The 57671-nt window shown below is 46.9% G+C and carries 52 protein-coding genes and 5 pseudogenes (2 of these 57 running past the window's edge); 9 read left to right on the top strand and 48 right to left on the bottom strand.

Features of this window, described 5'->3' with window-relative positions; translation table 11 throughout:
* The 3 genes and pseudogenes from tatC to L6I86_RS18390 form a co-directional block, all read right to left on the bottom strand.
* On the bottom strand, positions 1-276 hold the beginning of the coding sequence (tatC, locus tag L6I86_RS18400) for a twin-arginine translocase subunit TatC (RefSeq protein WP_236289416.1). 474 nt of this gene lie to the left of the window's left edge; 276 of the gene's 750 nt are visible here — the first part of the coding sequence; the start codon lies at positions 274-276; its stop codon lies beyond the left edge, outside the window.
* Positions 277-373: 97 nt separating this feature from the next.
* Positions 374-607, bottom strand: coding sequence for a twin-arginine translocase TatA/TatE family subunit (gene tatA / locus L6I86_RS18395; protein ID WP_171632389.1), 234 nt, complete (start codon positions 605-607; stop codon positions 374-376).
* 250 nt (positions 608-857) lie between these two features.
* Positions 858-1280 (bottom strand): annotated as a pseudogene (locus L6I86_RS18390) (GDSL-type esterase/lipase family protein); the annotation flags it as partial.
* Positions 1281-1324: 44 nt separating this feature from the next.
* On the opposite strand from L6I86_RS18390, the gene L6I86_RS18385 reads away from it, so the two are divergent.
* The gene (locus L6I86_RS18385; RefSeq protein WP_420851906.1) at positions 1325-2047 is read left to right on the top strand and encodes an IS6 family transposase; all 723 of its coding nucleotides are present in this window, start codon (positions 1325-1327) and stop codon (positions 2045-2047) included.
* Between the two features lie 86 nt (positions 2048-2133).
* Here the strand turns inward: L6I86_RS18385 and L6I86_RS18380 are convergent, their stop codons facing one another.
* The 8 genes and pseudogenes from L6I86_RS18380 to L6I86_RS18350 all read right to left on the bottom strand — a co-directional run bounded on the left by L6I86_RS18380 (position 2134) and on the right by L6I86_RS18350 (position 7416).
* Positions 2134-2328 carry a hypothetical protein gene (locus L6I86_RS18380; protein WP_236289396.1) on the bottom strand — a complete coding sequence of 65 codons (195 nt, stop codon included), beginning with the start codon at positions 2326-2328 and terminating at the stop codon, positions 2134-2136.
* Between the two features lie 66 nt (positions 2329-2394).
* Complete coding sequence (locus L6I86_RS18375) at positions 2395-3507, bottom strand: SGNH/GDSL hydrolase family protein (RefSeq protein ID WP_236289394.1); 1113 nt, start codon at positions 3505-3507, stop codon at positions 2395-2397.
* A gap of 140 nt (positions 3508-3647) precedes the next feature.
* A pseudogene (locus tag L6I86_RS35810) lies at positions 3648-3747 on the bottom strand (SMP-30/gluconolactonase/LRE family protein); the annotation flags it as partial.
* A gap of 115 nt (positions 3748-3862) precedes the next feature.
* Entirely contained in the window at positions 3863-4768 is a 906-nt protein-coding gene (locus L6I86_RS18370; protein ID WP_236289392.1) for a fumarylacetoacetate hydrolase family protein, read from the bottom strand.
* A 22-nt stretch (positions 4769-4790) separates the two neighbouring features.
* Positions 4791-6083, bottom strand: coding sequence for a Gfo/Idh/MocA family protein (locus tag L6I86_RS18365; RefSeq protein ID WP_063795679.1), 1293 nt, complete (start codon positions 6081-6083; stop codon positions 4791-4793).
* A gap of 134 nt (positions 6084-6217) precedes the next feature.
* Positions 6218-6424 carry a hypothetical protein gene (locus L6I86_RS18360; RefSeq protein WP_157257029.1) on the bottom strand — a complete coding sequence of 69 codons (207 nt, stop codon included), beginning with the start codon at positions 6422-6424 and terminating at the stop codon, positions 6218-6220.
* Positions 6425-6440: 16 nt separating this feature from the next.
* Complete coding sequence (locus L6I86_RS18355; RefSeq protein ID WP_236289390.1) at positions 6441-6941, bottom strand: alpha/beta hydrolase; 501 nt, start codon at positions 6939-6941, stop codon at positions 6441-6443.
* A 90-nt stretch (positions 6942-7031) separates the two neighbouring features.
* Positions 7032-7416, bottom strand: a pseudogene (locus L6I86_RS18350) (NAD(P)-dependent oxidoreductase).
* A gap of 169 nt (positions 7417-7585) precedes the next feature.
* Between L6I86_RS18350 and L6I86_RS18345 the strand changes: the two are divergent.
* Positions 7586-8098: a hypothetical protein gene (locus tag L6I86_RS18345; protein WP_236289388.1), complete on the top strand. Its 513-nt coding sequence runs from the start codon at positions 7586-7588 to the stop codon at positions 8096-8098.
* Positions 8099-8446: 348 nt separating this feature from the next.
* Here the strand turns inward: L6I86_RS18345 and L6I86_RS18340 are convergent, their stop codons facing one another.
* The 8 genes from L6I86_RS18340 to L6I86_RS18305 all read right to left on the bottom strand — a co-directional run bounded on the left by L6I86_RS18340 (position 8447) and on the right by L6I86_RS18305 (position 24107).
* Positions 8447-10498: a hypothetical protein gene (locus L6I86_RS18340; protein WP_236289386.1), complete on the bottom strand. Its 2052-nt coding sequence runs from the start codon at positions 10496-10498 to the stop codon at positions 8447-8449.
* 106 nt (positions 10499-10604) lie between these two features.
* The gene (locus L6I86_RS18335) at positions 10605-14984 is read right to left on the bottom strand and encodes a DUF4838 domain-containing protein (RefSeq protein ID WP_236289384.1); all 4380 of its coding nucleotides are present in this window, start codon (positions 14982-14984) and stop codon (positions 10605-10607) included.
* 33 nt (positions 14985-15017) lie between these two features.
* A complete protein-coding gene (locus tag L6I86_RS18330) occupies positions 15018-18575 on the bottom strand; it encodes a DUF4838 domain-containing protein (protein WP_236289382.1) in 3558 nt (1185 codons plus the stop codon).
* Positions 18535-18744, bottom strand: a complete 210-nt coding sequence (locus L6I86_RS18325; protein WP_236289380.1) for a hypothetical protein — start codon at positions 18742-18744, stop codon at positions 18535-18537. The genes L6I86_RS18330 and L6I86_RS18325 overlap by 41 nt, the downstream gene beginning before the upstream one ends.
* A 102-nt stretch (positions 18745-18846) precedes the next feature.
* Entirely contained in the window at positions 18847-20397 is a 1551-nt protein-coding gene (locus L6I86_RS18320; RefSeq protein WP_236289377.1) for an extracellular solute-binding protein, read from the bottom strand.
* Between the two features lie 50 nt (positions 20398-20447).
* Positions 20448-21323 (bottom strand): carbohydrate ABC transporter permease, encoded by an 876-nt coding sequence (locus L6I86_RS18315; protein ID WP_056620572.1) that lies wholly within the window; start codon positions 21321-21323, stop codon positions 20448-20450.
* A 15-nt stretch (positions 21324-21338) separates the two neighbouring features.
* Positions 21339-22256, bottom strand: a complete 918-nt coding sequence (locus L6I86_RS18310) for an ABC transporter permease (RefSeq protein ID WP_236289375.1) — start codon at positions 22254-22256, stop codon at positions 21339-21341.
* Positions 22257-22292: 36 nt separating this feature from the next.
* Positions 22293-24107: an FAD-dependent oxidoreductase gene (locus L6I86_RS18305; RefSeq protein ID WP_236289373.1), complete on the bottom strand. Its 1815-nt coding sequence runs from the start codon at positions 24105-24107 to the stop codon at positions 22293-22295.
* A 127-nt stretch (positions 24108-24234) separates the two neighbouring features.
* Here L6I86_RS18305 and L6I86_RS18300 point away from each other — a divergent pair, with 127 nt between their 5' ends.
* Positions 24235-25029, top strand: coding sequence for a helix-turn-helix domain-containing protein (locus tag L6I86_RS18300; RefSeq protein WP_236289371.1), 795 nt, complete (start codon positions 24235-24237; stop codon positions 25027-25029).
* A gap of 703 nt (positions 25030-25732) precedes the next feature.
* Here L6I86_RS18300 and L6I86_RS18295 read toward each other — a convergent pair.
* The 12 genes and pseudogenes from L6I86_RS18295 to L6I86_RS18245 form a co-directional block, all read right to left on the bottom strand.
* On the bottom strand, positions 25733-26881 hold the full coding sequence (locus tag L6I86_RS18295; RefSeq protein ID WP_236289369.1) for a trans-sulfuration enzyme family protein: 1149 nt from the start codon (positions 26879-26881) through the stop codon (positions 25733-25735).
* A 228-nt stretch (positions 26882-27109) separates the two neighbouring features.
* Positions 27110-27439: an ABC transporter permease family protein gene (locus L6I86_RS18290; RefSeq protein ID WP_236289367.1), complete on the bottom strand. Its 330-nt coding sequence runs from the start codon at positions 27437-27439 to the stop codon at positions 27110-27112.
* Between the two features lie 34 nt (positions 27440-27473).
* Positions 27474-27836 (bottom strand): annotated as a pseudogene (locus tag L6I86_RS35930) (DUF1835 domain-containing protein); the annotation flags it as partial.
* A gap of 432 nt (positions 27837-28268) precedes the next feature.
* A pseudogene (locus L6I86_RS18285) lies at positions 28269-29180 on the bottom strand (fumarylacetoacetate hydrolase family protein).
* A 26-nt stretch (positions 29181-29206) separates the two neighbouring features.
* Complete coding sequence (locus L6I86_RS18280) at positions 29207-30073, bottom strand: SMP-30/gluconolactonase/LRE family protein (RefSeq protein ID WP_236289365.1); 867 nt, start codon at positions 30071-30073, stop codon at positions 29207-29209.
* Positions 30074-30088: 15 nt separating this feature from the next.
* Positions 30089-30892, bottom strand: a complete 804-nt coding sequence (locus L6I86_RS18275) for an IclR family transcriptional regulator (protein WP_236289363.1) — start codon at positions 30890-30892, stop codon at positions 30089-30091.
* Between the two features lie 37 nt (positions 30893-30929).
* Positions 30930-31688: an SDR family NAD(P)-dependent oxidoreductase gene (locus L6I86_RS18270; protein ID WP_236289361.1), complete on the bottom strand. Its 759-nt coding sequence runs from the start codon at positions 31686-31688 to the stop codon at positions 30930-30932.
* A 13-nt stretch (positions 31689-31701) separates the two neighbouring features.
* Complete coding sequence (locus L6I86_RS18265) at positions 31702-33015, bottom strand: aspartate aminotransferase family protein (protein ID WP_236289360.1); 1314 nt, start codon at positions 33013-33015, stop codon at positions 31702-31704.
* A gap of 15 nt (positions 33016-33030) precedes the next feature.
* On the bottom strand, positions 33031-34500 hold the full coding sequence (locus L6I86_RS18260) for a M81 family metallopeptidase (protein ID WP_236289358.1): 1470 nt from the start codon (positions 34498-34500) through the stop codon (positions 33031-33033).
* Positions 34497-35810, bottom strand: coding sequence for a M20 family metallopeptidase (locus L6I86_RS18255; protein ID WP_236289356.1), 1314 nt, complete (start codon positions 35808-35810; stop codon positions 34497-34499). Before L6I86_RS18255 ends, L6I86_RS18260 begins: the two co-directional genes overlap by 4 nt.
* A 43-nt stretch (positions 35811-35853) precedes the next feature.
* Positions 35854-36240, bottom strand: coding sequence for a RidA family protein (locus L6I86_RS18250; RefSeq protein WP_056620552.1), 387 nt, complete (start codon positions 36238-36240; stop codon positions 35854-35856).
* A gap of 25 nt (positions 36241-36265) precedes the next feature.
* On the bottom strand, positions 36266-37360 hold the full coding sequence (locus L6I86_RS18245) for an alanine racemase (RefSeq protein ID WP_236289355.1): 1095 nt from the start codon (positions 37358-37360) through the stop codon (positions 36266-36268).
* A gap of 312 nt (positions 37361-37672) precedes the next feature.
* On the opposite strand from L6I86_RS18245, the gene L6I86_RS35925 reads away from it, so the two are divergent.
* The 4 genes from L6I86_RS35925 (at position 37673) to clpP (ending at position 40211) form a co-directional block, all read left to right on the top strand.
* Positions 37673-37921, top strand: a complete 249-nt coding sequence (locus tag L6I86_RS35925) for a DDE-type integrase/transposase/recombinase (RefSeq protein WP_420851907.1) — start codon at positions 37673-37675, stop codon at positions 37919-37921.
* Positions 37922-38618: 697 nt separating this feature from the next.
* Complete coding sequence (locus L6I86_RS18240) at positions 38619-39212, top strand: ArsR/SmtB family transcription factor (RefSeq protein WP_236289353.1); 594 nt, start codon at positions 38619-38621, stop codon at positions 39210-39212.
* Between the two features lie 13 nt (positions 39213-39225).
* Positions 39226-39549 carry a hypothetical protein gene (locus L6I86_RS18235; protein ID WP_236289351.1) on the top strand — a complete coding sequence of 108 codons (324 nt, stop codon included), beginning with the start codon at positions 39226-39228 and terminating at the stop codon, positions 39547-39549.
* Positions 39550-39629: 80 nt separating this feature from the next.
* On the top strand, positions 39630-40211 hold the full coding sequence (gene clpP / locus L6I86_RS18230) for an ATP-dependent Clp endopeptidase proteolytic subunit ClpP (protein ID WP_056613869.1): 582 nt from the start codon (positions 39630-39632) through the stop codon (positions 40209-40211).
* Between the two features lie 274 nt (positions 40212-40485).
* On the opposite strand, the gene L6I86_RS18225 is transcribed toward clpP, so the two are convergent.
* From L6I86_RS18225 to L6I86_RS18165, 14 genes are all read right to left on the bottom strand, one after another.
* The gene (locus L6I86_RS18225) at positions 40486-41673 is read right to left on the bottom strand and encodes a M24 family metallopeptidase (protein WP_236289347.1); all 1188 of its coding nucleotides are present in this window, start codon (positions 41671-41673) and stop codon (positions 40486-40488) included.
* A gap of 70 nt (positions 41674-41743) precedes the next feature.
* The gene (locus L6I86_RS35690; RefSeq protein WP_276574876.1) at positions 41744-41878 is read right to left on the bottom strand and encodes a hypothetical protein; all 135 of its coding nucleotides are present in this window, start codon (positions 41876-41878) and stop codon (positions 41744-41746) included.
* Between the two features lie 287 nt (positions 41879-42165).
* Positions 42166-42648 (bottom strand): hypothetical protein, encoded by a 483-nt coding sequence (locus tag L6I86_RS18220; protein ID WP_236289345.1) that lies wholly within the window; start codon positions 42646-42648, stop codon positions 42166-42168.
* 16 nt (positions 42649-42664) lie between these two features.
* Positions 42665-43090 (bottom strand): hypothetical protein, encoded by a 426-nt coding sequence (locus L6I86_RS18215; protein WP_236289343.1) that lies wholly within the window; start codon positions 43088-43090, stop codon positions 42665-42667.
* Positions 43087-43233 (bottom strand): hypothetical protein, encoded by a 147-nt coding sequence (locus L6I86_RS18210; protein ID WP_236289341.1) that lies wholly within the window; start codon positions 43231-43233, stop codon positions 43087-43089. Before L6I86_RS18210 ends, L6I86_RS18215 begins: the two co-directional genes overlap by 4 nt.
* Positions 43234-43249: 16 nt before the next feature.
* Positions 43250-43399, bottom strand: coding sequence for a hypothetical protein (locus L6I86_RS18205; RefSeq protein WP_236289339.1), 150 nt, complete (start codon positions 43397-43399; stop codon positions 43250-43252).
* 22 nt (positions 43400-43421) lie between these two features.
* On the bottom strand, positions 43422-44321 hold the full coding sequence (locus L6I86_RS18200; RefSeq protein WP_236289337.1) for a hypothetical protein: 900 nt from the start codon (positions 44319-44321) through the stop codon (positions 43422-43424).
* 13 nt (positions 44322-44334) lie between these two features.
* On the bottom strand, positions 44335-45267 hold the full coding sequence (locus L6I86_RS18195; protein WP_236289335.1) for a hypothetical protein: 933 nt from the start codon (positions 45265-45267) through the stop codon (positions 44335-44337).
* The gene (locus L6I86_RS18190; RefSeq protein WP_236289333.1) at positions 45264-46775 is read right to left on the bottom strand and encodes an ATPase, T2SS/T4P/T4SS family; all 1512 of its coding nucleotides are present in this window, start codon (positions 46773-46775) and stop codon (positions 45264-45266) included. The genes L6I86_RS18195 and L6I86_RS18190 overlap by 4 nt, the downstream gene beginning before the upstream one ends.
* Before the next feature lie 23 nt (positions 46776-46798).
* Positions 46799-48034, bottom strand: coding sequence for a CpaE/TadZ family protein (locus tag L6I86_RS18185; RefSeq protein WP_236289332.1), 1236 nt, complete (start codon positions 48032-48034; stop codon positions 46799-46801).
* 33 nt (positions 48035-48067) lie between these two features.
* The gene (locus L6I86_RS18180) at positions 48068-48775 is read right to left on the bottom strand and encodes a CpaB family protein (protein WP_236289330.1); all 708 of its coding nucleotides are present in this window, start codon (positions 48773-48775) and stop codon (positions 48068-48070) included.
* 199 nt (positions 48776-48974) lie between these two features.
* Entirely contained in the window at positions 48975-49562 is a 588-nt protein-coding gene (locus L6I86_RS18175; protein WP_056613845.1) for a TetR family transcriptional regulator, read from the bottom strand.
* A gap of 24 nt (positions 49563-49586) precedes the next feature.
* Positions 49587-50750, bottom strand: a complete 1164-nt coding sequence (locus L6I86_RS18170) for a YhgE/Pip domain-containing protein (protein WP_236289329.1) — start codon at positions 50748-50750, stop codon at positions 49587-49589.
* A gap of 214 nt (positions 50751-50964) precedes the next feature.
* Positions 50965-51240, bottom strand: a complete 276-nt coding sequence (locus L6I86_RS18165; protein ID WP_236289327.1) for a chorismate mutase — start codon at positions 51238-51240, stop codon at positions 50965-50967.
* 180 nt (positions 51241-51420) lie between these two features.
* On the opposite strand from L6I86_RS18165, the gene L6I86_RS18160 reads away from it, so the two are divergent.
* Positions 51421-51873, top strand: coding sequence for a MarR family winged helix-turn-helix transcriptional regulator (locus tag L6I86_RS18160; RefSeq protein ID WP_236289325.1), 453 nt, complete (start codon positions 51421-51423; stop codon positions 51871-51873).
* 21 nt (positions 51874-51894) lie between these two features.
* Positions 51895-52413 carry a spermidine/spermine N(1)-acetyltransferase gene (gene paiA / locus L6I86_RS18155; RefSeq protein WP_236289323.1) on the top strand — a complete coding sequence of 173 codons (519 nt, stop codon included), beginning with the start codon at positions 51895-51897 and terminating at the stop codon, positions 52411-52413.
* A 109-nt stretch (positions 52414-52522) separates the two neighbouring features.
* On the opposite strand, the gene L6I86_RS18150 is transcribed toward paiA, so the two are convergent.
* From L6I86_RS18150 to L6I86_RS18140, 3 genes are all read right to left on the bottom strand, one after another.
* Positions 52523-55171, bottom strand: a complete 2649-nt coding sequence (locus tag L6I86_RS18150; RefSeq protein WP_236289321.1) for a glycosylhydrolase-like jelly roll fold domain-containing protein — start codon at positions 55169-55171, stop codon at positions 52523-52525.
* A 106-nt stretch (positions 55172-55277) separates the two neighbouring features.
* Positions 55278-56870, bottom strand: coding sequence for a type 2 periplasmic-binding domain-containing protein (locus L6I86_RS18145; RefSeq protein WP_236289319.1), 1593 nt, complete (start codon positions 56868-56870; stop codon positions 55278-55280).
* 69 nt (positions 56871-56939) lie between these two features.
* Positions 56940-57671, bottom strand: partial view of a carbohydrate ABC transporter permease gene (locus L6I86_RS18140; protein ID WP_236289317.1) — the 3' portion only. 6 nt of this gene lie beyond the right edge of the window; only the last 732 of its 738 coding nucleotides appear in the window; the start codon falls outside the window, past its right edge; it ends in the stop codon at positions 56940-56942.

The following is a 57671-nucleotide window of genomic DNA, read 5'->3' as shown; positions in this document are numbered from 1 at the left end:
TTTCTTCAGAGCGGGCTTTACGAACGCCCATAGCTGATACACGGCGAATGGAATAGCTGGTATCAAAGCGATAGCCACGGCAAACTTCATATAAATGCCGATTCCATCCCATAGAGAAAAGGCGTGCAAGGCTATTCCGTTTGCCGGCTCAAGACTCATCAAGTAATTGTAAGACGGTTGTACGGCAATTAGTCCGAGTATCAATCCAGCCACAAGTACGATCAATATGTAGATAAATCGTTTACGAAGCTCACCGATATGCTCGAAGAGCGACATATCCACGTCTTCTCGAATCTGCTTCTCATTCGACTGTTTCCCTTGAGCAGTGCTATTACCGGCTACCACTTCAGTTCCTCCTTCCAGTATGGTTTCATTAACTAGGAAGTTTCTTATTATCCACTACCTCAACGCCTTCCTTCACTTCAATCCGCTTCGAATCCTTATCCCAGTTGTCACTATCACCGAGCATGTCCTTTGCTCCCGCTTTGAACTCTTTCAGCGTGCGACCGACTGCACGGCCAAGTTCCGGCAGTTTGTTTGGTCCGAATAACAGCAATGCAACAAGGACAAGTAAAATAATTCCTGTAGCTCCAATTCCCGAAAACATATTTTTTTCCTCCTTATGATTAGGACTTCCACTATCAATGAGCAGTTACGCAGACAAATGTGACCGTCCATCTCGCGTCATAGTCTGGACCGAAGCTGAGGAAATAGTTACTGAACCTTCTCGTGTTGTCGATAAAAAAATCCCCGACCCCGCACAGCGTAATCCCACAAAATAAACCGTGCCTCCGTGACCATTGTACCCGGATATATCATTGCTTGGCTCCAAGCCGTCTTCCCTTAACCCTTAATCCTTAATCCTTACTCCACTCGAAATCAATTTTATTCAAAAAAGCACGAGCAAGCACCATATGACCTGCCTGTGTAGGGTGGACCCGATCCAAGGCTAGCGATGCGGAGTAAAGTTCCTTCAATACGCTGTCGAACGCTGCTTGCGTATCAATGAACAAAGCATCAATTTCTTCGGCGATCCGTTTCACGACTATTCCATATTGATCCATCTTTGTTCGCATGTCATCTTGGCGATTGGCTTCGATGAAGAACGGTGTCATGAGCACGAGTTGCTTCGTAACTGGCAGCGCATCCTTCACCAATTCACGAAGTGTGCTTTCGTACTCTTCGATATACACATGAGATGTATGAATGAATGGCGAGTGGAATTGGCGCCATACATCGTTAATACCAATCATGATGATCAGCCAATCTGGTTGTGGTGCAAAGCTCTAATTCATGATAACGTAATTGATAATGAAGTCATGGGATGGAGCAACTTATTTTGGAAACGAAAATGGATTTATTTAAATGGAAGCAATATGAATCGACGATCATTTTACTAACCGTGAGGTGGTATCTAAAATATAGTTTAAGCTATCGAGATATAGTCGAAATGATGGGCGAGCGAGGATTAAAGATTTCCCATACAACGATCATGAGATGGGTCCATGAATTTGGACCCGAAATCGACAAACGAATCCGCAGCTATTTGAATCCCTCAAACGATTCGTGGCGCACGGACGAAACCTACATCAAAGTCAAAGGTCAATGGAAGTATTTATATCGGGCAGTTGATTCTAATGGAAATACGATTGATTTCATGTTATCTGAAAACCGTGATATGCCGGCAGCTAAGCGTTTCTTTACAAAGGCTTTATCCTCCCCACATAATCAAATCCCACGTGTAATCACCTTGGATAAAAACCCGGCATATCCACCAGCCATACAAGAATTAATAAATGAAAAAGCCTTACCAAAAGAAACCTTGATTAGACAGACAAAGTATCTAAACAACATTGTGGAGCAAGATCATCGATTCATAAAGAAAATCACAAAACCGATGCTTGGTTTCAAATCATTTCTGACTGCAGAACAGACGTTAAAAGGAATCGAGGCCATGCATATGATTAGAAAAGGGCAGGCCGAAAATAATTCGTCTGTCCTCTCTACTGTTGAATGGCTCAATAAGATATTTGGTATAGTGGCATAGACAAAGTATAGTGTGTCGTGTAACTGTGAAATTTTTTAAATCCTTGCACCAGAACCCTTATTGTCTACTTAGGGCTAATACCATGCTTATTCCAAATTCCAGCCGGCAATTACTCTTTTGGCGTCACTATTCGCTTTGGTTGTAGCCAAGTTTTCGGTGGTAATTTTAGCGTCTATTCTCTTCCCCTCACTCTTCAAGCCATTATCCGCTGTAATTCGTATCGGCTCCCCTGTTCGGTAATGAAGCGCTGATATTTCAAGTGTATCTGATTGGACCGTCATAGTCCTTCACCCGCCAATTTCTCGGCACTGGTACTAACGATTATATCCTGTTGTTCTTGTCATCTACTATTTAAGAATCGATTGCAATACAGGGGTTAAGCCATTGGCCATGCGGAAGAAGCCCAGATCGGTCGGGTGTACGCCGTCTACGGTACATTCATGATAATCCGCATCTCCTAACAAATGTTCTCCGTCCAAGAAATGAAGATTGCAATCACCATTCTCTGTCAACGCCCGAACCGTTTGAATAGCAATTTGATTCATTCGTAGCCTTCGTTCCAACAGCTCGGAATTACAGATTTCCGCTGCATACTGTATTTGGGATACAACTAAGATAGGCACAATAGGGTGTGCCTCGCGGAAAATTCGAATAAACTTCGGCAATGTTTCAGAATACTGATCGCAGGATTGCACATTTGCTTCGTAATCGAGCACAAGCAATGCAGGAGAGGCAATTCCGCTTATGATTCGAGCAACTTCTGGTTCACCTTTGCCATTTCCTGAGAATCCCAAATTGATACATTCAAGCGGTATCCGCCTGCTCAGAATGTTGGTATAAGCCATCCCCGGCCGACTTGCGCAGCCGCCCTGAGTAATTGAGGTTCCATAGAAAAGAATCTTCTCGCCGCTTGCATAAGGGATTGGAGCTAATAGAGAAGCACCCTCATCTATACCAACGGAGACTTTCCCCACCCCTTGGTATAACGGAAAGTTTAATGTCACATGACGAGTTTCTCCTTTCGGCAATTGAAAGAGAATGACTTCATAGCCCTGATGATGATGATCGAATCGCGCTGTCGAAAGAAATTGTTGATGTCCAGGCTCTCCAACATACACATCAAATCCGCATTGCCCAGTAGCTGGCATATGATACATATTCGCAGGCGCAGTCAATTCAACAGATATCGCAAGGCGAGCCGAATCCGTTCGAAAGCTAATTTGGCCGCCTGCCGTACAATTGGCAAGCTGATGCACCGCATCAGGCATATTTACACTGGGATCTATAGGCATTCTCCGATACATATGGTCCTGCTGGTACCATGCAAACCCAGAAATTCGTATGGGACTTTCATCCGGCGAGTGCCACACGAATCCACGCAATACGTTGTCCTCCAGCCTCATATTGGGATCCAGCTTTTCAGGATTTACTTCGCCAGCTGCGGTTGTTTGATCTGACACAGGGTTTGGACCTCCTTATTGATTTCGAATGAAATCTCACTATAATTCTATTGAAACAGGCTATAAGAGGTTGTTCAAAAAGTCCACTATTGATCATGAAGTATACCAAGAAACTTATTCGACATCGAATCGTGCATTCAGTCTTTGGTGCCTGCCCAAAAACCGCCCCTGCGGATCACATTTTCCATCGTTAAAACGATTGTTAGACAAATGTTCCTCAGGATCATAGATGGGCGTCAGACTCCATCAAATAAGTTATGTAGGAACATCTTTGTCATTAGTGATCATATTCCGGATTATGCCCAAGACCATACTGGGACAAGCGATTGCCTATAATTCAAAAGGGGGTTTCCCTTTATGTCTGACTTTTCATTGAAACAAAGCTATTGTCCTTAATAAAACTGTTGGTTATCGCACCGAGATTCTCAATCTCCACTGTAACACTGTCCCCCTCTTTGAGGTAGATCTGCCGCTCAGGCGGAAACCCCAGTACAACACCCTCAGGTGTTCCTGTCAAAATAACATCCCCAGGCTCCAAGGTCATATGGTGAGAAATGTAGCTAATAATCTCATTACAATGAAAAATCATATCGGACGTATGCGAATTTTGACGCACCTCGCCATTCACAATTGAAGTGATCGCCAATTGGTTCGGATCGCCAACTTCATCCGCCGTAGTCACATAAGGACCTAGCGGGCAAAATCCATCGCAAGACTTGCCTAATAACCATTGTGAAGTTTTAAGCTGCAAATCCCGCGCTGACAGGTCATTGGCGGGACAATAACCAAACACATATCCAAGCGCCTCTTCCTTGGATACGTCCTTGGCCCGCTTGCCGATAACTATGGCCAATTCTGCTTCGTAATCGAGCTTTTCCGTCTCTAACGGGATTATGATTCGCTCACCGTGCCCCGACAATGTATTGCTGAATTTGCTGAACAAGATCGGACTCGTCGGAATTGCGGCATTCGTTTCCTCGGCGTGCTTACGATAATTCAGACCTACACCTATTATCTTACCCGGCTCGGTAACGCAAGGACCATATTCGAGCGCGCTCTCGTCTAGCCATCTCGCGTTATCCAAGCTCTCGACCCACTGCCGCAAACGGATCACGGCCTCTTCTCCCTCTTTAATAATCGCCATGATATCCGTAGAATCAAATCCATGACTTTCCCCGGTACTGTCGACGTGCAGGGAGCCTTGCTTCGTTTTGACTCCTAATGCATATTTGTCCCCATCCCAAAAAGTAAATAATCTCATCTCCGTCATCCCCTAGCTTTATTCAATTTGGTTGATCACCCGATAAAGGAATACGATTCGGCTCCGCAAAGTATCCAATTTCACGCTCTTCATGAACCGCATCTAATGAATAGTAGCTTACAGGACCTGCTTCACGGCTGATCCATTTGCCTTTGGTGAAGTCGGGGATAGCGACCGGCGCACTGCCTAGTGCAACAGATTCCTCCGACAATACTGTTATCGCCATCCATACCGCCGTATCGTACACATCAATCGGCGTCTGAGTCTGGTTCATGACGCTCTCTGCAAATGCGCGGAGTACCAAGTAATCCATCCCGCCATGTCCGCCGCGTACACCTTCATCCAGGTACTGTTTCCAGATTGGGTGCTCATATTGCTCACGGTATTCATCGAATGACTCCCACTGATGCTCTGGACTTCTGCCCTCGATATGAATCGAGTTGTTATCCTCCATCCATATGCCCTTGGTCCCTTGCACTCTCCCCGCTCTCGAATATGGACGCGGGAGGGTCGTATCGTGAATAATATGAATCGTTTCGCCGCCGGCGCATTTGATCATCGTTGTCACGATATCGCCTTGGGCGAAGTTGATCTTGGCGAGCGGATCGGTCTCTCCGAACTTCTCAGTCGCCAAGTGCTGGATTCCGCGAGCTTTGGATGACATGGACGTTAAGGTCAACAATCGGTTGCCTCTGTTAATATCTAATACCTTGGAGATTGGACCGAGTCCATGGATCGGATACAACTCACCGTTACGGTTCAAATAATTGTGGTAGCGGTTATGTTTTCTCTGCTCACCCAACGCTACTTCATCGCGCAGATCATGCTCATACCCGCATTGACAATGAATCAATTCGCCCAGTAGTCCTTGCTTCACCATGTTCAGCACGGCAAGCTCTTCACGGCCATAGCAGCAATTCTCGAGAAGCATGCAAGGCATACCTGTCTGCTCCGAGGTTCTGACCAGCTCCCAGCACTCTTCCAAGGATGCTGCTCCTCCCACTTCGATACCGGCATACTTGCCTGCCTTCATTGCCGCAATGGCAATCTCTGCATGAGTCACCCATGTGGTAGCGATAATAACGCCTTGAAGATCCTCACGAGCGAGCAGCTTCTTGTAGTCCGAATAACCGTCTGCTAGAGTTCGTCCTGATTTCTGTACGATTTCAAGTCCGAGCTCAAGCCTTTCCTCGTATTGATCGCATATTGCCGTAATCTCCACATCTTCCATCCCAAGCAAACATTCAAGCAGACCTCTACCGCGTCCACCCAATCCGATGACGCCTAATTTGGCTACAGCATTCGTTTTCCCCATCGCTCTCTATCTCCCTTGGCCGCAAATATTGAAATCAAGCACTTCTGATGTTGTTACAAATCACACACAATCAATCAAATACAAATCATACGATCAATCAATGCTCAAAAACAAACAAAATTTCGACTTTAAGGTCACAAACGTTCTACCATATTAGAGCAGACATAACTGTTAATCACGGTATGTTTCTCGTCAATCTGCGCTTCGTTGAAGTGCAAGGGAACATCGCAGAATGTCATGTGGTCCGCTCTTTTTATGCTTACAATCTGCCGCTTCCGTCCTGACACACGCTTCAATTGCTCAACCCCTGCAAGGAAGTGTTCAAGGATAGCAGGTGACATTACCCCTTCAAGCTGTTCAAAGGTTGTCTTTTCCTGACGCACAACGAGGAAAGGTGTCTGCAGCGCACCCTCTTCCTCCAAACACATTAGATTTTACTCTAGTCTCCTTCAGTCCGTACCAGCCTTCGAAATCCGTGCTTTCCAAGCTGCCCACTTGCTCCGATTGCTTGACAGCGATCCCGTCAGGAAACACAGTAATGATAGATTCATAGGTTGACCCCACCGCAACCACAACAAAGCCGCTCTCTACTAAGGGTTGAATGTTGTAGAAGTACATGTCCTTCACAACACCGAATGCAGGAGAGTACAGGATAACCGGTCTGGCGCTCCCGTTATAAGGCTCCTCATTCCGGAGTATACGTGTGTCAAGCTGCTTCAAATGCTGTGGATCCACACCCATGTCACTAAGCATAGTCAGCACAGTCTTTTCAGCAGGAGCAAACACGTCCAAATATTTCTTCGTCCCCCATTGCCTGAAACATTGTTGATGGGATATTACACGCTCACTGCAATGCATCGATTCACATTCCGCGAATAGGGATCTGGCCTGCTCTCATCTTCAAACATGCGGACTGCTTGTCCAATTGCATAGTTGTTCAACCTCGTTTCAATATTGCTTTTCCAGATTCACAAGGTTCCTCGAAGGTGTTCTTCCTTGAACGTAATCCTGCAAATTACGAAACACAATCTCCATCGCCCGCTCATGATAATGTACCGTTGCACCGGAATTATGCGGGGTCATGATGACATTGTCCATCTGCCACAAAGGACTATCTTCCTCCAATGGCTCTTTTTCGAACACATCAAGTCCTGCACCGGCAATTCCTTTTAATCGCTTCTATCAGTGCACTCGTATCCGTCGTGCCGCCTCTTCCGATATTGATATAATAGGCCGATGCTTTCATGGCCTGAAATTGTTCGGCTCCCATCAGATGTTGCGTATCTTTGCTCATAGGCAGCGTGTTGATTACATAATCACTTTGAGCAAGCATTTCGTGCAAGCCCTGACGATCGTACATTTGATCTTCAAGTCGTGGGCGACGTGGACAAGAAGATCTATGATATCTTTAATTTCATATTAAACGTTTTCATATTGTACTGTGAATTCATAGAATTTCATTTTCATATCCAAAATTACAATTTGTAAATGAGGGCTTGAACGTGTCAGAATGGATGCCGGAAATGGTAACCCACGCCTATTGGGGAAAGAAGGGCAAGTTTTTGTATGATACAGATACTTATTTGACATGGGTGCTCTTTGCCGTTGAGGACGGTCGATTCGAGTATCAGATCGGGAATGAGTATGGCGAAGCCGTATTCGGGGATATCGTCGTATGTCCCCCTTACGTAGCATTTTATCGCAACACATTGTCCCCCATAAGCTTTCACGCAATAACGTTTACATTCACTAATGACAAGAATCAGTCCCTGTCTAACCTATTGCCCGAGCACAAAATTACAGTACAGCAAACTAAACGCTTATCCGAAAACTATCATCATTTAAGGGTTGCCGATCAAGTGATGCACTATAATTTGAATAATCAGCGATTGAAGCAGCATTACTTTCTGGATTTGTGGCTTATGATCATTCAACAAAACATGCAGCATCTTGAAATGAACCCACTTCCATCCTGCGGAAAACGCTTACACTCAAACGCAAGGACACGCACCTGATCATGATCATGTACATCGACACGATCGTATCCGATAAAATCGTATTTCGGCGGCAGCGCGATTTCATGACGGTCGAATCCTCCTTCCTTTTGTGAATTCTTAGCCACTCGGAGTACATGGTGATAAGGGGCCATCCGAAAACGAAAAGCCCGTCATGGTATGAATTTACCTTGATGGGCTTTCCTATTTGGGTTTAATCACTGGCCAAAGGCAGATTAGTTGCCGCTTCAAAAATACTTGGATAAAAAAGGGACCTTCCCTGAGCGCTATTTCCGCCATACCTAGACCTGTCATCGCCGGATGACGGGTCTGCGAAGCTGGACAGGGTTTGTTGAGTTTAATCTGAATTTATGACATCAATCCTGCATTTCTTAGTTTTAACAGAAGAGCATTGAAGTCATCTTTTAATGTTGCAATGTCTCCTGCCGTACTGTCGTTTTGTGCGGCGGCTTTTTGCGACAGCAGACTAACCATAATATTTTTCGCCGCGATTTCCCAATAACACAAAAACACTGCCGGCCCGCCGAAACCGCTGAATGATGCGCTGGATGTCCCATTTACTTTCCAGCCGGAAGGCGGGTTAAACGTAAACGCCCCGCTCGGCGCGCCATTCGTGCCGGTTCCAATGAAACCGATCATGGCATCGTCAACACCCTTGTATTTATTTGCCGTTTCTGCATTAAGCAAGTTGATCGTCCACGAATTTTTTTTGTATAACCTGGGTACGACACCTGTTGGCGAAATCGATATAGAGGCACCTACCAAATCCTGGTTTCTGCTTTTCCCCTTATAGTACGCGCCATCCAGCATATTATCGAGAGAATTCGGCATGTAAAAGCGCTTCCAACCGATCGTATCCGCAAACGCGCCATAATCGCCGGTTCGATTGTTTGGTGCTATTCGCTCGCAATTGATGAACGGCTCCCCGTTCAACGAACCGTACCGGTTCAAAATCTGGCACGAACCCGACCCTATAAATAAGATGTTTCGATAAACCGCTTCTGTGTAAAATCCGATGTAGGCGCTCGTTTGCGGGGACACGGATGAGCCCGAATACCCGACAACAGAACCGATGCCGCAAAATTGCGTCGTGATGGAAGTCACATTTACCCCGTATAAAGCGGCATCAAGCACACCCATACCGCATCGAATCGCGTCAATCAAACCGACTTTCGTCGGTCCGGCATTTGGTCCCACACTGAACAAAGCGCCGCCGAAAATAAATTTAATGGCTCCGCTTGTCGGTTCTGCGGTTTCAATCCACGGGAATAACGCGACCGTTTTGTTTGTAAAATCAGTTGCTTCTACTTTGTAGGTGATCCCATTAATAACAGCAAAAACAGGATTTGTTATGAGGTTACTATCATACGGAAGCCCGGAAACCGTAATGGTTGTTCGTTGGTTGGCCGTTCCGGACGTACCGGTATGAACAGGATTGGAGTACGTATAGGACGTATTGTTATTCGACCACGGCGCGATTTGACTGCAACCGCAATCCCTCGCCAAAATACTGTCAATCTCGGCGCAAGTGTTGTTGTGATAGGCGGGCGATTGAACCGGAATGCCGATTAAGCCGTTTTCATCCATGACAATACCGAAGTACTTCATTAGACTTGTTTTTATTTTCGGCAGCTTTGAACTTTGCACCCCGTTCAGTACAACGCCATACTCAACCGTCATGGCGCTAAACGTACCAATCGTGCCCGTCCCGACAACTTCAATCGCTCCCGAACTGACAACCTTTGAACCTCGCAAAGCGAGCATGTAACGCATAGCATTCAAGGCTTTTAATTTAAGATCCCAATGAATAGACGCTTGTCCGGTACAGTCAAAATCCAGCGGTCTGCTAATCGTAAAGTTGCCGACAACTCTTATTTGCGTCTTGCCATTATCCGTCTTCACAAAATCTGCAAAGCGGTCAAGCGCATCGCTTGCATTCGTGTTATCTACCGCTCCCGCGTGATATGGCGTAATGACTTCATCCTCCGCTCGCACCCATCTTCCTGTAGAGATACCGGGTGGCGAAAAAACGGTAACGCCATTGTCTGTCGCAGTGCTTGCCGCGTTCCACGCAAACATACCGCCGCCTACATGATTTCCAGCGGAATAAGACTTTACATAGACACAAGCGCATTCCTCCGGATTCACGATCGATAACATGTCCGCAATGCTTTCCAAGCATGCCGGTTCCCATACCGGCTCCCCATAAACCGCTCCTGTAACCGATGCGTGGGAAGCAGCTTTTCCCAAAGCGGCAGGCCCCGAAAACGCAATAGCGGCACCCGCTATGCCTAAGGAGGCGAGCAGCTTCCGGCGCGTCATCTTGCCGTTCGTTTCCGTTGCATCTTCAGAAGAGTGTTCTTGCACGTTCGCATTGTCTGGTATCCGATTATCCGACATGTCGAAGCCTCCCTAAAAATCCCATGATTTTTGGCCAACCGAAATCGATTAAAGCAACAGGGCAATAGTCACATGCTCACACTTGCCCCGTTGTACCTGCTTATTATTATTTAGTCATGATGTTGTAGAGTATCTGCACAAATTGCGCTCTGCTTGCCGAATCCTCCGGTAGAATGTTGCCATCGGTCCCGGCGATAATTCCGGCTTTCACAAACAGTTCAATTGCATGATTTGCATAATCGGCAACCTTCCCTGCATCCTGGAATTCTTCCAGGTTTTTGACGTTGCCTGCTGCCGGCAATTCATTTATGTTCTTAAGCGTATTGTATACCAATACGAACAATTCCTGCCGGGTCACCTGTCTGTCGGGGTCGAATTTGTTGCCGCCCACGCCGCTGGTGATTCCCACTTTCTTTGCCTCCGCAAGGTATCTGGTGTAGTAGGTGTTCCCTGCGTCGCTGAAATTGTTTTCGATGTTTTCGTTCGGACTGATGCCAAAGGCTCTCATAATCATGACCAGGGCTTGTGCTCTGGTTACACTGTCAGTCGAGCCGAAGTTTCCATTGCCCACTCCTGTGGTCATTCCTCTTGCTGCCGCAAAGGTTACTGCATCATAGTACCATACACCCTCTGCCACATCCGCAAAGTCAGCCTTGTTATATGCGACTGCAAACTTCGAGGCCTCTTCTACCTTGAAAGTCAGTGTTCCTGTTGCCGGGTCATATATGCAATTGGTCACTATTTCAAGTTTCCCTGCCGCATTAATGGTATAGGCGACAATTGCATTTGGATTTTCGCCTGCCTTAAGTACATAAGGAATGGTTACTTCCGCTTTACCGCCAAAATGTACGATCTCCTTTTCCCTGCCGGTAACATCAAAGCTCATAAACGGTCTGTCTCCGACCTTATTCCGGATTTCAGCCGTCAACTCTGATGTTTCAACCTTCGTGGCAGTCATCGTAATGGTTCCCGCCGACTGCTTTAAAATGCCCTCCGCAGTCTTTTTATCAAAGGTCATGGTTCCGAACGGTGTAGAAATGACCAAGGAATCCGCATTGCTATCTACGAATGTTTTCAAAGCTGCAACTGTCAGGCTGACACCTGCGGTCGTGGCATCAGTGCCCGCATTCACTTCGATTTTAATCGTTGTTTCTATCCCTGTACCCTGCTTAGCCGCCTCAGCCGCAGCCTTTGCGATTGCATCCTCCAACTGTTTCTCAGATATTGGTGCTACAGCCTTTCCGGTTGTATCCGTCGCGGGCTTTGCGAGTATCGTCGTTGTTACCTGCCCATCCTCAACCTTCGTTTCAGGCACCGTTGTCGGTGTCGGTGTCGGTTCCGGATTTGGCGTCTCCTTCACTGTCCACCTTGCATACAGTGTTATATCACTAGTCACTACATCTGTCGTAAAATTCCATGCTGTTTCTAACACTTCATCCTTGTACCATCCGGCAAAAGTATATCCTTCTCTGGTAGGCAGCGTCGGTGCTGTGATTGCACTGCCGCTTGTGACGTCGGTAATCGCTGATACCCCATTGCCCCCATTACTGTTGAAGGTAACTGTGTAGGTCTTGTCAACCGGTATCTCAGTTCCTTCCTCAACTACTTCCACTGTAAAGGTGGCTTGTTTGCCGCCATCCGTGGTTGTAACGATGATTATAGCCGTTCCTGTTGTGTTTTCGCTTGCGGTTACAAGACCTTCGGTACTGACTGTTGCAATATTTTCATCGCTTGATGACCATGTTACAGATTTATTTGAAGCATTTTCCGGTAACACTGTTGCTATCAGCTTTACAGTTTCCCCCTGTTTAAGTGTGGCATTTTCCTTATTAAGGGTTACCGATTCAACCGATCCATCCTGCGATACCATTTTTATAGTCACTACTTCCTTAATCCCGGATATATTTCCGGCAGCATCGATGGCCTTTACCCTATACCTGCGTTCCATACCGGGTTCCAGTCCGGTGTGAATATATGTTGTTGAATTCGTTCTGACCGTTCCGTTAATCCCTCCTATTGATGCAGGGTTCAACACTTCCAAAACATATCCGGCAACACCTGCGTCATCAGTGGCCGGTGACCAGCTTACACGCACTTCACTCCCGGAAATTTGCTCGGCTTTCAAATTCGCTGGAGCTGTCGGCGGTGTAACATCCAATTCCGCATTGAGCTGCCAAAGCATGGCAGGCCCCGTTATCCCCCCGGTACCAAGCTCATCCAGACTGTCATTCCCCACATCAACAACAATCAAATTCGGTTCGCCAAATTTAATGGCCGGCTTAGCGTCAAACTCCCACGGTTTCATCATCGCATTGCCCTTGCCGTTCGCTGACAAATTCAGCTCTATCCCATTCATCCAGACCCGGGCTGTCTCATCAAGACTGCTGAACCAAAGCCGAATCGGTTTTCCTGTATTGAACTCCGGATTAACATCAACCGTTGTTCTGTACCAGGCATGTCCTTTGTAATACCCAATCCCCTGATCCGACCAAGACTCCGAATAGGTTTTCAGTTTCATCCAGGATTCCGTTCCCAAGCCGGGTTTCCAGAGCCCCAATTTATCCCCGGAGCCATTTGGAAACAGCATAACATTCCATTCGTCCGGCAACTCGGCAACCATTCGGTTTCCATTACTGAGCCGTTGACTTCCCTGATTTGTGATTTTATCAAAAAACCAATCTGTATAATTATAGGAAGCAAGGGTGTTGAGCGCGACAGGAGAGTGCGTAACAGCCTCTTCTCTTATTTTAGAAATTTGATCAAATGTTTGTTTTGCCTCAACAAACTTAAAGCTGTTAATCAGCTCCTTCATTTGAAGGAAGTTGTCGCCAAAGCGAAAAGCAACACGCACCATATTGACCCGGCTGGCATATACGGAGTCCGATGCCCCTTGCGCCGCATCCTCCGCTTCCGTTAGCGACTGCTCCATCGCCTGCATGACAGTGCCCGTCAAAATATGTTGAAAATCATTGATGCTTCCCGCATAATAATCTGCTTGGGCAAAAGCATTTTCCAAAATGTCGAAATGCCTTTTCATCGGCTCTGCGGCAGGTCCATAAAACGTTGTAAAGTAGTCCTCCAGCAAAGCGTCCACATCCAGATCGGGGTTCCACATCATCTTGGCTGCCAAGTAGAGCGCAGGTCCATGATACGCCCACGCCGGCAGCGCCTCACCGCGTATGCCGATAATACCCTGGTCTTTGAAATACTTGTATTCTGTTCCTATTCTTTCTGTCAGTGAAAAAGGCAGCCCCGGATCGGCAAGGTTATAAAGATAATCATAGATCATGACGTTAGGGCTTACCCTTTTCCAGCCGTCAATTATGTCTTTGATGTGCTGCCTCTCCCACGAAAGCGGATTTTCAATGCTTTTCATCCTATCCGTTCTGATGGAAGCGATGATCGGGATGATCCTCGGGTCCGGCATATGCTTTACCGGCGGATAATAATACTCGTCATAAGCGAAGAAAGAAATTTTTACATCATGATATCCGGCAGCATCAAGCTTTTCCAAAACAAGATTATAAAATTTCACATAACGATCCGTTAACGATAATGTTCCTCCATGTATGGCACCCTTAACATTCCCGTCCCACTCCGGGTTAGGCTGGAGTACCAACACAGGTCCGTCATTGGGTCCCATTCTCAAATATTCAAGCTTGGGGTCTGCATTCAATCGTCTGATTGCCTCTGCCACAACAAGGTTCAGCACCTCCGGCTTGGTCACATCGTATTGTCCGGTCGGATTTCCTTTGGCATCGGGCAGAAATAAATCAGGGCGTTCTTTATTCGTAGGTGATGTAATGAGTAATCCATGATTTCCCAAAGTTTTCTGATTCAGACGCACATGTTCGACCCAGGGCGCACCTTCTGTCAGATTGACACCCACCGGCAAACCGGCGCCCACGACATATGGCGCAACAGCTTGCAAAAAGCGAAAATCAAACCCCGGGTGCTGGATGGTATCCTGATAATCGACCGCAATTGTACGCATCGACGGAACTACGGTTCCGATCTCACCGGGCATGAACCACCGCACACCCATTTGCTCGAGGAGCTCGTAAGCGGCATACAGGCTTCCTTTGTCGTTGTCATCCAATCCTGCCAATTGAATGACTCCCTCCTCAACATACAGCCGGAATGCATCGGTTTCATTTCCCTTGTCACGGATTGCGGCCTTAGCTGCATCAAGGTCTGGAGCGGCGCTTCCGATATAGATCTTTGTTCCCTCCACCTCGGCCGCGTCCTCAGCAACAGGCAATTCCACTTCGGATATTTGCCGAATATAGTCTTTGAGTTCCTGCATCGCCTTCTTTTCATATTCGGTTGCTCTTTGCGGCAAGATGATCGTGGACCGGGATTCTCCGTTCTCGACCAATACGAGCTTAGGACCCGTCTCAGGGCCATTGGCAGCCAAAGCCTGGGGCAACGAAGAAAACAACAACGCAATGATTAATCCCCAGCAAAGAAAAAGCTTTCTTATCAAAACACTCAACTCCTTTTGTCAATCATTTAGGGGTCATTTGGGCTGCATGATGATCTCCACTATGTCACTGTAGCTTACATTTGGGAACGCCGTACTGTAGTTATCGATTGCCCTTACCCTGTACCTTAGCGTCTTCCCGTCAACTGTCAGTCCGGTGTGGGTAAACTCCGTTTGTAACGCTCTCATTAATTCTTTGTTAACTCCTCCCGGAGGGTCCGGATTCAGCAATTCCAAAACATATTCCTTCATTCCGTAGATAGATTCGGATGCAGTCCAGCTTATTTTCACCTCGGTGCCGGAGATTTGCTCAACGGCCAGCGCAGGTTTTGTAGGCGGGACTTTTAGGGTAATGAAAGCACTCGCAGCAGATTGGCCCCCGGCATTATCTACGGCCAGCACCCTTATCTTGCGTACGATGCCAATTTTAAAATAATCGGTGAAGGTATAGTCATTTGTTGTTGCTTCTACCGTCAAAAGTCGTCCTGCACCGCCGTCTACATCCCATACCTCCAACATGTATTTAGCAATTCCTACATCAGATGTCGACGGATTCCAGCTTATTTTCATCGCACCGTTAGCGGCCGGCTCCGATTTCAAACCCGTTGGGGCTGCGGGCGGGGCGGCAGGCGTTACATTTTCCGACATGGTCACCTGCACTACAGCGCTATAGTCAGCAGACATATTTCCGGCCGTATCGATTGCCTTCACCCTGAACCTGCGTATCATACCGGGTTGCAGTCCGCTGAGGGTATATGCATTCGTTGACGTTTTGATCGTTTCAAGCACTCCCCCCGGAGGATTCTGGTTCAGCACTTCCAGGCTATACCCGGCAATTTGGAAATCTGCATAAACGGTAGCTGGATTCCAGCTTATATATACCTTGTCGGCGGAGATTTGCTTCACCTTCAAACCCGTCACCGTTGAGGGCGGATTCATCGTTACGCGTGCATAAGCACTATAGTTAACCGATTTATTTCCGCCGGTATCGATTGCCCTTACCCTGTACCTGCGTTCCATGCCGGGTTTCATTCCGGTGTCGATATATTCATTTGTTGTCGTTATGACCGATCCAAGTACGCCCCCTACGCTCTCCCGGTTCAGCATTTCCAACTGATATCCTGTAACTCCCATATTATCTGCGGGTATATCCCAGGTTACTTTCACGGTGTCGGTGCCGGGGATGTGCGCGGCTTTCAAGTTCTTCACATCTCCAGGCGGGAGATAATCCAGTTCCGTATTGACCTGCCAGAGTATTGCAGGACCCATGATCCCCCCGGTACCCAGTTCATCTATGTCTTCATTACGCACATCAACAACAATCAAATTTGGCTCGCCAAATGTAACCGCCGGCGTAGCATCAAATTCCCAAGGTTTTGTCAAACCCGTCCCCTTCTGCACCAATGCCAGCTCTTTGCCATTCATCCAGACCCTCGCTGTCTCATCGATACTGCTGAACCAAAGCCGAATCGGTTTTCCGGTGTCAAATTCCTGAGCGACATCTACCGTTGTCCGGTACCAGGCATGTCCCTTATAATAACGAAGCCCTTGATCGGACCAGGTCTCGGAATAGGTTTTCAGCTTCCTCCAGGATTCCGTCCCCAAGCCGGGTTTCCAAAGCCCCAGGTCAGCCCCGGACGCATTGGGGAACAGCTTGACATTCCATTCATCCGGCAGTTCAGCAACCAATCGGTTTCCATTGCTGGTCCGTTGTTTTCCGCCATTTACCATTCTGTCAAAAAACCACTCTACATAGGTATAAGCTTTATAGCTGCTTAAAATGGCAGGGGAGTGAAGAGCAGCCTGTTCCCTAAAGTCATAAACGTTATCGAGCTTTTCCTTTGCCTCATCAAAATGAAAACGGTTGAATTGCTCGATCATGTCAAGGAAATTATCACTGAACCCATAAGCGATGCTGACCATATCAATCCGTTTGGCATATACCGAATCCGATACCACCCTCGCCTTTGCTTCCCCAAGTGTTCTTGCCATCTCTTGCATGACTTCATCGGTCAAAATGTGTGGAAAATCATAAATGTTTCCGGCAGAATAATCCGCTTGTGCAAAAGCATTTTCCAAGATGTCGAAATGCTCCTCCATCGGCGCTGCCGCAGGCCCATAAAACTTTGTAAAGTAGTCCTCCCGCAAAGCTTCCACATCCAGATCGGGGTTCCACATCATCTTGGCTGCCAGATAAAGTCCCAGGCCGCCATACCCCCACTCTGGCGTAGTCTCAGCGCGTATCCCTACAACACCATGATCTTTGAAATACTTGTACTCTGTGCCTACTCGTTCTGCCAGCGAAACAGGCAAGCCCGGATCGGCAGGGTTATAAAGATAGTCATAAATCATCACCGTGGGACTTATTTTATTCCAGCCGTCAATCACTTCTTTAAGATAGTTACGCTCCCAGGCAAGCGGATTTCCGATGCTATGTATCCGATCCAGGGTGAGGGAAGCAATCATCGGTACAATTCGTTGATTTGGCGTCCACCGTACCGGCGGATTATAGTAAGTGTTGTAAGCGTAGAAAACAATTTTCACATCTTGATAGCCTTCTTTTCCAAGCTCCTCCAAAACAAGATTAAAAAATTTGATATAGCGATCCGTCGTTGATAATGCTCCTGTTAATACATCCCGATCATCCCCATCCCATTCGGGGTCAGGCTTGAGTACCAACACATGTCCATCGCTTGGTCCCATACTCAAATATTCAAGGTCGGGATTTTTCCGCAATTTGGCAAGCGACTCTGCTACAACAAGCTCCAGCACCTCCGGTTTCGTCACGTCGAGGTGTATCGACGGTGTTCCGTCGGCGTTAGGCAAATACAGATCCGCGCGCGTTGATCGCGAAGGAGAGGTACTCAACAATTCATGCGCACCTACTGTCTTTTGATTCAGGCGCACATGCTCGACCCACGGTGCAGCCTCATCCAGATTGACCCCCATCGGCATACCGGTAGCCCATAAGTATGGCGTGGCCGCTTGGAAAAAACGGAAAGAAAGACCCGGGTGCTGGATGGTGTCCTGATAACTGACCTCAATGGTTTCCAGATCCGGAACGACCGTTCCGATCTCGCCGGGCATGAACCATCGTACGCCAATTTGCTCGAGGAGCTCGTAAACGGCATAAAGACTTCCTTTGTCGCTATCCTCCAATCCCACCAGTTGGATTGCCTCCTGGGTTACATGCAGCCGGAAGGAGTCGGGTTCATCTCCCGTGGCCCGGATTGCCTCCTTATCGGGGCTTGGGGCGGCACTTCCAATATAGATCTTGGTTCCGGCCACGCCGGCCGGATTGTTGGCAACAGGCAACTCCGCTTCGGATATTTGTTTTACGTAGTTTTTGAGTTCCTGTGCCGCCTTCTGTTCCGGTTCGGTTGCATTTGATAAAAGAATAATGGTTGACTTCGCGATTCCGTTCTCGACCAAGACGAGTTTCGAATACGTAGCATTCAGCACGGTTTGCAAAGCTTCCTTCGAATACGTAGCATTCTGCACGGTTTGCAAAGTTTCCGTGCCGGTCCCCTCGGGCAAACCGGTTGAGTCATTTTCAGCCAAAACCGAGGGAACGAAAGAAAACAACAGCGCCATGATCATTCCCCAGCAAAGAAAACGCTTTATTTTCAAGGTAATCGACTCCTTTTCCTAATGATTCGAGGTTCTTCGCATCGATGACCGGAGGAGGATGGGTATCCATCAACCAGAATATGTAAGCGATTACATCGGTAATCGACAGCTGCTGAATATCGTTTTTGGGCATGTTTTTGAAGCCTCCCGGAATGAACATCCGAGAGGCTCGAGCCTGATGGCCAGGATTTTTATTGTTTCACCCCAAATATGGAGTGTGAACAATCTTTCCGTATTACTTCTTGCTTTCCATTTGACCGATATAATCGTTCATTTCCTTCAGATACGTTTTGCCGAACCTCGTATTCCAGTCCTGCAGCACCTTCTTGTACTCGGACGGATCTGCATCGCCGATAATGATTTTCGTCGTAACCTCGCTGAACTTTTTGTTGAAATCCAGGTAAGGCGGCGTCTTCGCGATCGGCGGCGTGAAATCGCGGTCCTTGGACATCACGATTCTTTTTACGGCCTTCTCGATATTCGGCACGATCTTCTTCTTCAGTTCCTCCGACATAGCCGGGTTAATGAAGAACATGTAATCGTTGGCGCGGCGGACCATATTTTTGCGGACGAATGTTTCCAGCGCCGGCTCCACATAAGTGCGCTTGTTGTTTTCCACCTTGAAATCATGTCCTTCAACGCCCGTGTAGATGGTATCCCAGCCTTTATCAGAAAGCATGTAGTCGAATACGTCGACAACTCTTTGCGGATCCTTCGCATTGCGCGTTACCGCCCAGAAGCCCCACAACCCCGTTCCCTGCCCCAGTCCCTTCATCTCGCCTTGCTCGTTCTTAACGAATACATAGGCAAGATCGAAATTCGGATTGATCTTTTTACCGTCATTCAGGAATGTTTCGTAATGACCTGCAAACCCGTCGATTGCACCCGTTTTGCCGCTTTTAAACCGTTCCAGCGTTTTAGCGCCGTCGATCGAAGGCGAATCCGGATCGATCGACCCTTCTTTGAACAGCTTGGCTGTTAACGCCAAAGCCTTCGTATATTGATCGGAGTTCACATCATATTGAGGATTCATGTATTTGTACTCTCCACCGCCGGACTCTTGCCAGCCGTAAAGACCAAGCTCGTTCTGGAAAATCGGCTTGAGCGATTTATCGGCGCCTGCGGCCGTCCCAAAGCCGTACGTATCGTGCTTACCATTGCCGTCCGGGTCTTCCTTCGAAAATTTGCGCATGATCTCCATCATTTGATCCAGCGTAATTTCGTTATTATCCGGGAGCTTGATATTCAATTTATCGAGCCAGTCTTTTCGGAGCCAGTACCCGTCGGAGCGGATAACGGTCGTCCGCGGAATGCCGTAAATTTTGCCGTCATTGTTTACCCGCAAGGCGTCCCAGGATATGTCGTATGAATATTTTTTAACGTTGTCGGCTTTCTTCAGATATTCATCGATCGGGAGGATAACGCCGTCCTTAACCGCTTTCAAGAACGCGGCATCGCTGGTACTCGGAAACCAGACGACGTCGGCAAAATCGCCCGTTGTCAGCGATAATTGAAGCCGCTCATTGTAGCCGGTCGACGGCGGGATGTCGAATTTGATCTCCGTATTCGTCGCCTTCTCGATGGATTGAAAAAGCAGCTTGTCCGTTTCCGACAGGTTGGATGATGCAAAATTGCCCATAATCTTCATACTTAATTTGGCTTTGGCGGTTTCCGCCGCCGACGGCTTCGGATCGCCGGTTTCCGCCGGCTTGTCTTTGGTTCCACATGCGGTAACTCCGGCGAGCAGCACCGCAGCAACTACCCCCACCAATACTTTCTTAATCATCTTGTTTCAGCCTCCCTTTGAATGTTTATCTATGACAAGGGCCATTTGGATCAACCTTTTACGGACCCCAGCATAATTCCTTTGACGAAAAACCGTTGCAGAAACGGGTATACCGACAAAATCGGAAGCATGACGATCATGATCGTCGCGTATTTCAGCTTCTCCGGCATGACGTTCATATTGCCGATCTCGGCGCTGTTGCCTCCCGCAGAAATTTGCATCATTTGGGCGCCTACTATGACCTCCCGCAAAAACAGCATCAACGGCCAGTTTTCCACGCTTCGGATGTAGATGATCGCCGAGAAAAAGCTGTTCCAATAGCCCACCGCCGCGAACAGCGTCAATGTGGCGATAATCGGCATGGAGAGCGGAACGACGATTTTGAACAAAATGTACGGCTCGGAGGCTCCGTCCATTTTGGCGGCTTCCTCCAGCTCCTCCGGAATGTTCTGCATGAAATTGACCATCAGGATTAAGCTGAACGCGGAGAACAAACCGGGAAATACAAGTGCTGCCAGCGTATCCAGCATGCCGAGCGAACGAATCAAATAAAAGTTCGGAATGAGTCCGCCGTTGAACAGCATCGTGAAAATGACCAAATTGATCAGAATCGATCTGCCTTTCAGATGCGTTTTGGAGAGCGGATACGCCGTAATGATGTACAGAAAGATGCCTAACGCCACGCCGCTGACGGTAACAATAAACGTATTGAGATAGCTTCTGGCAAGAACGGGATGCGAAAGGATATCCTTGTAGGCGTCGAACGATATTTCGCTCGGCCATATGCGCATCGGGTTTTGTATATAAGCGCTGTGCGAGCTGATCGAAACCGCGGCGACATTCAGCAGCGGGTATAGCATGACCACGCAAATCAATGACACGATTAGATAGATGGCGATGTCAAAAAGCTCGATTCTCTTGTGCATATTCCTCTTCACCTCCTACCACAATGACTTTCCGAATAGGCGCGCAATCCGGTTGGCCAGCACGATCATAACCAGTCCGACTACCGATTTGAACAAGCCGACGGCAGCCGTAAAAGAGAGCCTTCCTTCCAATAAACCGACCCGATACGTGTAGGTTTCAAAAACATCCGCTACTTTGTAGGTAGCCGGATTGTACAGCAAGAAAATTTGCTCGAAGCCGATATCCAAAACGCTGCCGACCCGCAAGACCAAAATGATGACGATCGTGGTCGCTATGCTGGGAAGCGAAATATACCATATTTTTTGCACCCGGTTGGCCCCGTCGATCGTTGCCGATTCATAGAGGGACGGGTCCACGGACGTAAGCGCGGCCAGGTAAATAATCGTTCCCCATCCGAGCTCCTTCCATATTTCCGCGGAAACCAGTATCGTCCGGAAATATTCGGGCTTAAGCAGAAAATGAATCGGCTCTCCGCCGAAATCGACGATCAGCCGGTTGACCCAGCCCGACGACGGGGACAACATGTTGATAATGATGCCGGATATGACTACCCACGAAATGAAGTGCGGCAAATACAGCACCGTTTGGGCGACTCTTTTGAACAGCAGATTCCGAATTTCGTTCAGCAGAATGGCCAGCATGATCGGCGCGGGAAATCCGAATAGGACCTGATAAAAGCTGATGAGTAACGAATTTCGTAAAATCGTGAAGAAATCGTCCGACTGAAAAAGATATCGGAAATTTTCGAAGCCGATCCATTCGCTTCCCGATATGCCTTTCAGCAAATTGAAATCCTGGAATGCTATGACGATGCCGAACATCGGAATGTACTTGAAAATAAACAGATATACAAACCCCGGTATCAGTAAAAAATACAACCACTTGTTTTTTCTCATATATAGCCAGACAGGACTGACTTTGCTGTTATTCATCCCATTCTCCTTCAGAGGACGCTATCGCAAGCGGAGTTACTCGCAAACGATTTCAACCACTCGCGCATGGTCCAAACCGTTCGTAGAGATTACCTCCAGCCGGAGCGTCTTCAGATTTTTCAGCGTTACCGGCAGATGGATCATGCGTTGAAAATTGTCTTTTATATGTGCGATTTCCATCCTCCCTCGTTCGTCATGCGCGATCAGCTTAAACTCCTTCAGCGTTTCGGCTTGCGGCCGCCCCCACTGCATATACTTTTGAATCACGTCCAAATGGCATAGCATGAGCAAACGGTGAAGACCGGTATCCAGAACGATCGTAATCCGGGAAACCGTTACCGGATCCTCCCACTCCAGCTCCAGCCAAGGACTGCGGTCTCCCGGATCCGACATCCAGCGATGCGTGCCGGCCGTCGTCAAGTCGGGTCGTACCCCCTTCTCCCCATGGACAGCGCGAGTATGCCCGTCCACAATATTACTGCATGTTCCTTGCTTTTGCTCGGACGAAGCGGAAATCCGGGCAAGCTTCGCGAGATTTCCTTCCAGCATCATGCCGGGCAAAAAAGCTCCCTGCCGAAGTAATTGCTGCTGAGCCTCCTTCACGACAACGCTTTGGCGCCACGCTTGTCCCAGCGGAAGCTTGCGCTTCACCGCCGTTGCCGCGAACGTTCCAAGCCCTTCCCCCATGACCGCGCATGTCGCCATGACCCTGGTGCTGGAGAAAGCGATATGGGTTGCCGATAAATTGCGGCCGGCGAACATCAAATTCGAAATGTTCCTGCTAATCATCGAACGCAGCGGAATGCCGTACAGATAAGGCGTAAACGGCTGATTGCACGGCTCCTCGTCTTTCGCATCGATGCCTTGGGGCGGATGGGTATCCATCGACCAACCACCGTAAGCGATCACATCATCAAAGTCGATGGCCTGCTGAATATTGTTTTGGGTCAGCACGTGCTCACCGATAAATCGTCTGGACTCTCTTTTGCCCGGAAGAAAGCCGAACCAATCCAGCGCCCAATTTTCGGAATCGGGGTGATTGCCGCTATTTTTGATGTGATCCCACACCCCAAGCATGATCGCAAGCAGTTCGTCCCGGATATGCTCGTTATCCTTGATCGTATCCAGCGTGCCGCCGAATTCCACCCACCAATATCCGAACTCCCAGGTGTCGTGGTTTCTAAACTTCAAATCTTCCTCCGTAAACTTGCGGGCCCATTTCGGCGGGGTAAACGGCATCGGACGCCCCATGTCCTTCGATGTGAACAAAAGAGAGGATCCGAGACGATAAGCGTCCCTATTCAAACTTGCGCCTGACTCGTTATATTCTACAATCGCTTCCCGGCCGGTCGTTAAAGCGGCCCCTGCTTCAAACCCCAGCCTGCCGTCGCCCGTACAATCCACGAATATGTCGGCCCGAATCGTAAAGCTTTCCTCCGTGCTTTCTCTCACCGCATAAGCGGAACAAATACGGGAGTCTTCGACATCGGCTGCGATAACCGTCGTATTCAGCAGCAGCCTCAAATTCGGTTCGGCGCGGCATTTCTCATATAAGATCAAGTCCAGCATACTCGCGCTCCGCTGCGGATTTCTGACCGAGCATTCAAGCACGATTTCTTCGATTATGCCGCTTTCCCTGCGCTCCGTCTCCAATTCCTTCCCGATTGTGGATGAGCCGGATATATTCATGCGAATCTCCGACGAGGCGTTCCCGCCAAGAACGGAACGGTCCTGGCATAAAATTACCCGGGCTCCGTTACGAGCCGCAGCCAATGCAGCAGCTACCCCCGTCATTCCTCCGCCTGCGATCAAAATGTCCGTATCCAACATTTTCGTATCAGTCTTCCCCATCATCCATTGACTCCTCTGCATTCTATGATATCTTTAATTACATACTACGATCTTTCATTACACATTTGAATTCATAAAATTACTATTTTTCATATCCAAAATTTCACGTCCGACGAGGTGAAGCGAGATGCCCGCAGGCTTTCCGGAAAACGCCTATCATATGTACTGGCTCAAAAAAGTAAAATTCTTAATGGAAACGGATACCTATGTGACTTGGGTCCTTTTTGCGGTGGAGGAAGGAAGGTTTGAATACCAAATAGGAGATAATTACGGAGTGGCCGAGTTCGGAGACGTGGTCGTATGCCCGCCCCAAATTGATTTTCATCGAAACGTGCTGACGCCCTTAAGCTTTCATTCGGTTACGTTCACCCTCCCCGAAGGAGAACCGCAGCAACTTATGCCTCTTTTGGCTCAACGAAAAATAAAGCTGCCGCAGATCCGGCGATTGTCCGAAAACTACACTAGCTTAAGGCAGGCGGATCAGCAGATATCCTTTAGCTCCGATAATCAAAAGCTGAAGCAGCACTATTTGGCGGATATATGGCTGATGATCGCGCAGCAGGCGATGGAATCCCCCGATACCGAGCCTTTACTGAAACATGACGAACTCATTCGCGATGTCGCGATATATTTGATTCACCATGCCCATGAAACGATCGAAATCCGGGATGTCGCGCATCAGTTCGGCATGACTCCCGTGCAGCTGATCCGCAGATTCAAAAACGGCTACGGCGTCAACCCTTTGCAATATTTAACGTCGTTTCGGGTAAAGCAGGCATGCAGACTGCTGCTGACAACGGAGTGGACGCTCGATGTTATAGCCGGAAAATGCGGCTACGAGAATGGCTTTTATCTCAGCCGGGTGTTCCGCAAGGCGATGGGCATAAGTCCTTTCGAATTCCGCAAGAAAAACCGGTATTAGCGGCGAATGCAAAAATATGACGATTGGCGCGGCAATTAGAATGGATTCTTGTGACAAATCGGGAATTTACCGAGAAATCGAACAATCAGCGGAGTTTAACGTTTCTGAGATTTATCGAGTAGGAGGCTACTCATTATTTGAGTAGCCGACCTCTCACACCACCAAGTAAATCCTCTCGGCTATACCAAAAAGTAAAGTTTGAACCTGCATTCTTCTCGCTCATTACGTGATTTTTATAGGTAGAAAAATAGTCATATCTCCGAAGCAGTTCAACAAACTCAAATGGAAGGACCTCCCTTACCCTGCTCAGCGTGCGATAACGAATCCATTTCAACCAAAAGTCCGGCAGCAACTCTGCAGGAGGGATCTTTCGTTTCGTCAATAGCCAGCTTGTTATCTCATATAGATTATTCACGTAGAAGACGAACGTCATAGCATGGCGCAAGAAGTGTCTTGCGGTGGCCGCGCCGGGGATCGCTCAAAGGAATTTATGTCGATGCCCCCTCTTCCTACCGATTTTCGATGAAAATTGATATAGAAGACGAAAAAATGTTCATGATGCAAGCCTGCCAAGTTCGCAGGGCAAGGAGAGCGCCAAGTATCCCGTTGATCATTCATCCTTATCTATGGAAAAGGGGCAATTCCTCAGTCATCTTTCATGACCAAGGGATTGCCCCTTTCTAGTTCTGAATTGTGTTCAGTATCAAGCTTCAATAGAAGCAAACGCTTGCTTCAAATCATTGATGAGATCATCGGGCTCCTCAAGGCCCACGTACAATCGAACGATTACCCTATTATCGGGCTGATTACGCATGTACACCAAGCTCTCGAAGCCGCCCCAGCTAATGCCCTTGCGGAAGTACTGCAGCTGATTCGCCCAACACCGCATGCTCTCCATCGGGATATGGGTTTCGAAAGAAAAAAGACTTCCACTACCCGACATTTGCGAACGATACAGCTCATGCTGGGGATGGCTTTTTAAACCGGGATGGTTCATTTTTATGATAAAAGATTGATTTTCCAAGTAATGAGCAACCTTCAATCCATTTTCTTGAAGTTTATGCATCCTGAGTGGTAAGGTACGCAAGCCGCGCATAAACAAATTGGCGCTTTGCGGATGAAGGATGCCGCCGAATAGCTGGAATTCCTGACGGAACAGTTGATCCAGATGCTGTTTTGCGCCAATTACGACCCCGCCGATCAAATCGCTATGACCGGAAATATACTTAGTCATGGAGTGTACAACCATATCAATTCCATGAGACAGCGGGCTTTGGAAGCAAGGGCTCGCCCAAGAACCGTCAATAATTGTCTTTGCTCCAATCTTTTTTGCAAGCGCTGCGAATTGCTCCAAATCCTGAAGTTCAAATAACATGCTCGTCGGGCTCTCCAAATAAATTAAGCGGGTGTTCGGACGTACGGCATTCTGAGCTTCCAACAGATCTTTACCATCAACAAATGTAGTGTCAATTTGAAATTTCACCAGATATTCTTCCATCAGTCTTCTGGCTGGACCGTAACAGCCATCCACGCACACGATATGGTCGCCCGCTTGTACCGTTGACAGAACCGCAGCCGAAATCGCTGCCATTCCTGAGGCAAAGCATCTCGCTTCCTCTCCGCCTTCCAGCTCCGCCAAACGCTCTTCCAATGCACGAACCGTCGGATTGTTGCCGCGAGTATAAATTATACTACTCACTTCAAAGGCAAGCGCCTCTTCCAATTCTTCATGCGTTTCAAACGTGAACAAGCTGTTCTGATAAATCGGATGCGTGACCGCACCGTAATGTCGCCCATCATGCATATCATGCGTGACGATGGTCTCCTTGCTGTTTGTCTGAATCTCTTGCATATTTTCCTCCACCTTCTCCTAAAAGCTTCTATGATCTATGATTCTATGTATAAATTAGCCTTTTTCGGCCCTTGTGTTAATCCTTCGACAATGAATCGCTGACAAAACGCGAAAATAATAATCGTAGGAATAACAGATAACACGGCTCCCGCAGACATGGGGCCCCAATCAATATTAAACTTGGTGATAAAGCCGTTCATAGCAACTGGAATCTTCTTAGCCAATTCTTTATCGAATTTGCGGGCCTCCCTTAAATTTATGACGAGCCAATACATAAGCACTGAGCGTCGTAATGAGAAGCACCGTGAATGCAGAAGCGAGAGAAACGATTAAACTATTAAAGATATAAATATGAAAATTGGAGATTTTGAAGATATTAATATAGTTTTCGAATGATATCGTTGACGGCCAATATTGCAGGGGCAGCTTAAAAATTTCTTTGGACGGCTTGAGTGAAGTGATGAAAATCCAGTAGAGCGGAAATACCATGATTATCAGCACAATGCCCAGAAAGAACAGTTTTCCAGGGAAACGTAACCATCTCATGATGGGATTCATCAGAAATCAGCTCCTTTCTCAGACTTGGTCGCCATCAAGTAAAACACGGTACCTCCGACATGTTAACAACATTAATCTGCTGTTCTCTTTCTCTCAACAAATGCAATGTAAAGCGTAAGCCTGTCTGATCATGGGCATTATCCGCGCACCAAATGACGATAATCTTACTTTCAGGAATGCTTTTTATAGCATTTACAATATTCACAAGCTGATGCTCTCTGTTTATATGTTGACCATATCTGAAATCCCTATCGCGTTCCATCATCCTAAATAGCCTATTTTTCTAGCCAGTTGTTGTATCCAAGTCAGATATTGGTCCTACTGAGAACAACTCATTAAACGCCATAACTTGAGATACCATCCGTTTCCCAATTCTACTAAGAGCTACTTTTAACGAACCTGCATTGTTGACTTCGAACTACATCTATTTGCCTTTGAGAGTTTTACGACCAAAAAAGATTCGAAAGAAAGCCTCACAAAGTTGCACTAGTAGCTTGTGCAAATAAGCTTGTTCATTGGCTTTATGCCCTCATTAGAAACAAAAAACCGTTCAGGTTATCCAAACTGAATATTATTAGTATAACCTTCCAAAAACAACATGTGGAGGGTCTTTTTGCCTTTCACAAGCACCCAAATCTAGGCAAACACATTTCGAGGAGTTGGAATATCATCCGTCTTCCGTCTTCATTTTCACTAAAAAAGCCTGATTTCTCAAGCTTTTACGAAATAAGTTACGTAGGAACATCTTTGTCATTTGTGATCATATTCCGGATTATGCCCAAGACCAAACTGGGACAGCGATTGCCTACAATTAAAAGGAGGTTTCCCTTTATGTCTGACTTTTCATTGAAACAAAGCTATTGTCCTTAATAAAACTGTTGGTTATCGCACCGAGATTCTCAATCTCCACTGTAACACTGTCCCCCTCTTTGAGGTAGATCTGCCGCTCAGGCGGAAACCCCAGTACAACACCCTCAGGTGTTCCTGTCAAAATAACATCCCCAGGCTCCAAGGTCATATGGTGAGAAATGTAGCTAATAATCTCATTACAATGAAAAATCATATCGGACGTATGCGAATTTTGACGCACCTCGCCATTCACAATTGAAGTGATCGCCAATTGGTTCAGATCGCCAACTTCATCCGCCGTAGTCACATAAGGACCTAGCGGGCAAAATCCATCGCAAGACTTGCCTAATAACCATTGTGAAGTTTTAAGCTGCAAATCCAGCGCTGACAGGTCATTGCGGGACAATAACCAAACACATAACCAAGCGCCTCTTCCTTGGATACGTCCTTGGCCCGCTTGCCGATAACTATGGCCAATTCCGCTTCGTAATCGAGCTTTTCCGTCTCTAACGGGATGATGATTCGCTCACCGTGACCCGACAATGCATTGCTGAATTTGTTAAACAAGATCGGACTCGTCGGAATAGCGGCATTCGTTTCCTCGCGTGCTTACGATAATTCAGACCTACACCTATATCTTACCCGGCTCGGTAACGCAAGGACCATATTTGAGCGCGCTCTCGTCTAGCCATCTCGGGTTGTCCAAGCTCTCGACCCACTGCCGCAAACGGCTCACGGCCTCTACTCCCTCTTTAATAATCGCCATGATATCCGTAGAATCAAGTCCATGACTTTCCCCAGTACTCTCGACGTGCAGGGAGCCTTGCTTCGTTATGACTCCTAATGCATATTTGTCCCCATCCCAAAAAGTAAACAATCTCTTCTCCGTCATCCCCTAGCTTTATTCAATTTGGTTGATCACCCGATAAAGGAATACGATTCGGCTCCGCAAATATCCAATTTCACTCTGAATAGACCGCCTGACAATGGATATTGACGTAATAATTCCTCACTTAACCACTCTCTTGCCGTCGTAATATAGAGCTCATTGCGATTCTTACCGCCAAATACGCATGAGGTTACATGAGGAGCCGGCACGGATAGACTTTGCAACATCTTTCCGGTACGCGGGTTCCAACGAGTCACCTGATACCCGCCCCAATGAGCGATCCATAACATCCCTTCTTCATCAACGGTCATACCGTCAGGCGCTCCAGCTGTTCTTGGAATGTCAATCAGCAGACGCTTACCGCTGATCGAACCGCTAGCCAAATCATAGACAAAAGCTGCAACGGAATAAGTGGGTGTGTCAATGAAATACATCGTTGTACCTTCCGGACTCCAGCCCATACCGTTGGATAAGCTGATCCCCTCCAAAACCTTCGTAATACTCAAATCCGGATCCATTCGATAAAGGGCGCAGTCCCGGGGTTTCCCCGTCAACGATAGCGTACCCGCCCAGAATCTTCCTACTGGGTCGCATTTGCCGTCGTTGAACCGGTTATCCAGCTTACGAGCTTCCGGGTCATGAATGGAAAGCCATTCATTCGTCTCTGGCCTAAAGCTATAGAAGCCGTGCTGCATCGCTAAGATGAATCCACCCGATTGTCTTGGAACTACGGCACCCAACAGTTGGTCGGATTGATATTCATTCAGCTTACCATCCGATGGGTTGAATTCATAAAATCTTTTACCTAATATATCCACCCAATAGAGGACTTGCCTGTTACCATCCCATGAAGGACCTTCCCCAAGCGCTGCTCGAATGTCGGTTATGAGCTCCAAGGTACACCCCCTCTTTTAGACATAGCCGAGTTTCTGAGAAATACGTTTCGCTGCCTCTTGGATATACCGCGCAATGTGCTCCAACTCCTCATCCGGAAACCGGTGCTTCGCACCCGAGAGGCTAATTGCCCCTTCGATCCGTCCAAACATATTAAAGATCGGTGCGGCGATACAGCGTGCACCTTGTACGATTTCTTCGCGATCCACCGCGTAACCAGACTCTTTAATCGAGGCCAGTTCACGCAGCAATTGCGTTTCATCCTGAATGGTAAAGGGCGTATAAGCAGGTAGTCCAAATTGGGCGATCATCTGTTTAGTCTCTAGTTCTGGGAGATGCGATGTGATCATTTTTCCTGTTGCCGTAGCGTGAAAAGGGGCTTTAGAGCCTACTTTATCCGTCATACGAAGCGCATAGGTGCCCTCGATGATTTCCATATATAGTACTTCGCCCTCCGAAAGCACGCACAGATTGACCGTATCTCCATGTGTTTCGACCAGTTTATTCATCTCCGTTAATGCCGCAGTGCGCAGTGAGCTTCGCTCCAGCAGGTTCTTCGTAATGACCAGTTGCTTGTAACCCAGGCAATATTTCCCGTCCTCGTCGCTGCGGCTGAGAAACCCCCTTTTTTCCAATGTAAGAATAATGCGGTATAGAGAGGACTTGGGTTGCTTCACCAGTTCCACGAGTTCGATCAGGCTTAGAGAATCATGCTCAGATAGCGCCTCAACGACATCCAGCGCCTTCTCAACGGAGTGAATCGCATATCGGTCCTGTTTATCTTTTGCATTATCGGATTTATCCGGTTTGATTGGCTCCATAACTATTCCACCTTATTGTACGAATTGCGGAAAGCGATTAAGATAACCTGCTCAACTGTCCGCCGTCGACGACCATGCAGTGACCTGTCATATAACGGGACTCGTCGCTGGCCAAATAGAGTGCCGCATTCGCGATATCCTCCGGTTGGCCGACCTCCTGCATGGGAATCGTCTTTAAGTATTCCCCGATTGCCTGAGGATTGTCAAGAAGCGGCTTTGTCAGCCGAGTTTCGATGAAACCGGGGCATAACGAGTTGACACGGATTTTGTCCTTGGCCAGCTCAAGCGCCATCGACATCATCAGAAGATTGATGCCGCCCTTGGTAGTGTTGTAGTGAGCTTGATCTGCTTCTGCGGCAAGGCCGTTAACGCTTGACATCTGTATAATCGAGCCTCCCCGGCCCTGACGTACCATTTGTCTTGCTGCAAGCTGGGATACTAGGAAAGTGGCCTTGAGATTGATGTTCATGTGACGGTCCCATTCCTCTTCGGTAATGTCCAGGAATGGAGTAGGCTTGCAGATGCCAGCGTTGTTTACCACCACATCAAGGCATCCCCATCTTCCGATTACACTGTCTAACACACTCTCCATCTGGATTTTGTATTGGACATCGGACTCGAACGTCATAACTTCGCCGCCTTCCCCAGATATGAGGTCGCGCACCTCATCCAGCATATCTTTTTCTAATCCGATCACCGCCACCTTAGCGCCTTCCCGGGCAAATCTCAAGGCAATGGCACGCCCAATGCCTAGGGAGCTTCCGGTAACAAGCGCTACCTTATTCAGTAATCTCATAGCGACCCTCCTTCTAACTGATAAGTTTACACAACGCCCGATCAACCGCCAGCAGCGTGGCCTCAATATCAGCCTGTTCATGAACGGCCGATATATACCAAAGTCCATTCGGCCTTAAGAGCACACCCTCTTCCAGCATCAGCTCGGCGAACTTGACATATTTGCCGCTGTCTCTGCGGTTGAACGTATCAAAATCGGTAACTTCCTTCACATCGATAAACATCATATGGAACACGGGGCCAACCTGATTCACAACTCCTGCAATACTGTGTTTGTGCATCAGCTCACGTATGCCCTCCGAAAGTTGGATAAATAAGTTCTCCATACGGTCGTAGACGACTCCGTTATCACATTTCAGCTCACGGATAGTGGCAAGTGCGGCTGAAGTAGCAACGCTATTACCGTTCAACGTCCCCAAGTGACTTACAGCGGCGGTATCGATATGCTTCATCAGCTCAGCACTTCCCCCCACGGCGCTAATCGCGATTCCTCCACCCATCGCCTTGCCGATTGTCACCAGATCGGGCTTAATTCCAAAACGTCCGTGCGCACCACCCAAGCTGAGCCGGAATCCTGTAATCACTTCATCCAGAATGAATACAATGCCAAGCTCCTTTGTCAAGGTGCGAAGATGCTCCAAATATCCCGACTTCGGCTGGATACATCCCGAATTGCACATGACCGGCTCGGAGATGACCGCTGCGATTTCATGTGCCCGTACGCGTAATACATTCTCAAGCGCAGCAAAGTCGTTCCATGGCAAAAGTATAATATCCGCCAAGCTGTTCTCGCTTTGACCTTGCGTACCCGGAGGTACTGCAGCGGTCTGCCCGTCGTTGTCCGATTGTGCCAAACCCGCTCCCGGAAAGGAAGTGAATATCGAATCTGACCAACCGTGATAGTGACCGTGGAAGCGGACGACCTTCCTTTTTCCCGTATGAGCACGGGCCAACCTCAGCGCCAGCATGACCGCTTCCGTACCAGAACCGCTCAAAGCGACCTTGTCCGCGCAGGGAAGAATGTCAATCAGTACATTGGCAAGTTCGATTTCGCCGTCATGCTGCAAGCCGTAGGTATAACCTTTGCGCATTGCAGAAAGGATGGCATCCGTCAATCCGTCATGCGCATGACCTAGAATAAGAGGTCCGTATGCCAACAAATAGTCGATATATTCATTTCCATCGACATCGCGGATGCGGGCACCCTTGGCGGACTCTGCATAAAGCGGAGTCGGTTTTTGAGAAGCGCGCAGCGAGCTGGCAACACCTCCTGCAAGGTGTTTCTTGGCTTGCTCGTATTTGGACAGCGATTGGTCTATTTTTAACATGATCTAACTCCCTCCCTATGGTTGTGGATCGAATGGGTAAATCGGACGCCTCAGCTGTTCGTATTGAAAGTTCCGCAAATTGGAACCGCAGCAACCTGGTGTGTCTACAGGAATTATGTCTTTGCATATGTTTCCGAACGCCGTCTTCCAAGCTATAGCTGATTTCACGACGATTACATGATAGTCCTGCGGATGAAGATCAACTGAGCTGACGTGGCCTGGGTCCCATGGAGCCGTTCTTTTTTCCGTACATATGATGGTCAACAGTCCGACTTCAATCACAGCCGTTTTCCCCATACCCGCCCATTGACCGGTCATATAAGGGCCTGTATGCGTGTACTTGCCGTCGGTCAAATTTCGGATCGTTCCCTGAATGGGAACGGGATCACCATGCAGCCTATCGCTCTTGCCCCCGATCGCTCCATGAAACGTTGCGCCTACGCCAAGGCGATGGGCCTCTAGAGCGGCTTGCGCGTCGCAAATGACGATTAGACTTTTCTTCGGTGGATTGACAAGATGCCTGAGAAGGTGTGTCGCATCCGCAGGAGAGCCTCCTCCTACATTGTCGGACCCCTCTACCAGGATTACGGGTCCTTCTTGTATGGCCATTGCTCTGTCGATGGCTGTCACTGCGGAATAACCCGCATATTCGAACCGATCCCTTCGCTCCCAAGCCATTTGCTTCAGCTCTTCTGCATAGTGTTCTGCGAGTGCGGGATTACCGTTTGTAGTCACGATAAAAGCTACGCCGGCTTCGGGCACATCACTGTAAGGGAAACCTCCGGCTACCGTTACATTCAGCACACCAGGGTCGCGTTCTATATCGAATGCCCGATCCATAATTTCTTTCATTGGCCCATCCTCGTCCGTCAACATCATCTGTGGAACGATGAGCATGCCCGGCTGCGAAAAAATCATGACAGGACTGATCTCGCCTTGAACGGTACGGACAAGCAGCTTCACCGCTTCAACCGCTCTCTCATACGCATCGATGTGCGGATACGTATCGAAGCCGACCAGAATGTCTGCGTTGTATACCATCTCGCGGCTGATGTTGGCGTGAAGATCCAATGTTGCCGCAACAGGTATAGTCGGACCTACACGTTCCCGAATACGCCGGAGAATTTCACCTTCCATATCCGGATATCCTTGGGCTACCATAGCTCCGTGCAGCACGGCGACTACTCCGTCTACCGAAGCTTCCACCGAGTTGACGATCGCATCCATGATCGCCTCGGCCGCCCCGCCGATGACCAATCCGCTTGGCGTCGCCCCCGTATGCAGGCCACAGATGATCTTCGCGCCTTCTTCCTGCAAGCCGTCCAGGACACCGCCCATCGAGGTACGCGTTCCAGAATAGCGCTCCAGGTAAGCATCGTCCTCCTGCACCCACTCCGATCTGAAGGCATCCAAATCCGTTAAACCAGGCGCGAATGTATTCGTTTCATGAAACATGCCTATAACCGCAATTATCACCTTTATCATCCTTTCGCGGGAAGCAAGCCACACCATTTGATAATTAACTCAGCATACCAATGTATCAATTGCTCATACCCTTCAAGATCGAGGTATTCATCCGCTGCGTGGGCATTCGCCCCTCCCGGACCTAGAATTAAGGCGGGAGTATCGCTGTATAAATTAAATATAAAGCCGTCGCAGGCAAAAGGTGATCCTTGAGGCGGGCCGACTGGTCGGCCGAGAACTCTGTGGCCCGTCTCCGCCGCTAACTTCAGTAAGTCTTTGGTGTTGTCGTTCTGCGCCATTTCACTTCCACTCAAGTATCGGATCAGCGGCTTGATAGTCGGATGGCATTTCTGCAACGAGGGGTAATTAAGACGCTGATCTTCATAATAGGACCATAGGTCGGCGATAATCTCCTCGCCCGTTACACCCGGATACGCTTCGATCCAGAAGTTAATCTCCCCAGTTGCGGGCAGTTTCTCTTGCAACTCGCGGGAAGCGTCTCCCGAATAGATGGACAAGAGCGTAACTTCCGGAACTTTGCCGTTAACCCACATGGGATGCTTCGGCTGCTGTTGCATGCGATATGTCCCAAAGGCGCGCAGCAAATTTGCGAATTCCACCGTAGCTTCCAACGCACTGACCAACTCTTCGCCATTAAATCCGATTCCGCTTTTCCCTTCGAAAGTTGCCTTCCAAATACCTCCACCCAGGTGAGCCGGATACAACTTAAGATTGGAAGGCTCGGGGATGATGGCTATGTCCGGATGCGGCCCGCGAAGCCTCCCGGCCAATGTCCCGTTTGCGCCGCCGTGCTCTTCGTCAACAACGCTTTCTATATATACTTTTCCTCCAATAGGGATAGCCAGAGCCTTCAGACATCGGACAGCAATAAGCGCCGCCGCCATCCCCCCCTTCATGTCGTACGCACCGCGACCGTATAATTTGCCATCGTGAACTTTGCCCGAGAACGGTGGAAAGTTCCAAGGTTCATGGCCTTGGTACACCGTATCAGCATGTCCCGAAAACATAATCGAGCGACCAGAACCCCCGAAGAAGCTCCCGACAACATTGGGTCTGTTGACATAATTTCTGCCAGACATATAAGCCGGATGCTCCTGTAGGCCAGGAACCTCATCGAGCTCATAACTATCCACCTCCGCACCTTCCTCTTTCATCCATTCGGCCAAATAGCGTTGATATTCCGCTTCATCTCCATTCGGCGGGTGATTCACGCTCGGAATTTGTACGAGCTGGGCAATCAATCCAATCGCTTCCTCACGATGATCTTCCACCCACAAGCGTATCTCTTGCGATAACCGGCTATGGTCCATTAGCTTATATGTCCTCCTTAGCGTTAGTTAGTCGTTCTCAACCTTATACCCGTTTGGAAGGTGCATACGCGATAACATCGATTTCCACCAAATATGCTCCCAGATCGACTGGTGCCGTCGTACGTGCTGGATACGGCTGCTGGAACACTTCCGAGTACGTCTTGTTGTAATCGGTGAAGTCCTCGGTGCGACTGACGAAAGCGTTCGATTTAATCACATGATCAAGGGTTAAACCCACAGACGCTAGTATGATTTCCACATTTCGCAAACACTGGCGAGTCTGCTCTTCAATGGTCGGACCGGCAATTGCCTGGGTAATGGGATCTACCCCAACTTGCCCGGAAACGTAAATGAAATCTCCAGCTTGAACCGCGTGAGAAAAAGGTAATGGGAACTGCGGAGCTTGTGGAACTTGAATAGCTTTTGACATAATTATTTTCCTCTCCTTGGTTAGCTTAATTGATTTTACCGCGCGCATCGACGTAGATATCCTGAAGCACTTCATCGCCACACATACCTAGAAGCTTGTTATGCAGATTGGACACGGTGCAACAATGATTTGGAATAAATTCGAGACGCTCTCCTATCGAAAACGTAATGCCAGGAGGTAGCTTGACAATTCCGTGCTCCTCACTCAATCGTTCAATATATACGTCAGGATTGTTTTTGAGGCGGCCATAACCCGGACAGTGTGGGTTTGTATCGATACTGAAAGTCTTGGAGCCTGCATCGATAATAACCGTTCCTTCTCTTGGTGTGCTTACAACCGTTGCCAGTATGCTCATGGCCACTTCGTTCATGCTGATTGAACCTATTGCCAGCTGTGAAATATCACCATATACATAAGCGCCCGGTCTCGTTTCCGTCGCACCGTGCTGTTCTGCAATAAACTTGGACGTTGGCGTGGAGCCGACGCTGATCTCGGGAATGGTTATGCCGTCTTGAGCAAGCAGATGCTGCGTTTGAACAAGCACTTCAACTTCAACGGCCGCCGTCTGACGCAGCTCTTGAAGATTACTGGCACCGTAAGCATGACCGCCGTGTGTCATAAGTCCACGCACCTCGACTCCCGGCAATGCGGTGATTTCCTTGACCAACTCCGCAGTTGGGTTCCCGGGTTCCAATCCGCAACGGTTCAACCCCGAATTCACGTCAATGTAGAGGGGGATGCGTGTGCCTAGAGATTCGCCTAGGTCGGATAATCCTTTGGCAACAATGACATTATCCGTACTGACAGTTACCTTAACTTTCCGGTTAATCAATGCAGCCAGCCTGAGCAGCTTAGATTCGCCGACAAGCGGAAAAGCGATCAGGATGTCATCGATCCCAGCTTCTGCGAGCACCTCGGCTTCACCCAACTTGGCTACGGTCATGCCGCAAGCTCCGTACTCCAGCTGCTTCTTTGCAATCCATACACTCTTGTGCGTCTTGAAATGGGGACGCAGCCTCACGCCCGCTTGGCGGGTTAACTCAGCTGTATGCTTAAGATTACGGTCCAACACGTCAAGGTCAATTAGGACCGCTGGCGTCTCGATATGTGAGACTTTCATAAGTTCCTCTCCTTCGTGTAGCATTTCTTTGGTATTCTTCGAATTCCAAAGAGTTTCCCTTTAACTTCCTAGGGGCTTTCTTCGAGAAAACCATTTTTGATAAAAAAAGGTTTTATTTAGTGAAACCAATGTTTCATGTTTATCATAATCCATTATTCTCATGTTTGTAAATACGAAAATGGTATATTTAAAAAAGGATAAGAAAGTAAGAGATAGCAGCTCAACTTTCTCTCGCGGAATACTCCGTACTAACTTCCCCGCTCCTGTCTATAAGCATAAATTTGATAGGGATGTGCCGGACCGGCTAAAGGGATCTACTGTTATCTGTACCTCATTCTGGATTTGTATAGCAGAAAGATTGTTGCATGGGAGGTCTGGGAGGAAGAATCTGCTGAGAACGCTAGTATACTCGTTAAACGAGGTGCGTTATCTGAGCAATGCCAAGCATCGCGGAGCCCGTTAGTGCTGCACTCTGACAATGGAAGCCCTATGAAAGGAGCTTCAATTAGAGACGCTGTACCAGCTAGGGATAATTCCATCAAGAAGCCACCCGAGGGTTAGCAACTAATATTTAGAACGTGCAAATACCGTCCGGACTTTCCAACGAATGGTTTTAAGGAATTAACAACATCTCGAGAATAGGTGCTATCTTTTGTAAAGTGGTATAACCTAGAACACAGACACGGTGGTTAATCCGAGCAAGTTTTCGGATAGCGAACAGAAGTATATAAACAGGCGAAATTGGCACATCCAGAGAGATGGTCAAGGGGAATACGCAACTGGACATTTAAAGAGGAGTCATGGTTGAACCCTGAACGAATGAGTCAAATATTAACCGAGAAAATGCAGAGTTCTTAAGCTATATGATTAATGGGTCAACGACAACTTGCTTGACAAACGCTGCCGCTACCCTACCATCCTTAAGTCTATTCATCTGCGTTTTACGTATAGCACTTCCTCCATTCATCATTCATTCCCCCTCAAATAAATATGCGTTCACCCAATGGAGTGAACGCATTTGCTGACTAAGGACATTTGCACTATATATCGTGGTAGTATTAAATCTCAGCCTAAAATAACATTTTCTATACTTCAAAACTTTATTTGTCACTTAAAAACTTTATTGTCTACTTCAAAACTTATTTGTCACCCTATAACGACACGATTGTTGTTCCACCCCGCCCATTGACTTTCTCTCCCTCACGTAATAAAATATTTGTACGTAACATATAATTTGTACACGGAGGCTATCCACTCCATGCCACAAGACAAAGAGATCCAAGACAGCTACTATATCGAGTCCCCGGAGCAGGCAACGGTGTTGCTAAATCCGCTTCGCGGAGAAATCATCGCTCAGCTCTTAGAACCGGGATCCGCCGCGGAAGTGGCGCGCACCTTAGGCGAGACGGCTCAACGAATCAACTATCACCTGAAAGCGTTGGAGAAGGCAGGCTTAGTTACGCGCGTAGGCACACGCCAAGTGCGCAATCTGGTTGAGGTACTCTACCGTTCGATTGCCAAAACCTTTGTACTGGCCGAATCTCTCAGTATGAAGCCTGAAACCTTGCAAAAACTGAAGGATCAGAGCTCGCTCGCTCATCTCGTGACAACTTCCGAGCGAATCCGCCGAGATGCTATGCTGCTCATGGAGCAGTCGGATGTCGGCGAAGTGATTCCAAGCGCAACGCTACAGCTTCAAGTGCAGCTATGCACGGAGCAACAGCGACATGCATTCATTGAAGAATACACAGCAATGGTCCAGCAGTTAGTGCAACGCTACGCAGGTGTTCTTGGTGACGATCAAGACGCTTATCAGGTATTACTAGCCGTTTATCCCAAACCAAAGGAATGAGGAGGCAATTACCATGAGTCAAGAGCAAGAGCTTGGGCAAGCACATGAGAAACAAACAAATCTGCCACAGCAGGATACTGCTCCATCATCCGTATCACCTGTCATCGCTTGGGAACAGCCCCTTGCCAAAACAAGCGATTCCTCCAAAAGCAAAGTCATTTCGATTGAATCTTATCGCCGACAAGATGCCGCATCTATAGATTCCGAAGCAACCGTTACGGTTCGCGAGTTTCCATCATTTCAAAATGAAGAACCTATTCGACTCATCATGGTTTCCTCTGGATTTGGACAGAAGACTACCGTGCATACCCATACGATCCAATGCAAAGCCGCTTAATGCGTTAAACCACTTAATTATGCTAAGCCTTAATCTTGTAAACAAAATAACCCATTTCCATCTTAGAAAGGATGATTTCAATGAGCTTCATACCAATGGTAGTCGAACAAACCGCGCGCGGAGAGCGCTCGTATGATATTTACTCCAGATTGCTGAAAGACCGGATCGTATTCCTCGGTACGGAAGTTAATGATCAAGTGGCGAACGCGATTATTGCCCAGCTTCTGTTCCTTTCAGCAGAGGATCCTGAGAAAGATATTTCGCTCTACATCAACTCGCCTGGCGGATCTACCTCAGCTGGTCTCGCAATTTATGACACGATGAACTTCATCAAACCCGATGTATCCACGATCTGCGTAGGTATGGCTGCCTCCATGGGCGCTGTTCTGCTGACAGCTGGTGCTCCGGGTAAGCGTTTTGCTCTACCGAATGCTGAAGTTATGATTCACCAACCTTGGGGAGGCACACAGGGTCAAGCGAGTGATATTCAAATTCGCACCCAGCATATTCTTCGCACACGCAGCATTCTGAATGGCATCCTTGCCGAAACGACCAAACAACCGATCGAGAAAATCGAACGGGATACGGATCGCGATTACTTCCTAGAAGCAGAGGATGCGCGCGTGTACGGGTTGATTGATAAGGTGATTTCGCGAATTTAACGAATATCTGCAAAATGAAAAAGACTACCGAAGAGCGTATCTCTTGGTAGTCTTTCGTTTTATTTCGTCGCATTAATAGTTGTGGCCTGCGCCAATTAAACTGCCTGCTGAACGGAGCGATGGGGATAGTGGTCATAGTCGCTCTCGTAACCGGACATGCAACTCATCCCTCTCCCCGGTGCTTCGCACAAAATAACAAAACCCGCCATCCGTTTCCAAAGAAACAAGACAGCAGGTTTTACTGTATTCCGATGCGAAACCTCGCTAGTCTTCGTTATAGACTTCGAATCCCATCACGGGATACCGTCAATTTCTCGTATCCATCTTCGGTGATCAGATACGTATCTTCAATACCGACGACACCTCGCCCAGGGAAGGTGAACTTGGGCTCGATCGCGATGACCATACCGGGCGCCAGCGGGTATTTGAATCCCTTGGCGAGAACGGGCAACTCATCGATTTCGAGACCGATGCCGTGACCAAGGAATTTCACTTGGTCAGCGCCGTACCCCATGAAGTGGGCGCTCAGCCCAGCTTCCTGCACTTGATCCAGCGCGAGCAGATACAAATGCTCGGCAATCGTGCCAGGCTGCAGCCTGGCTTCCGTGGCACGGAGGATCTCCTCCGCCACGTCATAGGCTCGCTGCAGCTCAGGGTCTAGATCACCGATCACGAGAGTGCGCGTCTGATCGATTAAGTACCCGTCGATGGTGCAGCCAATATCGACGAGAATCGGATCGCCGCGCTGAATCAGCGCGCGGCCTGAGCTCTGCGGGCTGGACGGGTGAAGCCCCGTGCCCCCGGCCGGCCCGTCAAAGTAGGTGGGCACCGCCGCCGATGCGCCTGACGCGACCATTCCGGTGATTAACTCGGAATTGTACGCGCGCATGCGCATCAGCCCTTGGTGCCCGCACAGCCTAAGCTGATGCTCGATGAGCGCCATCAGCTCAAATTCCGCCATCCCCTCACGAATGTGGGGGATGACCGCCTCCAGCGCGTCGTCAACGACGCGCGCTGCCGCCCGAATCGCCGTGACTTCGTCCGGCGATTTGATCATGCGCTGCTCTCTCACGAGCAGCGAACCGTCCTCCCAGACCGCGCCGGGCAGCGCGGTCTGCAAGCGCACGTAGAGCTGGACGGGTAACACGTCCAGCTCTGTCGCTATACGCAGCGGATCTCCCGCCGCTGCGTCAGTTCCCGCACAGCGAGCGCGAAGCCGCTCGCCGAGCGTCTTCCAAGAGCCGAGCGCTTCGATGGCCGCTGCCGCTTCCTCCTCCGCTCGGACCAAGCTCCGACGGACAAGATAGATCGTTTCGCCCTCCGTCGGAATGAACAAATACCCTGTCTGCATCGAGCCGCAGTAGTAATATATATCAACATTGTGCGTGACCAGGAAGCCTGACCACCCTCGCTTACGCATCTCATCTTGCAGCCATTGCTGCCTTTGCTTAAAAATTGTCATAGAAATCGACTCCTATACGCCGTAGATTCACATCTCACCTCCATTATACATCTAAATAAGCTTCATCGCTCTACCGGTACTCTACCACCACTCTTCCACTAGCATCATCAACCAACTCCACAAAAATAAATGGATTTCCTGTATCAAATTTTCTCATTTTTGAGCTCATTTGCAGAATAAATGGATTTCCTCCAGCTCTTTTCATCGAATTTTGCGTAATTGAGTTTTTACGAGGAAATTACCTGTACATTTTCCATCTATACTCCAATACTTGTCTTTTTCACTCGATTTAGCTGTATGTTTTCCAGTTAAACGGCGCTGGCTGAGCCCGATCTCATTCTCGTTCTTACCCTCACTCTCACTCTCGCCCTCCCCCTGAGACATGGGGCGTGGGTTATGAGATAGAGGGGCGAGTGTGACTCCGAGTGCGAGTGAGGATGAAGTTGAAGTTGAAGTTGAAGTTGCAGTTGCATTTGAACTTGAAGCCCTAGCTCAATACACCATCTCCGCAGAAGACCTAATCGTCCACGTAATCGGCTGCAAAACCGTATACGTCCGCGGAAATGCCAACCGTATAAACATAATCACCCCAGGGCGCTCCAGCGTGACCGTATAGTCCTGCGCATCATCCCTAAATATATAGGGAAATATTTCCCTCTCATTAACAACCTTAAATAAGTCAACCACCACCGTGCTCTGCAAAAACGTATCCGGCAAAGGCTCATTGTCCGTATTTAATCGTAAGTTGGCCTGCAAATACGCCATTGCAGCCTCTCTTGCTCTCGTTTCATCAATCGAATGAATCCCTTGTGCAAGCTTCGCTGCATCACTTTGTTGAGCAGCCGCATGCACAGCATTGTTCAGCCCATGTTTCCCCTGAAACACGGTATGCATAGCCAACTCTTCATCCGTTTGAAGCCCATAGAGCGACATAAACACCACGCTCATTAACACCATTAATAGCAGCTTATACACGCCATTCCCTCAACTCTCACGGCACATATTCACTCATCTTCATGCCCGTCGCACCCATTCGATCGGAAGCCATCGGCACCGAAATGCCGACCAGCTGATCAATGACAAAAAGACGCTGATACGGATACGTAATCGTTAACCGTAAGCCCGTTCCTCGCCAGACCGGTGCACTTGCATCCATGCCACCAACACCTGAGTTGTTAGCCACCATATAGGCAAGCTCATCAACCAAGAAACCTCTTTCCGCCATACGCTCCCTAGACTCCGCAATCATTGCTGCATTGATATAACCATGGCTGCCACTCGCTCCGACCTCAAGCAAATAATCGACTTCTTTTTGCAGCACAGCCTGCCTGACTATAATGATATGCTTATACACAGGCGCGAACATGAACCAACAGAGCAGAGTCGCAAATAGAATAAACACCAAAATCTGCTTCATGGATTAATCCGCTCAATGGACCCACTAATTCTAGCCCCGCTGTCGCTAACCTGCTTGCGCGTTCCCGTGCTTCCCCCAACAACATCCATATAGATGCCGATAACAACAATCATCAAAAGCACTGTAATAAGAATGGATCTCATACACCGCCTGCCTTTTCTAAGGTTGAAGTGCCGTAATATTCGTATTTGCGGTCGTCCCATGGGTCCCGATATTTTTTCTCATACCTGTTGAGCCATCATTGATAATCGTCGTAAACAATAAAGCCACCACAATCAGCATCATCACCGTTACCAAAATATTTCTCATCTACTTACTCTCCCATCGCATGTTAGTTAATTGCATCAAATAATCGTTGCCCTTCGGCGATCCAAGGGTACATAAACACTCGGAAAGTATTCAATATCGGCAGACCCGCAAGTACAAAAAGCACATACGATACCGTTTCCTTTTTACTGTCGCGAATCAATTCCATCTTCTCTTTGTAATCCTGAATACGCTGTTTTATCAGCTCGTAATAGCCCCCATGTTCATTCAATCTGAGTGCATTCAGCGTTTCGCCAAAGCTATGAGCTTCTTCCGTTCCTAGTCTCTTTTTAAAATGGGAAATCGCCTCTTCGGCCCCTTGATACCATTCATTGAGCAGCAGCTGAACATGAACTCGAGTCGATGTCGTCTGACCGACACATAGTGATAATTTGTCATGCAAGTTTAATTTTGAATCATTATAGTACAAGAGCTGTCGACTGATCGCATAAATATCCCGAACGATGCGCTGGGAACGCTTTTCTTTGAGCTGTGCAAGCACTTTGCCATCCCATATAAGAAAAATCGACACGACTGCCGCACCAACTAACACGTACGCAGGCTGCATATGTAAAGCAATCCAAGAATGCTCGAAAGCCGCATATCCCATCCCGCCTACTAGCAATGTCCCTGCTAAAAGCAATCTTCTTGTTCCCTCATACAGGTTCGCATTCAGCCAAATCCCGCATCCCAGCAATAATTGGCGCTTTGCCTCCACCGCTTTCGTGCTCATGCCCAGTATTTTATACAACATTGGGGGAATTTCGGCCTCTTTTAGCGTGCTCTTTACCTGTAAAGAGCGCCATCTTCTCTTACGTGCTGGTATGTACCTTAACCCCTGGTAAATCATGATCATAAAAAGTATAAATAAGAGCAAACGCGAAGCGTATTGCAGCATCAACAGCTGGGTATTGATCATAACCATAGCATTCACCTCCTCACATTCTTCGCATAGACAAGTAGATTCCCATTAGAAACGATACAAAAATCAATATAAGTGCATCCAAAATCATATTCCGACCAGCAGGATCAATTACATAATATAAATAGGCGTTATCCGCATTTACCTTAAAGTTAATCCACATGAATAAGATCATAAATCCGATTGGTGTAAAATTAGCAATGCGAATCTCCAATAGTCGATTTCTTTCCATCTGATCAAAACGCTGTGCTTTGCGCATATCGGTAATCAGTTCCTTCAGGCTATCCCCGACAAAGCTTCCCTCCTTCAAGGCCACTCGCATGATTCCTGTAAAATAGTCCGCCCAGATGTGCCCAAGCGTCAGATTGAAAATGCGCAAGCTTTCCTCGGTATCCCTTTGTGTCATGAGATGACGATATAATTGCTCGAAAACAGGCTTAATCGGGTACAAAATACGATTTTCCTCTATACAATACTTCAGCGCAATTTTCATATTTTGATTAGGGTCCATCATATAAGACTGGAAAAACACTTCAACAGCCGGAAGAAACTCTAGTCTCGTTCGCAAACGGACACTTACCAACTTCACCCGAAGCAGCAAATACGGCAGCGAAGCGCCAATCATCGTCATAATAAGTGCGCCTTTGAAGGTTTGAAAAAACACACCCCCAACCAACAAGCCGAATAACAACCCAATTAAACTTATCGTCAGCATAGCTTGCATGCTTAGTCTAGATTCGACGGATTCCAGCAACTCCTTCATATGCTTATATATCCAGCCCCATGTCTCCAAATAAGTGGATATTCTCGCGCTAACTGTAGCTTTTCTTACATAGTGCAGCCTGAACCTAGCCTTGCGTTGTCTAATAAGCAGCTCTAACAGAGCTCGAAAAACGACATAGACGAGCACAAATAACAACAAGAGAAAGACATATTTGGCAAAAATCACGGTTCAAAACCGCCTTCTTTCCCTTCATTTTGGATAAATCCGTGCTCTCTCAACAGCGAATACTGTCTTCGATCAGCCTTCCTTATTTTTCGCGATGCATGAAGCGACAATTTCCCGGGAAATGTCCATTCGCCTGTCGAGTTGTCATAAAGTGCTAAATCCGTGACGAAAACGCATTCATTTTCATAGCGATATTCGACGATTCGCACAATCTTCCTTTTACCATGGACAACCTGCATTTCAATACCGATATGTGTCACAAATTCCGTGATTCTTTTCGTCAAACGCTTCGAATCCATTCCTCTGCCATCCAGCATACACATATCAGTAATCGCATCGGGTACGTCTTCCAGTTCACTCACATGGACTGTCGTCAAACTCCCCTCATGACCACGTGTACAAGCACGAACATATAAATTGGCATCTTCATCCCTAATTTCTGCGTGACATATACGCTTTGGAGACTGCCTTAATGCCAGTTTAAAAGCCTGCAAACCCGAATGCCTCGGATCTTCCTCGTCAATTTCGTATTCGACGATATTTTTATGAGGAAAATCTCGCTTTAAATTCAACTCGAATCGGGATTCAATCGTGATTATTCGTTCGTTATCGTCCATTTCGGCAATGAGCGCCTTAATTAAATTGGTTTTCCCTGAATTTGTCGGTCCAATAACGACCAAATTGAAATACGTGTGGATGAAACAACGAAGTAATACTTCCATGTGGAAATCCATCGTGGCCAGATCTGGGGAGGCAAGCGAGGCTAAATCAAATCTTTTTACCGTATAAAAGCGTATCGTTAAGGTGGGTTCAGCCGTAAATCCGAAGCCAGTCATCGTTACACGCGACCCATCCTGTAGAACAACCTCCGCCCAACGCTTTCTAGGATTGAGGGTATCATAGTTAAATAACACTAAATTTTGTTGAATTCGCTCTAATTCTCGGATAGAAGGAAGCTCATAAGGTGAAGGTGTGGCCTTTCCTCCACGCACTTCAAAAATCTGCCTCCCCACAACCTGAATCTCTTCCAATCCTTCCTTCTGTTTGAGAACGAGTTCAAGGACATTTAAGCCAATAATTTCGGCAAAAATCGCTTCAGGCAAAGTCGTATACCCACTAGTCCGAGGTGGGATGTCCGAAAGTCTCCTTTTCGACACGAGATCATGAATAATGGCCAGCAGCTTGCCACGATCCTCTTCATAGCCTAGAATTGCGCGATTCAGCGTCTCGTTATACAGCTGTTTTTCAGTCTCTGATCTACCTTTCAGGGCAACCAGCTCACTGCGAATCTCTTGCACCCATTGCTGGAAAAAGGCTTCCTCACCTGCGCCCGCGTGATCCTGAATACTGCCATTTCCACGCACTCCGTTAGTCTGTTCGACCATTCTATCGCCCAAATCATTAGCATCAGCTGCATGTATTGTCAGAGAGCGCCCCAATCCCAACACAGTCTCTTCCGTCCTACGTTCATGCATGTAGGTAATCATCGAAAACCTTTTTCCACTCACTCCTTTACCCTCCCGATCCTGATTTAGCTTACCGCACGTTTGCCAGCAATGAGTTTTTGGAACCATGTTTCCTGCCGCACACTCGACCTCTGGGGCAGCTTGTAAAAATCAGCAAATTTCTGAGCTACCGCTTTCACCTCATGATGCATGGGATGCGTTGGGTTCAACAGTTCCATCAACTTACCTTGGTTGCAACGCGCAAGCGCATCCCCATGTCGACTGACGTGTCCAATTAAATGAAGCTGCGTTTCTTTCCGAATATCTTTGATCGTGAATTCGCTTTGCTTCGCATGCCGGTCCGTTTGTACCGCCATAAGCTCGAAAGCATCTGGCTGCAAGCCAAATACAGATCCAACCTGCCTAATCCACCTCGAGAAATCTTCCTGAAAATGTGCAATATCCCCGGTCGTGACGACAATTTTGCTATCTGCTTCCAACAGCCCGCTTACGGTCGCTGCATTATCCCAATACGCGCTAACTTCGATGATACAGATGTCAAAAGCGCCTCGCGCCACACGCAGCAAATGGATAATTTCTGATGGCGTGAAGAATTCCGCCTGTTCACGCAGCATATTGCCATAAAGAACATGTAGGCCATGTGCCTCTTTCGGCTTATCACAAACGTGGAGCAACCTTTCTGGCGTCAAGCTTTGAGCCTTCAGTTCCGCCCTCAAGCCATCTAGCGTAAAAATGTGCTCTTCTCGCCCCAAATACCGATGCAGCTTTGAGCTTTTCAGATTCAAACAGAGATAGCCCACCTTCTTTGAAGTCTCCATCGCTAACATAGAAGCTACTCCATAAGAAGCCAGTGTCGTACCAATATTCGGGGTTGAGCCAACGAACGTAATTAATTTGCCATAAAGCGCCTGATTCAATGGACCCCCGTTTGACCCATCAACCCAAGCGCGGATTTCATCCGCAATCACAGCCGTACTGCGCCCTGGGAGGATATAATCCAACTTCATCAGCTTGCACATTTTCACATACTTCTCGTTGATTGAGGCATCGTGATAATTTGAAAGCAATACAATGATTTTCGTCGTTGGCTCATGCCCTTGCATACCTTCAAGGAACTCCTCCAGCTCTCCGTACGAGAGCTCCCGATCCGAAAGAATGACATGGGAGTAAGATTGCTCCAATGATTTACACTGTAAATCATTCGCCTCCGTAAATATTCGCCACCCGAACGGTTTGGCATACACCACATTCGTTAGCTCATCAATTAATCGCTGATCTGTCGACACTAGCCCGATTTGCACATGGTTTCACCTCTCTACTTGCCAAATTACATGCTACTCCTGGACTTGAATGGACGTGGAACTAAAAGCAATGACCAGCTTAGCCTTCTTCGCTGAGCATAATTGATCGATCTGAAGCCATTCGTTTTCCGTCAAATTCAAATTGATCTGATCTATGGCACCATTGGCTTCCAGTCTGGAGGTATACATCTTTTGCTCATCTCCCTGGGCCTTGGACAGCAAATTGGAGTTCTTCGGGTTGTCTACCTCCACATTGGCGGATGACTTCACAGAAGCCACCGTAATTTCCTTCTCATTAAATAACCTGCGTGAGCTGCCATCGCTCCCTGACACATACATACGAACCCGATCTCCGGCTCGAATACCATTCGAAACCGTAAGCAGATACTCTTTGGGAATTTGAAAAGTTGCCTGTTGTTCATTAGGAAGGAGATGATAGCGATTCAACTTCCACTTCAGAATGGGTTCCTGTGTGCCTAAAGGAATCATGGACTCCTGTCCAACAACATCCGTAAGTTCCGTCATCATACTCGATGTATAGCTGCCTTTCTGAATCGCCTTGAACTCGACCATATCGGCATGAATAAACTGACCTGCTCGAATAAAATCCTTCGGCACCACAACCTGAACTGTCTGCTGCAGCTCGACCTGATTCACTTGCAACACATAGACCCCGTATACGAGCAATCCAGCCAGCAATGCAGCAACCACATTAATTAGCAGGCTTCTCCTGCGATTCAATCGATCACCTCCTTCCTTTCTCCTACAAATACAACAAAAAAACGCAAACCCCGGAGAATTCATCTCCGAAATTTGCGTTCTTCGCAAATCAAACTATATGATAATCAGTTCGAAACAATATACTAAAAGTATCACATAAACTTCCAAATTTCAACATCTATTTACAATAAATTTGGGGTTGTCAAATGAAAGCGCTCTGCTATTTGTGATACCCGAGCGCGCGCATGATGAATGCCGTGGTTTGCCCAATCAGCGTCTCCATATCAGGGCGTTCCTCTGTAAACATCGGTTCGAAGAACTCTCGCTGCTTATAGAAAAACATTGCTCCCAACACAAACATGAGCGTACTATCCAGCCCTTCAAACTCATAGAGCCCCTCTTGTCTACCCTTGTCCAATAAATCACGAACCTTTTTCCACAGCGGGAAAACAAGCTCCCTCATTTTATCTACACGTGGGGTAATCGTGATAATCTCCATTTGAATCAAGCTAATCAGCTGCGGATCTTCGTTTCGAATTTTGACAACTTCTCTAATTACCTGTTGGATGCCAGCAAGGGGATCTTCTACTTCATAAAATTCCGTTAATTTAATTGCAGGAAAAAACTGCTTAAATATTTCATGGAAAACACTCTCTTTTCCACCAAAATAATAGGAAACCAGAGCCACATTGGCCCCAGCCTCCTCACATATTTGACGTACGCTAGTTGCATCATATCCATGCTGTGCAAACAGCTTTTTCGCGGCCAACAGAATCTTCATTTTCATATCTGACTCTTGATGAACCATGTCTAGCGCCCTCCTAATTCTTAGTTAAGCGTTTGATGGAACACTACCTACCGATGGGGCTACCTTGGTTTTTTTCGCAGATACAACCACCATATCAATGACAAGCGCCACCGCGGCAATCACAAATAAATAGCCAACTTCGCTGCCAACACCAGGTCCACCGAACAAAATATTCATCAACCCGTTCACTGCATATGTTGCCGGGAAGAAATTACTGATCGAGTGATAGAAATTGGACAGAAGCTCTCTCGGTACAATCGCACCTGATGAGACCAACTGCAGAGATAACATAGCAATGTTAAATAGCATACCTGCGTTCCCAAACAATGTCAAAAACATTTGAGCAACCAAGGCAAACGTCAATAAGAACAACGATTCAAAGCCCCAAAGAGCAACAAATCCTTTATCTACATGCCCACCCAACGAAACAACCATAATGGCGCTGATAAGTCCAACTACAATCGCAGCAATCACCGTTATTCCGATACGCGCTGCCATTTTTTGCGTTTTAGACAGAGATGCACCTAGGAGATTGGTTGAAACACTGAAGTTCATCCCCATAATCATCGTACCTACAATAGAAGCTAGCACGAGCATCATCGGCAGCATTTGGTTCGGCATATCCTTTACTTTATTGGTGCTTTGGATATCTGAACTCACTTTACTCGCTAACCCTTGTGCAATCTGAGTCGCTTGCTCAACCGGCAGCTGTGGGTTCATCTGTGTTAAGACAGCCGAGGCCCCTGCCGCTACCGCCTCTTTATTTACAGTTGCCGTAATGTTCCCCGCCACAGCTTGCATGACTGACTTCGTCATCGACGGATTGGACTCATTAACCGTATAGTTGATCGGTACAGTCTGTCCTGGCGTTTGGAGTTTTTTTGAAAAATCAGGCGAAATGTGCATAACCATTTGCACTTCACGCATGTTTAGCTTGTTCTGAGCTTCTTCATTTGACGCGATAACCTCCGTTTGAAAAGGGAGATTGCTTTGCAAGCTTTGAACAATTTTGCCACCCATGGCTTGATCTTCATTCACGATCGCAATCTTCAAATTCTTCGTATTATCCGAAACTCCCGAATACCCGGTCATCCATATGATGCTAAACAACAACTGAAACGTAATCGCTGTAATAATCCCTACCTTGGTTGTTGCAGGCTTCAAAAAAGCCGCTATTGACGATCCCATTTTGACCACTCCTCTTATTAAACAATCATTTAAAACGAATGTTTAAATAATACGGCAGGAAGGATATTTTGTCAACTTGCTATTACCAAAACCCCAGATACTGACTGTCATCCAAGTCCTGCCGGTAAGCTGAATAGGCTGCCGAACAATTACGGTCGGCAGCCCTCTTATTCTTAAGTCATTCAACATCGTTTCCCATTAGGTGTAATAATTATTATTTTGTAAGTAACTCTTGATGCCGAGAAATTACAATATCGATTATACGTCTATATATTTCTGATGCATATTCAGGATTTAAACCATTCTGTTCTGAGAGCTGAATAATTTTTTGAAACTGTTGATTTTCACGGTTAGTATCCTGTGCTTTTAGCTGATTCTTCGCTTTATATATTCCAACTTCTTCTGTATATTTAAATCTTTTAGCTAATAAAGCTATTATTTTTTGGTCAATTTCGTCAATATCATTTCTCAATTTATCTAGTTCTGTCATCTAGATTACCTCCTCGTTTAACTTTTGCTTTAACGCTTTTATGTAATAGAGCGAAGTTTGATTCATAGAATACCATACATTTAAATTGGCTGTAAATAACGAATTTTTATTGCAAATACAACAAAAACGATGTACTATTTCTACTATGTTTGAAAATAAACTATCAGCGGAGTTGCCATTATGAAGGAAATTCTACGTGAGGTTGGGATGATTGCTAGAGCTTTGGATTCTATAAGTAACATAGAATTTAAAAATTATGACCTTACAAAAGGTCAGTACTTATACCTCGTGCGAATATGTGAAAATCCGGGAATTATTCAAGAAAAGTTAGCTGAAATGATAAAGGTAGACCGAACAACAGCTGCTCGCGCAATACAGAAACTGGAGATTAGTGGATTTATTGAAAAGAATGATGATCCATATAACCACAAAATTAAAAAGCTATTTCCTACAGATAAAGGGAAGACCGTTTACCCTTTTATAAAGAAGGAAAACGATTATTCCAATTCAATCGCACTTTCTGGATTATCTGAAAATGAAGTAGAAACGATTTATAATCTGCTGCAAAGAGTCAGAAGAAACGTAGAAAAAGACTGGGAGTTTGTAAAAAAAGGAAACAAGAGAATTTATTGATTTATAAAGGAGAGCACAAAAATGACTGTACACATAAAGAAGTGCACATTGAAAGATCTAGATTTACTTCAAGAAATTAGCGTCGAAACATTTACTGACACATTCAAAGATCAAAACTCACCTGAAAATATGAATGCATACTTGAAAAAAGCATTTAACTTACAACAATTAGAAAAAGAATTATCAAATCTCTCTACAGAATTCTATTTTATTTATGCTAATGAGGAAATTGCCGGGTACTTAAAGGTAAACACCCATGATGCTCAAACTGAAATAATGGGCAATGATTCGCTTGAAATCGAAAGGATTTATATAAGGAAAAACCATCATAAACAGGGGCTTGGCAAATATCTAGTCAATATAGCCATAGAAAGAGCGGTAGAACTGAAAAAACAGAAAATCTGGCTAGGGGTTTGGGAAGAAAATGAGAGCGCTATTACCTTTTATAAAAAAATGGACTTTGTACAAACAGGAGCCCATTCTTTCTATATGGGTGATGAAGAACAAATAGATATTATAATGACCAAAACTCTCTTATAACATGGCAAATTGAAACAGCGACAGTCATGGATGAAGACATTTAAAACTGTCGCCGTTTCTATTTGGCTATCAGAACTTGCACCAGATTAATCTGAAGTCTCCTATATCTCTATTCTACTTGGATCACTCTTACAGGTCCAAGGAGTCCACTTGGTTCTTGCTGCGCAAATGCCGACAAGAAATCTGGTTGTTCTTTCACCAACGTATTCGTAACCTCGATAACTAGCTTGTTTTTACCCTTATTAATTAGGCTATTAATCGCAACCCGGTAAGGCGGACAGATGCGTACTCCTACTTCCTCACCATTGATCCACACTTGAGCGGTCTCATAGACCTCTCCCAAGTCTAAAATTACTTGGTCAGCAGGCTCGTTCCACTCAAATTCCGTCTCATAACGGAAGGTACCTGTAAATCGAGGTAAATAACTAGGTCCGCTCATATTCGTTAAAGCCCCCAGTTTCCCCCATTCCTTAAAACGAGGATAGTGCTCAGACTCTGCAGTGGATACGCTCCATTCTCCTTTTAGTTCACGTTCAACCCCAGCAATATAAGACGGCAATGCCTCACAACCTTCAAGGTTAGTACCATGCAGCAGTACGATGGACTCATACGGATGAAGAACGACCTCCACCACATTCGCCCCATTCTCCCGAGTTACATGTAAACTAGTCAACTGATTACGAAATGCATCGTAAGCATATACATCACTTTGGATAGGCAAAGTTATTTTCCTACGGATCGTTTGATGCGGATGTTCGTTAAAGAACATAAAAACATCCAACTTGTCATGCTTATAGTGATAGTTCCGTAGATACGGCTCGTGTTCGTCGACGCTAATCTCATAATGTCCGTCAGCAATAAGCAATTGTGCCAGATCGTCTAAAGCAACAACCTTCACGTTCCGGTGATCGGCAAGGCAAGCTAGTTCAGCAGAAACCTCGGAACCCTCACTAGATCGTTCCGGTAGTCCGTCTACAAAACGAACAGCTAGCCCTTGCTCGGCAAACTCCACTAACCGCCTAATCATCGCTGCGGGAATTGCCTCTGCATAAGGGAAGATAAGGCATTGGAAATCCTCGTTATTGACATGCAGCTTGTTGTTTATCACACGTGCGTCACCTAGAAGAATATCAATGGTAAGCACATCGCAGTCGATCTGATGCTGCATCAATTGCTTCACGGGCTTTTGGAAATACATCGCTTCCCCAGACCATTCGGCTTCAGCGTGGTATACGACGCCTGCAGTGGCCACATGTCTTCCGCCTGAGATCAAGTGACTAATCCGATTCATGTAATGATTTAAATGTTTGTAATAGCGGTATTGCGGATTTTTCCCGCCTGCATACATATGCGGCGGGCAGTCCGGATCAGGAGCTTTTTGAGAAAAAGCATGCGGGACAAAATAATTAACACCACGAACTAACATATGATCTGTGAGCCATTTCATTAGTTTCAGACCTTCTGCCCAGCCGTACGCGCCATACACCTCACACATGGTTCTGCCTTGTTTTTTCGGATCGATATGTGCAAGCGATACACCAAGCTTAGCAAGGCCATAGTGGAAAAATTCGCTATCCGTATCCCCGCCAGGCTTGCTATAAGACAATTCATCAAATCCGGGAACAATTTGCCATAGCACTACATCGAGGCCAGACATATCTTGTCCCCACATGGAGCGGAAGAAATGTCCGGCCCCAGAGCCAAGCCTTGCATGCACATTGTTGTCTTCGAGGACATGTCCAATGTATTCTACTCCGCGTTCTCTGCACCACTCTCCGATTTGGCTGCAAAAGTTGTCCGCATAGAGCTTACTAACGATATTCATATAAGTATAACGTACAATATTGCACTGTTCTCCCCCATCATGCCAGAGTAGATAGAGGTGCTTACGGTAGTTCTCACCCAATGCCTGCTCAAGTAAGATCGGCATTTCACTGCTCCAAGGAAGCGGCACTCCTTGTTTTCCAGGTTTTGAATTAAAGTCAAAGGTGGTCTTATCATTGTAAAATCCCGGTTCATCAGAGAAGAATCCGGCAAATGTCTTTCCGAAATCAGCCTCGTATCGTTCATACACAGCTTCATATACCGTATCGAGCAAAATACGAGCGGAATCTCGATCTAGTGGGTTTAGATAATCTTCCTGCTGCAGGCTTCCGCCATCTTTATTTTCTGACAAAATAAATACTCGCCAATACCCGGCAGGGATATCCCAATAGAGGATACCGTCTTGCACAAGATCCGTGATATCCATACAATCATCGAGTAATTCTCCACTAGAAGGATGTCGGCGGACCGCGACTACGGAGATTAATTTATTTTTGCCAGTTGCTCGTTGCGTATGAGAGATAGTCGGCCTAAGCCCACGCAATAACAAAGTATCTAGAAGCAGGGATGTGCCTTGTGCAGGACCAATGGTATCGATGTATCGTTCCCCCAAAAACTTGCGATGAAGCTCCTCCGGAGCCTCCTTTACTTTCCCTGCAGCATGTCCAGTTGGAAAATGATCGTCATCCAGCAGCCATATCTTCATTCCACGATTCCGAGCTTCATCCATAATTATGTCCATATCCATCCACCATTTTGGTCCTAAAAAATCAGGATGAGGACGAGCTTCGATGCAAACGGCTCCGATTCCAGCTTCATGAACACGGGCCATCTCTTCACGTATTACCTGTTCTTCCTCGCCATGCTGCCAGAGAAAAGGAAGGATATAATTATGTTCTTGACCATCTAGTACTTCCTTAATACGATTACTCATTATCGTGTAGCCCCCTATTTAGGTTTGGTTCATTCGATTCCCGAGATTAGATTGAAATATCCGCTCGACTTCGATGAGAAGCCGAGCGGATATTAGCGTTCAACATTTATTTTTTCACTTTTGCATACCATTCTCTTGCACGCTTCGTAACCTCTTCGCCGCCCGATTTATTCCATTTATCTACAAACTCATCGAACTTGCTGATCGGGTACTGTCCTGTTATGATCTTGCTGGCGTATTCGATATAGAGTGTGCGATTATTGATATCTGGAAAACCCTCATAGACGCTTGCCGGCATTCCGTCTCCAGCAATGACTTTCGCATACTTCTGGGCATCCTGCATGATTTGAACGGTTTGATCAATCTCCCACATTCTATCTTCCGATGACGTAGTTTTCAGTAGATTACTTGTAAAATCAAGAGTCGAAATTTTGGAATAAGGATCTAGGATAAGATTCTCTTGGGTGCTTTTATCATCCGGAAGTTTAACGGCTTTGCCATCCTTCATCGTATAATGCATACCTTCAACACCCAAGTACAAGGCATTCCAGTTTTTCTTGTCATACATGTTGTTCAGTAGCTTTAATGTGGCCATTAACTTCTTTTGATCCTTGTTGTTCTTCACAACCCATGCCGGAGGTGTAAACCGCTTCCAAGTATAGAAGCCCTTATATCCTTGAACCTCTGGTAATGGAAGAGAAGCAAAAGCACCCTTGACACCACTGTTCTTTTGCAAGTTATCTAAATACAGATTGGTTTGTTCTGCCCAGTGGAAGTAGTTACCTACCTTGTTAGCTGCAACCTTACCATCCCACTTCGCTTTATCATTCAATAGGGATTCTTTATCGATTAATCCATCCTTGTACATCTTGGAGATAAACTCCAAGGCAGACTTCATATTCGGTGATACCGCGGAATAAGTTAGCTTGCCGTCATAAAGGTCCCAATCCGGATAGCCTTCAAACATAGCTACACCGTACATCGCAAACAATTGATCCATCCAGCGCGCTTCCTGACGGCCACCAGCCGGAAGCTCATCCTTCTGGCCATTGCCATTAGGATCCTTATCCCTGAATGCTTCCAAAACCTTTACATATTCGTCTTGCGTCTTAGGCATCTGTAAGCCTAACTTGTCTAACCAATCTTTGCGGATCATGCCGGAATACCTTCCGTAGTCTACCATACCAGGGATATAGTAAATTCTGCCCTGACCGGTAGGGTCGTTGGCTTTCACAATATCCCACATATCCTTCGGAATAGCTTCCCATAAATTCGGCGCATATTTAGGCAACAGATCGGTCAGATCGGCTATAGCTCCGTTTTTCGCTAAGGTATTTTCTAAACCCTGTTGGGGTAAAAATAAATCTGGTAATTCTCCGGATGCAATCTTTAGATTCAACGTATTCAAATAGGCAGTCCCTCCATTCCATTCCACATATGGACTGATTACACCTACGCCTAATTTTTCTTTATAAAATTCATACAATTTGCTGCCTTTGGTAGTTGGTTTATACCCGATGTTAGTTCCCCAGACTTCAATATCAACAATGTCTTCCGCCTTGGGAGATGCCCCCTGGTTCGGCGCTGCCGATGAAGAACTTGCACTTTCGGAAGAATTCGTTTTGTCGCTACAGCCTGTTACTACTGTAAAAGCAAGGGCGCTGACTGCCGCAAGTACCCCAATCTTTTTGATGACCATTCCATGTTCCCCCTAATTTATAAAATAGTTTATGTTTAAGACTCAATGAGCCTACAAACCGATGTGCGATTATCCTTTTACAGAGCCAAGCATAGCTCCTTTAACGAAGTATTTTTGCAAGAAGGGATATACAGCCACAACAGGGATCATAGCAAAAATAACGGTTGTCGCCCGAAGTGTACGCTCATTGTACGCTAAACCAGCTGTTGAGACGGCTCCTGTAACCAAAATGTTGTCGTCGGTGATGAACTGCCGAATCTTAATTTGCAATGGGAATAGATTCGTGTCTTGCAAGAACATCAACGGATGCTGGAATTGGTTCCATAACACTACACCGTAAAATAAAGCCAAAGTAGCTAACACAGCCTTGGAAAGCGGAAGTACGAATTGGAACAGCATTCGAAAATATCCGCAGCCCTCTATAAAGGCGGCTTCTTCCAGCTCTTTGGAAAACTGCTTGAAAAATGTACGCATAATGATCAAATTAAACGGATTTAAAATATGAGGTATGATTAACACCAATGGGTTATTGTAAAGCCCGATGCCTTTTACTGTCAGAAAATAAGGAACAAGAGGCGCCTTGAAGATCATCGCAATTACGACACCGATCATAATGACAGGGCCCCAACGAAATTCCGATTTAGACAACGGATATGCAAGAAGGGCCGTGACGAGCAGCGCCAAAATCGTTCCAATCACCGTTGTGCCCAGTGTTAAGAAGAACGATTTCCATAGATCGGGACGATACATCATAAAATCCCATGAGGCTAATGTAAATTCCTTTGGCCAAATTGTGACCAG

It is taken from the genome of Paenibacillus allorhizoplanae, assembly GCF_927798215.1.
GTDB classification, from domain to species: Bacteria; Bacillota; Bacilli; order Paenibacillales; family NBRC-103111; genus Paenibacillus_E; species Paenibacillus_E allorhizoplanae.
Note: the sequence above shows the minus strand (reverse complement) of the source record. Positions and strands in the feature narration are given on the sequence as shown.

Excerpts from the sequence above, each read along its gene's own strand:
- tatA (WP_171632389.1), bottom strand. The coding sequence starts at position 607 with ATGTTTTCGGGAATTGGAGCTACAGGAATTATTTTACTTGTCCTTGTT.
- L6I86_RS18385 (WP_420851906.1), top strand. The coding sequence starts at position 1,325 with ATGGAGCAACTTATTTTGGAAACGAAAATGGATTTATTTAAATGGAAG.
- L6I86_RS18380 (WP_236289396.1), bottom strand. The coding sequence starts at position 2,328 with ATGACGGTCCAATCAGATACACTTGAAATATCAGCGCTTCATTACCGA.
- L6I86_RS18370 (WP_236289392.1), bottom strand. The coding sequence starts at position 4,768 with ATGAGATTATTTACTTTTTGGGATGGGGACAAATATGCATTAGGAGTC.
- L6I86_RS18365 (WP_063795679.1), bottom strand. The coding sequence starts at position 6,083 with ATGGGGAAAACGAATGCTGTAGCCAAATTAGGCGTCATCGGATTGGGT.
- L6I86_RS18360 (WP_157257029.1), bottom strand. The coding sequence starts at position 6,424 with ATGTCACCTGCTATCCTTGAACACTTCCTTGCAGGGGTTGAGCAATTG.
- L6I86_RS18355 (WP_236289390.1), bottom strand. The coding sequence starts at position 6,941 with ATGCATTGCAGTGAGCGTGTAATATCCCATCAACAATGTTTCAGGCAA.
- L6I86_RS18340 (WP_236289386.1), bottom strand. The coding sequence starts at position 10,498 with ATGTCGGATAATCGGATACCAGACAATGCGAACGTGCAAGAACACTCT.
- L6I86_RS18330 (WP_236289382.1), bottom strand. The coding sequence starts at position 18,575 with ATGGCGCTGTTGTTTTCTTTCGTTCCCTCGGTTTTGGCTGAAAATGAC.
- L6I86_RS18325 (WP_236289380.1), bottom strand. The coding sequence starts at position 18,744 with ATGCCCAAAAACGATATTCAGCAGCTGTCGATTACCGATGTAATCGCT.
- L6I86_RS18320 (WP_236289377.1), bottom strand. The coding sequence starts at position 20,397 with ATGATTAAGAAAGTATTGGTGGGGGTAGTTGCTGCGGTGCTGCTCGCC.
- L6I86_RS18315 (WP_056620572.1), bottom strand. The coding sequence starts at position 21,323 with ATGCACAAGAGAATCGAGCTTTTTGACATCGCCATCTATCTAATCGTG.
- L6I86_RS18310 (WP_236289375.1), bottom strand. The coding sequence starts at position 22,256 with ATGAATAACAGCAAAGTCAGTCCTGTCTGGCTATATATGAGAAAAAAC.
- L6I86_RS18305 (WP_236289373.1), bottom strand. The coding sequence starts at position 24,107 with ATGGGGAAGACTGATACGAAAATGTTGGATACGGACATTTTGATCGCA.
- L6I86_RS18300 (WP_236289371.1), top strand. The coding sequence starts at position 24,235 with ATGCCCGCAGGCTTTCCGGAAAACGCCTATCATATGTACTGGCTCAAA.
- L6I86_RS18295 (WP_236289369.1), bottom strand. The coding sequence starts at position 26,881 with ATGCAAGAGATTCAGACAAACAGCAAGGAGACCATCGTCACGCATGAT.
- L6I86_RS18290 (WP_236289367.1), bottom strand. The coding sequence starts at position 27,439 with ATGAATCCCATCATGAGATGGTTACGTTTCCCTGGAAAACTGTTCTTT.
- L6I86_RS18275 (WP_236289363.1), bottom strand. The coding sequence starts at position 30,892 with ATGGAGCCAATCAAACCGGATAAATCCGATAATGCAAAAGATAAACAG.
- L6I86_RS18270 (WP_236289361.1), bottom strand. The coding sequence starts at position 31,688 with ATGAGATTACTGAATAAGGTAGCGCTTGTTACCGGAAGCTCCCTAGGC.
- L6I86_RS18265 (WP_236289360.1), bottom strand. The coding sequence starts at position 33,015 with ATGTTAAAAATAGACCAATCGCTGTCCAAATACGAGCAAGCCAAGAAA.
- L6I86_RS18260 (WP_236289358.1), bottom strand. The coding sequence starts at position 34,500 with ATGATAAAGGTGATAATTGCGGTTATAGGCATGTTTCATGAAACGAAT.
- L6I86_RS18255 (WP_236289356.1), bottom strand. The coding sequence starts at position 35,810 with ATGGACCATAGCCGGTTATCGCAAGAGATACGCTTGTGGGTGGAAGAT.
- L6I86_RS18250 (WP_056620552.1), bottom strand. The coding sequence starts at position 36,240 with ATGTCAAAAGCTATTCAAGTTCCACAAGCTCCGCAGTTCCCATTACCT.
- L6I86_RS18245 (WP_236289355.1), bottom strand. The coding sequence starts at position 37,360 with ATGAAAGTCTCACATATCGAGACGCCAGCGGTCCTAATTGACCTTGAC.
- L6I86_RS18240 (WP_236289353.1), top strand. The coding sequence starts at position 38,619 with ATGCCACAAGACAAAGAGATCCAAGACAGCTACTATATCGAGTCCCCG.
- L6I86_RS18235 (WP_236289351.1), top strand. The coding sequence starts at position 39,226 with ATGAGTCAAGAGCAAGAGCTTGGGCAAGCACATGAGAAACAAACAAAT.
- clpP (WP_056613869.1), top strand. The coding sequence starts at position 39,630 with ATGAGCTTCATACCAATGGTAGTCGAACAAACCGCGCGCGGAGAGCGC.
- L6I86_RS18225 (WP_236289347.1), bottom strand. The coding sequence starts at position 41,673 with ATGACAATTTTTAAGCAAAGGCAGCAATGGCTGCAAGATGAGATGCGT.
- L6I86_RS35690 (WP_276574876.1), bottom strand. The coding sequence starts at position 41,878 with ATGAAAAGAGCTGGAGGAAATCCATTTATTCTGCAAATGAGCTCAAAA.
- L6I86_RS18215 (WP_236289343.1), bottom strand. The coding sequence starts at position 43,090 with ATGAAGCAGATTTTGGTGTTTATTCTATTTGCGACTCTGCTCTGTTGG.
- L6I86_RS18210 (WP_236289341.1), bottom strand. The coding sequence starts at position 43,233 with ATGAGATCCATTCTTATTACAGTGCTTTTGATGATTGTTGTTATCGGC.
- L6I86_RS18205 (WP_236289339.1), bottom strand. The coding sequence starts at position 43,399 with ATGAGAAATATTTTGGTAACGGTGATGATGCTGATTGTGGTGGCTTTA.
- L6I86_RS18200 (WP_236289337.1), bottom strand. The coding sequence starts at position 44,321 with ATGGTTATGATCAATACCCAGCTGTTGATGCTGCAATACGCTTCGCGT.
- L6I86_RS18175 (WP_056613845.1), bottom strand. The coding sequence starts at position 49,562 with ATGGTTCATCAAGAGTCAGATATGAAAATGAAGATTCTGTTGGCCGCG.
- L6I86_RS18170 (WP_236289329.1), bottom strand. The coding sequence starts at position 50,750 with ATGGGATCGTCAATAGCGGCTTTTTTGAAGCCTGCAACAACCAAGGTA.
- L6I86_RS18165 (WP_236289327.1), bottom strand. The coding sequence starts at position 51,240 with ATGACAGAACTAGATAAATTGAGAAATGATATTGACGAAATTGACCAA.
- L6I86_RS18160 (WP_236289325.1), top strand. The coding sequence starts at position 51,421 with ATGAAGGAAATTCTACGTGAGGTTGGGATGATTGCTAGAGCTTTGGAT.
- paiA (WP_236289323.1), top strand. The coding sequence starts at position 51,895 with ATGACTGTACACATAAAGAAGTGCACATTGAAAGATCTAGATTTACTT.
- L6I86_RS18150 (WP_236289321.1), bottom strand. The coding sequence starts at position 55,171 with ATGAGTAATCGTATTAAGGAAGTACTAGATGGTCAAGAACATAATTAT.
- L6I86_RS18145 (WP_236289319.1), bottom strand. The coding sequence starts at position 56,870 with ATGGTCATCAAAAAGATTGGGGTACTTGCGGCAGTCAGCGCCCTTGCT.